Consider the following 55829-nt stretch of genomic DNA (forward strand, 5'->3'; position numbering starts at 1 on the left):
CAGGGTTGGTCGTCGAGCCGCTCGGTAACAAGAAACAGCGCGCGGTGGCTGCTGTATGGTTGCCGTGTGGAACTATCCTCATTATGCTTGCCTTCCGCTTGACAACCAATGTCGCTACCAGGTGTCGTCGCCAGGATGCGACAACTTGTCGATCTTGTCATGGCGGCCGCTGGCCGCACCATGCGTTGGTCCGCTGCGCTGGATGACGTGTGACATGGTTTGTCGTACCCATCTTTATGATTGGTGTTTCGGTCCGTGAAAACCGTGATCGCATTGCCGCGTCTGTCGACCGCAAGGGCAGGCAGCCATGGCGCACCTTGCTTGTGCACCGAGACGCAAATGATCAAACCAATCCACGCTACCTGGAACCCTATGTCACCGAACAATTCCCCGAGTGTCGTCCAGCCGGGCAGTAGCGATTTCCCGGAGATCTCTGCACTGTCACACCATGAACTCGACCTTCTGCTGGCGGAGGCCGAGCAGGCGCGGCTTGAGGAGATCGACAGGTATTGGACGCTGTGCCAGTCCGACCCGAAGCTTGCGCAGAGCGTCATCGATGACGCGGCACCAATCCTTGCCGATGTCTTTCACCTGGCCCACGACAGGTTCGACGCACCGAAGCCAGGCGCCCTGGCCTGCCTGTCGAAAGCGACAGCGCGACTGCTTCAGGTCGAACCGGTGCGCGCGGCCCTGGTGGACGTATTGCCGGTCTCGCCGCTAGCGGATCCGGTCGACACCTTGTGGGAAAACGGCCGGGTCGTCGCGCTCAAAAGGGTGGAAGGCAAGCGGGTGGTCGTTCTCCGGTATGACGGACAATTGTTCAATCCGGGAACCGTTCCCGAAGAGGTCCTGGTCGCAGACCAGGATTGTTTTATCGTCTGCGAATTGGCGCGTGACGACCATGAAAACGAATACGAGATCCTGACGGCTTATGTCATCGGATTACTGGCAGGGGGCAAGTGGAACGCCGTGCAGGTCGGCCTGCGCGCGAGGAGCGATCTGATGCGGGACCTCGAGGCCATGGAGACACTGGCGGAATGTGGAAGACTGAGCGGCGCACCATTCGATGCCAGGCCTTTCGCCGACTTCCCCACGGGTCGCGATGCTCTCATTGCACGGATCCGGGCCCGTAAGGCGCGGCTGCGGCTTGCCGATGCGATATCGCCTGCGCAGCAGTCGAATCCTGATATCGACGCCGACGCTTTGTAACCAGCCCATGTTCCATCCAGCGATACGACGCCGTGCTGCGCAATCGGCGCAGCCTGCCGTCATGACTTGCAGGCTGCGTCGCCGGGCAACGGGCGGCCGATCAGGAAGGCCGCGCTAGTGTGCACTCAAACGGCGTGCAGGGTGTAGCTATTGTCCTTGTCGAGCTCGAAGAACTGTTCGCCCCGGACGGGATCCGGGGTGTCGGTCCATAGCGTGACCCTGGACACCAGTTCCTCGACCAGCTGACGCAAAGCCCCGTTCTCTTCCATCGCGGCCATCAATTCGTGCCTGGCAATACCGGGCAGGAACAAGGGGGCCAGGGCAAGCCTGTCGCTCAGTGGGGGCGGGACGGCGCCGCCCAGCTTCCCATGCACCAGTTTCTGCAGGCGTTTGACGTCCGGATGATAACGGGCATCCGTTACCGGCAACTGGAACATGTTTGGCGGCCTGCTGCATTCCACCCGGCAGACGATGAATCCCTCGCGCGGCTGGCCGACGCCGGCGGCGCCGTCGAATGCCAGTTCAACCGTCGGGCTTGCATAGACGGCCTTGCGGCGCGAAGGCTTGTCGTCCGGACGGGTCAATTCCCACAGGTTGTCGACGAAATACGGGACATTGCCCGGCATGCGTGCCCCTGGATGGGGCCTGTGCTCGCGCGCTGGATCGAAAGTGGCGCGAGAAACTGCACGGTACATCTGCATTGGAAGCTCCTGATTTTTTGTTTGTTGGTTAAACGGGCGCGAACGGGACGGCAATGCCCTTGCACCGGTCATTGCTGACATGCTGGCTGGATCTGTTCGCGGGCCTGCCGCTAACGCGCACCTTGTTCGGCAGTAGGGAGCAGCTCAGGAATAGTTCGCAGCCATGCGCAGCGCAGTGTCCTTCAGCTCGGCACGCAGTGTCGCCGGGCTGTGCACCTGTACCGCTGCCCCGAACCCGGTGAGCCAATAGACGAGTGTACGCGTCGATGCCACGGTTGCGGTTACATGGACCGAGCCGTCCGGGCATGGCTCGAGCAACTGATCGGGGGCGAGCGGTGTTTCGAATAAATGCTCGGCGACCGCGCGCTGGAAGGTCGCGCGCAAGACAATGGGCGGCCCTGTCAGGAAACCGAATGCGCCCGAGGCGATGAAGGCATCCACATCGAAGCCAGGGTCTCTTTTCGCTTCTTCATACACGAGGCCCGCTTCCTGTACGCGGTGGAGCGCGAGCGTGCGAACGTCGTCATGGCCTGCAAACGTGCAGACCAGGTAAATGATCCCGCCGCGCTGCACGATGGCGAGGGGATGCACTGCCGGATACAGCGTGGCTTCCTTCGCGTCGCGTTTCTTGTAGCGCAGGGTCAGCTGCAGATCCTTCATCAAGGCCGTGTAGACGGTGCGTTGACAGTCTTCGTTCAAGGCAGGAGGCTGCAGCGGCTGCAGCGGGGCGATCGTCCGTATCTTGTTCAGCCAGGCCTTCGACGTCACCGTTTCATCCATCGCACCCAGCACCCGCGAGGCGGAGCGGAACTGGGGCTGCAGGGCATCGAGTGCGGTGGGCGGTAATTGGTTGCACAGATGTTGTTCGACCAGCGTCAGCGTGAGCGCGTCGGGAATGGACAGCCCAGGCAGATCGAAGCTCGACGCGTCGCGTTGCCAGCTCCAGCCATAGGGTTTTTCCCGGTCGTCCGATATCAGTGGAAACAGCGTGGACAGCTCGATCAGGTCACGCTGGATCGTGCGGGCGCTGACCCTGAAATCGGCGTCGCGTAGTTGCTGCTGCAAGTCTTTCACCGCGACTTTCGCAGGGGCGCGGGGGACCAGGCGCAGCATGGTCCATTGGCGAAGGACGGTCAGATTGGTAGGCACGGATGTTTACTGGTTGGCGCGAGCTGTTCTCCGAATCGGAGCGCTCGCGAAGTCATGGGTGTTCGAAGCGCGGCCCGCGTCAGAGCAGTCCCTCGTTCTTCAATGCGGCGATCAAGCTTTCGCCGTCCATCGGTTCGGAAAAATCAGCCTCCGTCAGCATCATGACTTCAAGGAGCAAACATGGATCAAGACCTTCGGCATGCCGGCGAATGTCGTCAACGCGTGCATGCGCTTCATTCAGGGTCTGGACAAGTTTTCTCATCTGTTCGAGGCGGGTACGCGAGAGGCGCGGCCGAATTCAAGGGGCAGGCAGCTCTCAGGTGAACAAGGCGATTTGACCTTGCGACCCGTGCGAACGCGCGCTCATCTGTTCGTAGCGATCGCGGACCATCTTCGGGTCGAGCGCGTGCGCGGCGGTCGCGATCTCCGCCAGGCCGACCCGAAGCACCTGGGTCAGGCGCGCTGCGGTGAGATAATCCAGGCCGATTTCGCCCGCTTCGATGCGGCTCACCTCGTCTGGCGGGAGTCCGGCGGTAATGGCGAGGTCCTGGGGAGACATCTTGCTACGCTCGCGCAAGACCTGCAGGCCGAGGGAAATTTGGAAGTTCGAGATCATGAGCATAGGTTACTGTAGGCATAGTCCTACGGCAATATGACGTCCAAAATTAGCTGTCTCGTAGCAACAGTAGTTAAACAAAGTGCACGAGTGGTCGCTGGCGGCTTTCGTGCCAGGCATCTGGCCTGGCCGCTGTCGGCCGGGCGCGATCCTGGTACTGTCGGCAGACGTGCCATGCAGCTCGCCCGTTTGCCATGGATGCAGGGTAAGCGCGCGTGCGACGTATTGCGTCGCACCGCGCTTCCGGCGACGGCCGGTACGACGGCGGGCAATGGGATACTCAACCGTTGAGATACATTTCCGCCGCAATCCTCGCGTATTGCGCGATCTCGCTCCTGGCGAAATAGGTGGTCGACCCGCCGATCCAGTTGGTGAGGACGTCTTCGTTCCCGGTCGTCATCTCGAGCATCGCCGGTCGAGTGCCATCCGAAATGCGCACACCCAGGCGCGACCGGGCGTTGACCAGCATGACGCTGCAGCGCTGTCCTTCCAGGGTCAGCGGAACGACCCGAGTCAACTCGGGACTTTGCAAAAACGGCAGCACCGCGCGCGCGAATGCGAATCCGGACTGCAGCCCGGGTGCGTCGCTCAGCGGTGAGGAGCATGCTTCACTCGCTTCCCGCAGGCTCTTCGCGCTCAGGCTGTGGCGCCCGCCCTCCGGTAGCGGTTGCGCCCTTCCGCCTTTGCCTGGTAGAGCAGGGCGTCGGCGGCACGGATGAGGGTGGCGCTGGCCTCGCGGGCATCGGGCACCATGGCGGCGATGCCCATGCTGAGGGTGAGCACTGGCGCGGTGGGCGAGACCGCGTGCGCAATCGCCAGCGCGTCCAGTTCGGCGAGCAGGCGCCGGGCCACGCCCTCGGCGCCGAACGCATCGACCTGGGGCAGCAGGATGGCGAATTCCTCGCCGCCGTAGCGCGCCACCATGTCCTGGGCGCGGGCGGCGGCGTCGGTCATCGCGCGTGCCACCTGTTCCGTGCAGAGGTCCCCCGCCTGGTGGCCGTAGCGGTCGTTGTAGAGTTTGAAGTGGTCGATGTCGGCCAGGATCAGTGCCACCGGCAGCCCTGCCCGGCGCAGCGGCGCCATTCGGTTCGATGCGCTCGCTGAAGGCGCGCCGGTTGGCGACGCCCGTCAGGCTGTCGGTCAGGGTCAGGGCGCGCAGGGCGTCGGCCTGGCGCTTCACCGTCAGCTGGGTGCGCACGCGGGCGCGCACGACGGCGGCGTTCACGGGTTTACCGATGAAGTCGGCGGCACCGGCTTCGAGCGCCCGGGTTTCGTCCTCGGGCCGCCTCAAGGCGGTCACGAAGATGACCGGCAGGTCCGAGGTGTCGGGATTCTCGCGCAGCGCGCGCAGCACGGCGTAGCCGTCCATGCCGGGCATGGCGGCGTCGAGCAGGACGAGGTCGGGCCGGGCCGTGGCGGCCAGCTCGAGCGCGCGCGGGCCGTCGAGCGCGAACAGCACCTCGTGCTCGTCCTGCAGCGCGCCGTGCAGGATCTGGACGTTCTCCATCGCGTCGTCGACGACCAGGATGCGTCCACTCTGTGCGAGGTCGGTCCAGCTCATGCTTCTCCCTTTGGCTCCAGTATAGCCCGCACCAGCGCGGCCGCGCGCTCGAAACGCAGGCTGCCGACCGCGTCCGCCAGTTCGGTGGCATCGCCGGCATCGAGCCTTGCCGCCAGCGGCGCGCGCAGGGCTTCCCAGGCCGCGACCGCTTTCATGTTGTTATTCTGGAGTAGTTCGCAGAGTTGCGCCAACGCGTCCTGCGTCGCCTCGGCGCGGCCGGCGGGCGCCGCCGACTGCGCGGGCGCCAGCGTGCGCGCCACATCCGCCATCGTCGCCAGCGCGGCCTCCAGCGCCGCCAGGTGGGCATCGAGGGCGGCACCGTCCGTGTGCGGCAGGGCCAGCTCCAGGGCCAGCGCCACCGCTGCCACATCGACCGCGCCGAGGTTGGCGGCCACGCCGCGCAGGCGGTGCAGGTCTTGCGCGGCCTCGCCACGCTCGCCCCGGTCCAGGCGCGCGCGCAGGGCGGCGGCCGTGCCTTCCTGGCCAGCGGCGAAGCGCTGGAACACGGCGGTGAAACGGGCCAGGTCGCCGCCGAAGCGCGGCAGGGCCTCGGCCAGGGCGATGCCGGGCACGACATCGTCGCGCGCCGCAGGGAGCTGCGCGGACGGCAGGCTTGCGGCCTGCGCCGCGCGCCCGGACACGCGTGCCAGCGTCGCAACCAGGTCGTCGACATCGACCGGCTTGGCCAGGTGCGCGTCCATGCCGGCGGCCAGCGCGGCGCGCCGGTCCTCGTCCATGGCGTTGGCCGTCATCGCCACCACGGGCAGCGTCAAGCCGCGGGCGCGGATCGCGGCGGTGGCGTCGAAACCGTTCATGACCGGCATCTGCAAGTCCATCAGCACGACATCGAAGTCCGCGCCGCGCTCGCCCAGCAGTTCCAGCGCGGCGCGCCCGTCGCCTGCAAAGCTCGGCTGGGCGCCCGCGTGCAGCAGGATGTGGCGCGCCACTTCCTGGGTGACGGGGTTGTCTTCGGCCACCAGCACGCGCAGGCCGGCCAGGCGCGCCGCCGCCAGGGCGGGGCCGGCAGCGCTTGGGCGGGCGCGGCGCCGGCCAGTTCGGAAAGCAGGGCGTGCAGCGCCGACGGCGTGAAGGGCTTGGCGAGGGTGCCGGCTACTTCCAGCCCTGCCACCGACGCGACATGGCGCGCACATTGCGGCTCGGCGGCGACGAGCACGACCGGTGGCAGCCCGGCCGCGCTTGCCAGCTGCGTGCAGGACGCCGAGGCAGGGGCGGCGAACACCAGGTCGAAGCCCGTCGTCTCGCGCACCAGTGACAGCGCTTCGTCCACGCTGGCGGCGCAGGCCGTCTCCCCAGCCGTAGCCTTGCAATGCCGCGCACAGGGCGGCGGCGGCGCTGTCGTTGGCCTCGATCACCAGGGCGCGGCGCGGCGCGGCTGGCGCCAGCCGGCCCTCGATCTCCGCAGCGGCCAGGCCGAACGCGAGCTCGAAATGGAAGGTCGACCCCGCGCCGGGACGGCTGTCGACGGCGAGCGTGCCGCCCATCAGGCCGACCAGGCGGCGCGCGATCGACAGCCCCAGGCCGGCACCGCCGTACTTGCGGCGGGTCGAACTGTCGCCCGGGTAAAGGCTTCGAAGAGGCGCGCCTGTTCGCCCGCGGCGATGCCGATGCCGGTGTCGCGCACGGCAAAGCGCAGGCGTACTTCAGTTGCCGAGCGCGCCGCGACCTCTACTGCCAGCACGACTTCGCCCTGCTGCGTGAACTTGACGGCATTGCCGACCAGGTTCAGCAGGATCTGCTCGAGGCGGCCCGGGTCGCCGCGCAGCGTGGCGGGCACGCCCGGCGCGACGGCGAAGACCGGCTCGACGCCCTTGTTCCAGCGCCGGGTGCGCTGAGAATCGCAATGCTCTGCAGCGTGGCGTCGAGACGGAAGGGCACTTGTTCCAGTCCGATCCGGCCGGACTCGATACGCGAATAATCGAGCAGGTCGTTGAGCAGGCCCAGCAGGGATTTGGAAGCGGCCGCGATATGGGCGACGTGGCCGCGCTCGCGGGGAGCGAGCGGCGCTTCCTGCAGCAGGCGCGCCAGGCCGACGATGGCATTCATCGGCGTGCGGATCTCGTGGCTCATGTTGGCGAGGAATTCGCTTTTCGCCCGGCTGGCGGTCTCGGCTTCGCGCAGGGCCTGCACCAGGCGGTCCTCGGTACGCTTCAGGTCGGTGATGTCCAGGTGCAGCTTGTAGGAACCGCGCACGCGCCCGTCCTTGTCGATGTCGGGCAAATAGTTGCCCCAGATGTGGACCGGTTCGCCCGCGGCGTTGCGCAATTCGCACTCGAAACGCTGGGGCTCGCCCGCCATCACGCCGCTGGCATAGGGTGCGAAGGGCAGGCGTACGCGCTCGGGCACGAGCTCGTCGGAGGATCGGCCAAGCGCCTCCTCCTCGCTATGGCCCATCCACTCGAGCAGGGGCCGGTTGGCAAAGCGCAGGCGCTCGTCGGCGTCCCAGTAGCTGACCGGGGCCGGCAGGTTGTCGGTGACGGTGCGAATGAAACGTTCGCGCCGGCGCAACCGGGCACTCGTGGCGCGCAGGGCGGCGTCGGCAGCCACGCGGGCGCTGATGTCGCGCATCGTCACCTGCATCATGCCGGGCCCGCCGATGTTCAGGCTGGAGAGCTTGACGTCGGCGTGGAAGGGGCTGCCGTCGGCGCGCTGGTGCACCCACTCGAACTGGACACCGCCTTCGTCCAGGGCGCGGCGCATGTACTGGGCCGCCAGTTCCGCCGTGGGGGTGCCGCAGGGCTGGAACGGGGGCGAGGCGCTGGCGGGCGAGAGCATCAGCAAGTCCTCGACGCGCGCATAGCCGAACAGCGCGGCCGCTGCCGGGTTGGCGCTGACGAAGTTGGCCTTGTAGGCCAGCAGTGCCTGGGCATCGCGCGAGGCCTCGAACAGTACGCGGAACATCTCCTGGTTGTCGCGGTTCTGCTGCTCGAGGAGCTTGCGCTCGGTAATGTCGATCACGACCGCGTTGATGCCGACCAGCTCGTTCCCGGGGCCGAACACGGGATAGTAGCTCGACAGCCAGTGGCGCATCACGCCCGGGCGCGCCGGCACGTCGCCGGACGCTTCCAGGTCGAGCAGGGGCCGGCCCGTCTCGAGCACCTGCCGGTAGGGCGCCTCGAAGGCGGTGCCGGGCTCGCCCAGCAGTTCGGGCAGGGTGCGGCCGATGTGGCTGCGCGCCGGCACCGCGTTGATCGCCGCCAGGTAGTCGTTGATCATCACGAAGCGCAGCGCCCGGTCGACGAAACAGAGGCCCACCGGCGCCGTTGCATAAACGGTTTCCACGCGCGCATTGAGTTGCTCGAGCTCGGCGGTGCGGGCATCGACCAGCGACTCGAGGCGGCCGCGGTAACCCACCAGCTCGGCTTCGACCTGGCGCAGGGCGTCGCCGACGACGGCTGCCTCGCGGATGGCCGCGGGCGGCAGGACGGGGCCCTCGCCGCGCCCGAGCGCGACGGCCGGTGCGCCGAGCGCGCCCACCGCGCGTGCGATGGCCCCGCCGATGTGCCAGGCCAGCACCAGGCCAAGGGCCAGCAGGGCGCTAGACGCGGCGATCGTCGCCGGCAGCGTGTTGCCAAGCAGCGTGCGGGCCGCATCGTCGGGGTAGCCCGGGGCCACCGTCCAGCCGTGCCGCTGCGATTGCGACCAGGCCGTGTGCCATGGCGCCCCGTTGTCGCCGCCAGGACGGAGCAGGGCGCCCTCGGCCGCGCCGGGAATCGCGGCGGCCAGCCCGGCGTTCATGCCTGCGCCGACCTCGAATAGTCCGTCGTTGCGGGCGACCATGCGCCCCTGCGGTCGAATACCTCGGCACTCCAGCCCGGCGGCAGCTGTTGCGCCGCCAGCAAGTCGGCCACGCGCCTGGGCCGCTGCTGGACCGACAGCACGTAGGCCACCTTGCCGCCTTGCCATACCGGCACGTCGCTCGATACCACCCCAGGCTGATCGGGACTGCTGCGATACAGGCTGGACGTGCGGCCGTCGCCGTGGCGCAGCACCGCCGCCACCTCTTCGGCATTGCCGGGCGCCGGCACCGCGCTGCCGTAGGGATAGCGCGTGTGCAGCAGGGTTGCACCGTCCCTGCCGCTGAGGACGAAGGCATGGCCGGTGAATTCCGGCCGCAGCAGCTGGCGTGCGTGTTCATGGAAGCGATCGAGCGAATCCGGCGCCGGGGTCGGCCAGGCGGCGGCGACGCGTGCGGCCGATTCGGCACTGTCGAGTTCCCGGTCGAGGGCGGCCACCGGGGCGCGCGTGACGGTGGCGGCATCGCGTGCCACGTGTTCCTGTTCGCGCTGCCCGGCGTCGCGCACGAGGGCGATCGCCCCCAGCATGATCGGCAACATGCTGGCCAGGACAAGGGTGATCAGCTTCGAACGGATCGAAGGCAGGGCAGGGCGGCGGAAGGAAAACAAAGAGGATCCAGACAGGATGGACGACCGAAAGGGGGCGGGCGGCCGGCGTCCATGGTAATGGACGCGGCCGCCCACGGGAAAGCGGCCGGGCCGCGCCGGGCCGCTTTCCTTCCTATCTGTAGACCCTCAGCAACAGGTCATGACGGATGGTCAAGCCGGTTTGGCAAGGTATTTGGCCAGTTCCAGTTTGGCGATGGCATTGCGGTGCACCTCGTCCGGGCCGTCGGCCAGGCGCAGGGTGCGGTTGCCGGCCCACTGGTAAGCCAGCGGGAAGTCGTCCGAGACGCCGGCGGCGCCGTGGGCCTGGATCGCCCAGTCCAGCACCTGCTGGGCCACCGTCGGCGCCAGCACCTTGATCATCGCGATCTCGGCCTGCGCGCCCTTGTTGCCGACCGTGTCCATCATGTAGGCCGTTTTCAGGGTCAGCAGGCGCGCCGCGTCGATGCGGATGCGCGACTCGGCGATGCGCTCGCGCCAGACGCCCTGTTCGGAGACCTTGCGTCCGAAGGCGACGCGGGCCTCCAGCCGCTTGCACATCAATTCGAGGGCGCGCTCGGCCACGCCGATGGCGCGCATGCAGTGGTGGATGCGGCCAGGTCCCAGGCGGCCCTGGGCGATCTCGAAGCCGCGTCCTTCGCCGAGCAGGATGTTCGAGGCCGGCACACGCACGTTCTCGAACAGGATTTCGCAGTGGCCGTGCGGCGCGTCGTCGTAGCCGAACACGGGCAGCGGACGCTTGATGGTGATGCCCGGCGTGTCGCTTGGCACGAGGATCATCGACTGCTGCTGGTGGCGCGCCGCGTTCGGATCGGTCTTGCCCATGACGATGAAGATCCGGCAGCGCGGATCGCCCGCGCCCGAGATCCACCACTTGTGGCCATTGATGACGTATTCATCGCCGTCCTTTTCGATGCGGGTGGCGATATTGGTCGCGTCCGACGAGGCGACGTCAGGCTCGGTCATGGCAAAGGCCGAGCGCATCTCGCCGCGCAGCAGGGGTTCGAGCCACTGCTGCTTGTGTTCTTCCAGGCCGTAGCGTTCCAGGGTCTCCATGTTGCCGGTGTCCGGTGCCGAGCAGTTGAACACCTCCGGCGCCCAGCCGACGCGGCCCATGATTTCGCACAGGGGGGCGTAGTCCAGGTTGGACAGGCCTTCGGGCGCCCGCCGGGACTTCGGCAGGAACAGGTTCCACAGGCCCTGTTCACGCGCGATCGGTTTCAGGCGCTCGATGATCTGCGTCGGTACCCAGCGGTTGCCGGCCGCGCCATTGCGGTCGACTTCTTCCTTGTAGGCCTTTTCGTTCGGATAGATGTGCTCGTCCATGAAGGCGAGCAGTGTGCTGCGGAGTTCCTTGCAGCGGTCGGAGTAGTCGAAATCCATGCTGTCCTCTTATTGGTTGGCGAACTTCCAGGCCATCTCGGCCATGGGACGCGCGGCCTTGCCGTTTTCCAGGGCCTGGGCGCTGGCGGCGGTGCCGTCGACATAGCGCTTCATGATGCCCTGCATGATGCCGGCGAGGCGGAACATGTTGTAGGCCAGGTAGAAATTGAAATCTTCCGGGCGGATCGTCTTGCCGGTGCGTGCGCAGTAACGGGCGATATAGTCCTGCTGCTCGGGAATGCCGAGTGCTTGCAGGTCGAGCCCGCCGATGCCGCGGAACTTGCCTGGCGGGATGTGCCAGCTCATGCAATGGTAAGAGAAGTCGGCCAGCGGATGGCCCAGGGTGGAGAGCTCCCAGTCGAGCACGGCCAGGATGCGCGGTTCGCTCGGATGGAAGATGATGTTGTCCAGCCGGAAGTCGCCATGCACGATGGACGTATCTTCGCCCGGCGGGATGTTTTTCGGCAGCCATTCGATGAGCTGGTCCATTGCCGGGATCGGCTCGGTGATCGAGGCCTGGTACTGCTTCGTCCAACGCTCGATCTGGCGCGCAAAGTAATTGCCGGGCTTGCCGTAGTCGGCCAGACCAATGGCGGCATAGTCCGTCGTGTGCAGCAGCGCGATCACGCGGTTCATCTCGTCATAGATGGCGCCGCGCTCGGCTGGCGTCATGCCCGGCAGGGACTGGTCCCACAGCACCCGGCCTTCGACGAAATCCATCAGGAAGAAAGCGCGGCCGATCACCGATTCGTCGGTGCAGAGCGCAATCTGGCGCGGCACCGGGAAGCCGGCGCCATGCAGCGCGTTCATGACGCGGTATTCGCGGTCGATCGCGTGCGCGGAGGGCAGCAGTTTTGCCGCCGGGCCGGGCTTGGTGCGCAGCACGTACTGGCGCTCGCCCTTCTTCAGCTTGAAAGTGGGGTTGGACTGGCCACCCTTGAACTGCTCGACCTGCAGCGGGCCGCGGCCGATGTCCGGCACATTCGCGTTCAGCCAGGCGTCGAGTGCGTCGACGTCGAATTTCTGGCGCTCGGACACCGGCTTGGTGCCCATCATTTCTTCATACACTGGCGTCTCCTCCTCGTGTGTTGGTCGAATGATTGTAGCCGATGAAACGAACGACCGTACTATTAAATTGGCAGCCAAAACGGCTGGGGTCAGGTCTGACAAATGGACACGGACTCAGCCTTTGTGACCAAAACGGCTGGGGTCAGGTCTGACAAATGGACACGGACTCAGCCTTTGTAAGCTTCCACAGTGGCGAACGGCTGGGCTCGTGTCCGAATGTCAGACCTGACCCCCGCCTTTCAGCGGGTCTGACAAATGGACACGGACTCAGTCTTTGTAAGCTTCCACAGTGGCGAACGGCTGGGCTCGTGTCCGAATGTCAGACCTGACCCCAGCCTTTCAGCGCGAGCGGCGATATTGCGCGAACAGCTCTTCCATGGTCGTACTGCGCACGCCCGGCTGCAGCGGAGCGGGGGGCACGTGGTTGACGAAGCGCACCACCCAGTCGGCCGGCTCCTGCCCGACGTCGAGTGCGTTGATGCAGCCCGCGGACTGGGCCAGGCCGCCGAGGAAGGTGCGTTGCCCCGTCAGCGCCAGCGACAGGATGGCGCAGTTGACGCCGCCGTGCAGCACCAGCAGCACCGTGTCCCAGTCAGGGTCGGCGCGCAGGCGGGCGATTTCCGGGTGGACGCGGTCCATCAGTTCGCCGACGGATTCGCCCGCCGGAAGCGCTGGTCCGGGGCGACGACACCCTCGAAGGCGCCGGTGAAGGCGCGTTTCAGTTCGTCGGTCGGGATGGCGGAGAGGCGGCCTCCCTTGATTTCATGGAGCGCTGGCCAGGTGTCGACGGCGATCTGCTGCCCGGTCGCGGCCAGCACCCGGGCCGCCGTCTCCACGGTACGGGGCAAGCCGGAGACGATCACGCGGTCGAAGCGCACGCCGGCGGCGGCGAAGGCGGCCCCGGCGGCATCGGCCTGGGCGCGGCCGTCGGCGTTCAGGGGCACCTGTTCGGGCAGCTGCGGCTTGCCGGCGGCGTCGAAGTAGGTCACGCTGCCGTGGCGCATCAGGTAGATGCGGCGGCGCGCCGGTGTTTGATCATGCATGGGGTCCTTGCTTGGAAGCCTCGGGTTTCTTATTTATCTTACACGGAAGCCATTGCTGAGCGCGGCCAATCAGCCACATTCGGCGCCAACTTCGGGCCAACAAGTAATGCCGTTGGTCAATATTTGGACTATCTGCCTTAGAATGGATCGCATTTTCACGTCGATTGGCAAGGGGAAGCATGGCAAGGCCAGAAAAAGTCCGGCTCGGGGAAGTGCTGATGCAACAGAAGCTGCTCTCGGAAGAGCAGCTGAACCAGGCGCTCGCCGAGCAAAAGCGCAGCGGGCGCAAGCTCGGGCGGGTGTTCGTCGAGAACGGTTTCGTCACCGAAGACCAGATCTCGGGCGCGCTCGCACGCCAGCTGAACATCCCCTACATCAACCTCAAGTTCTACAACATCAGCGACGCACTCGTGCGCATGCTGCCGGAAACGGCCGCGCGGCGCTTTCGCGCGCTGGTGCTGGAAGACCGCCGCGAGACCCTGCTCGTGGGCGTGTCCGATCCGACCGACCTGTTCGCCTACGACGAGATCGCGCGCCTGCTGAAGAAGACCGTCGAGCTGGCCGTGGTCAACGAGACCGAGGTGCTGCACACGATCGACCGCATCTACCGCCGCACCGGCGACATCACCGACTTCGCCAAGGAAGTGGAAGCCGACATCGGCGACGCTTTCGTCGACTTCGGCGCCATGACGGCCAATCCGGGCCTGGAAGAAGCGCCGGTGGTGAAGCTGTTGCAGTCGGTGTTCGACGACGCCGCCCAGGTGCGCGCGTCCGACATCCACATCGAGCCGCAAGAAGGGCGCCTGCAGATCCGCTTCCGTATCGACGGCGTGCTGCACCTGCAGACCGAAGCCGATATCAAGGTCGCCACGCCCCTGGCCCTGCGCCTGAAGCTGATGGCCGACCTGGATATCTCGGAAAAGCGTTTGCCGCAGGATGGCCGCTTCGCCGTCAAGGTGAAGAACCAGCGCATCGACGTGCGTATCTCGACCATGCCGACGGCCTATGGCGAATCGGTCGTCATGCGACTCCTGAACCAGGGCAATACGACGCTGCGCCTGGAAGCGATCGGCATGCCGCACCGGCTGCTGGAACGCTTCCGCGCCATGGTGCAGCGTCCGAACGGCCTGGTGCTGGTGACCGGCCCCACGGGTAGTGGCAAGACCACCACCCTGTACAGCGCCCTGGCCGAGCTCAATTCGGTGGAAAAGAAGCTGATCACGGTCGAAGACCCGGTCGAATACCGCCTGAAGGGCATCAACCAGGTGCAGGTGAACGACAAGATCGAGCTGTCCTTTGCCCGCGTGCTGCGTTCAGCCCTGCGCCAGGATCCGGACATCGTGCTGGTCGGCGAGATGCGCGACCAGGAAACCGCCCAGATCGGCCTGCGCGCCGCGATGACGGGTCACCTGGTGCTCTCCACCCTGCACACGAACGACGCGGCGTCGACGCCGCTGCGCCTGATGGACATGGGCGTGCCGCGCTACATGGTCGGCGGCTCGCTCCAGGCCGTGCTGGCCCAGCGCCTGGTGCGCGTGATCTGCGAAAGCTGCAGCACGCCGCACGCGGCGACGCCGGCCGAACAGACCTGGCTGCGAGCCGAACTGGGCGACCTGGTCGGCCAGCAGCAGTTCTTCATTGGCAAGGGCTGCTCTCATTGCAACGGTACCGGCTACCGCGGGCGTACCGGTGTCTACGAATTGCTGGAAATGACGCGCGCCGTGACGGATGCGGCGAACCACCCGGACCCGGCCCACTTCCTGAAGGTGGCCCACGCCGAGATGAAGGGCGAAACGCTGCGCCGCCACGGCGTTGCACTGGCCGTGCAGGGCCGCACGACGATCTCCGAAGCGATGCGCATCAGTAACCAGGTCGAGGAATAATGCCCTTCTTTGCCTACAAGGGCCGCAATTCGCGCGGCGAACTGATGCACGGTGTGCTCGAGGGGCTTGACGCCGGCGCGATTGCCGACCAGCTGTTCGGCACGGGCGTGACGCCTGTCGAAATCGTCGCCACCCGGCGCGGCCCGGCCGACGTGGCCGCCGGCGGCGGCATGCAGGCCACCGGGATCGCCTGCGCGAGAAGAAAGTCACGTCGATGGACGTGCAGCTCTTCAGCCGCCAGATGCACACCCTGTTGAAGTCGGGCGTGCCGATCATGCGCGGCCTGAACGGCCTGCAGGAATCGAGCACCAGCCCGGCTTTTGCGCGCGTGATCAAGGACTTGCGCGAGTCGCTCGATTCGGGCCGCGAACTGTCGGCCGCGATGCGCCGCCACAACGACATCTTCTCGAATTTCTACCTGTCGATGATACGGGTGGGCGAAATGACGGGCCGGCTGGAAGAAGTGTTCCTGCGCCTGTTCGACCACCTGGAATTCGACCGCGACATGCGCGACCGCGTGAAGGCGGCGCTGCGCTACCCCAGTTTCGTGATGATCGCCATGGTCGTCGCCATGCTGGTGGTGAACATGTTCGTGATCCCGCAGTTCGCCAAGGTGTTCGACAGCTTCCACGCGACGCTGCCCCTGATGACACGCATCCTGATGGCGACCTCGCGCTTCACGGTCGACTACTGGGGGCTGCTGGCGGGCCTCGGCATCGGCGCCTGGCTGGGCTTTCGCTCCTGGGTGAACACGCCGAAAGGGCGCTATGCCTGGGACCAGCGCAAGCTGCGTTTCCCGATCGCCGGCAAGATCATGCTGAAAGCGACCATGGCCCGTTTCGCGCGCAGCTTCGCGCTGTCGATGCGCAGCGGCGTGCCGGTGGTGCAGGTGCTGACGGTGGTGTCGCAGACGGCCGACAATGCCTACCTGTCCGCCCGCATCGAACAGATGCGCGACGGCGTCGAACGCGGCGAAAGCATCCTGCGTACCTCGACCGCGGCGAACGTGTTCACTCCGATCGTGCTGCAGATGATTGCCGTGGGCGAGGAAACCGGCTCGCTCGACGACCTGATGGACGAGATCGCCCTGATGTACGAGCGCGAGGTCGACTACGAACTGAAAACCCTGTCGAGCCAGATCGAGCCGATCCTGATTACCTTCCTCGGCGTGATGGTGCTGGTGATGGCGCTCGGCATTTTCCTGCCGATCTGGGACCTGGGCCAGGCGGCCCTGCACCGTTGATGCGGACCCTGCGCAGCGACAAGCAGCGTGGCGCCAGCCTGTTCGAGCTGGCGCTGGGCGCCATCGCGGCCTCGCTGCTGGCTGGAGTGTTGTTGAACAGCATCATCACCTACATCGGCGAAAGCGAGCGCGTCGCAGTAAAACAACTCATCGGTTCGCTGCGCACGGCGCTGGCGGTGCGCTCCGCCCAAGTCATTTCGACAAGGGGCGAGGACGGTTTGATAGCACTTGCATATCAAAATCCGATGGATTGGCTCATGAAGCGCCCGCAAAACTACCTCGGCGAGTACTATGCACCCGAAAAGGATGAACTTCCGACAGGGAATTGGTACTTCGACAAGGTGGATCACACCCTTGTCTATCTGCCTAGCGTGGCAAAATCTTTTTCTTGGGAAACATCAAAATTTCTCATGTTCAAGGTAAAATTCATTCGCGTGCCCAGTCCGGTCGATAGCAGTGGACGGAACAAGGTCACCACCGGCCTGGTACTCGATCAGATCCCTGATCAGACAGCCACAACACCTAACCAAGCGGCATCTGATCCGCACTTATCCCTCTCGGAGAACAATCAATGAACAAGAGCATCAAAGCGTCGCAAGGCGGTTTCACCCTGATCGAACTGATCGTCGTCATCGTCATCCTGGGCATCCTGGCCGCGACCGCGCTGCCGAAGTTCACCAACCTGAGCGGTGAAGCCCGCCTGGCCAGCATCAACGCCGCCCGCGGCTCCCTGCTGTCGACCTCGGCCATGATTCACGGCAAAGTGCTGGTCAGCCCGACCGCGATGACCGGTGGCAACGTGACCGTCGAAGGCGTCGTAGTTCCGATGGACACCACCGGTTCGCAATACCCGACCGCATCGGCCAAGCTGGCTGAAGCGGCCGGCCTGGGCGCTGCCGACTACACGATCTATACCAAGGATTCGCCTGCCGGCACCGGCGTTCCAAGCATCTCGGGCGCCAACCAGTTCGCCCTGGTCCCGAACAGCCTGGTGGGCACCACTGCCGCCACCACCTGCTACGTGCTGTACACCGCTGCCCTGGGTGCCAACACCGCACCGACCGCGACCCTGGTCGGCACCGGCACTACCGCAGCAACCGCTGCTTCGTGCCAGTAATTAGTACCTGAGCTAGCGTGGCCGGCCTGCAACTTCGACCCTTCCGTCGCGTTCCCGGCCACCTGGCTCGCCTCCACCATGGCTTCACCATGGTGGAACTCATCGTCGTCCTCATCCTCGTCGGTATTGTCGGCGCCATTGCCGCCAACCGCTTCTTCGAACGCTCCTCCTACGACACCGCCGCCTGGACTGAACAGGTGCGCGCCGTTCTGCGCTACGGCCAGAAGGTGGCGATCGCCCGCAACCGCCAGGTCCATGTCTTCCTTACCGCCGATCGCATCGCCCTGTGCCAGACCGACGTCAGCGGAGCCGGCGGGACCTGCGATGCCGCCGACCGGGTGCTCGCGCCCGGCGGCGGCAACAGCGACAGCACGGCGACCCGCACGGCCTGCGCCTCGACCACATGGATGTGCGAAGGACGCCCGGCGGGCGTTACCATGACGGTGCCGGTCGCCAGCTTCCGCTTCGACGCCCTCGGTCGTGCCATCGGCATCGGCAACACGCGCGCCGCCATCACCATCACCGGCAATGGCACGACAAACGAGATCGGCATCGAACCGGAGACCGGCTATGTCAACTGAATCGACTGTGCGCGCCGCGGCCCCTGGCCCCTGGCGACAGGCCGGCGTCACCATGGTCGAGCTGATCATGTTCATGGTCATCATCGGCATCGCGCTGGCTGGCATCATCCGCGTCATTACCATGACCACCGCCAACAGCGCCGACCCGCTGGTGCGCAAGCAGGCCCTGATGATTGCCGAAGGCCTGCTCGAGGAAGTGCGCCTGGCCCAGTTCACCTATTGCGATCCGACCTCGGCCCAGGCCGATACGGCAACGAGCGCGGCCGATTGCACCGCGGGCAAGGAGCTGTGGGGCAGGGAAGCGGGCACCTCCGCCGTGCGCCCGTATGACAACGTCAACGACTACGTCACCGAGCCGAATACCCCACAAGCCTCATTCAACTTCAACAATGTGCTGACCGACGCCGCCGGCCGTGCGATCGACGTGCGCGGCTATTCGGCCACGGTCAGCATCATCCCCGCCGCCATCGGTGCCGGCGGCATTGCCGCCGCCAACGCGGCCGGTGCCGCCGACGCCGACGCGCTGCGCATCCGCATCACCGTCAGCGGGCCCAGCGGCGACCCCGTCGTCCTCGACGGCTACCGTGCGCGCTACGCGCCGAATTTCCGATGAGCGCGCGCACCATTCGCCGCGCACAGCACGGCTTCACCCTGGTCGAGGCGGTGCTCGTCATCGCCATCATCGGCATCCTCGGCGCCATCGTCGCCGTCTTCCTGCGCGCCCCGATCCAGGGCTATGTGGATTCCGTAGCGCGCGCCGAAACCACCGACGACGCCGACCTGGCGCTGCGCCGCATGGCGCGCGACATTCGCCTGGCCCTGCCCAACAGCGTGCGCGTGAACGCGAACGGCGATGCCATCGAATTCTTGATGACGAGCACCGGCGGGCGCTATCTGGCCGCCGACGAAGGGGCTGCGGGCACCAATCCGCTCGACTTCGAGAACAGCGCCAACCGTGCCTTCGACGTCGTCGGCTGGGTCAGGGCCGATATCAATGTGGGCGACCTGGTCGTCGTCTACAACCTGGGGCCCGGCATCGAGCCGGTCGATGCCTATCAGATCAACGCGGCGGGCGCTTTTCGCAACGCCGCACGCGTCGCCGCTCGTGTCACCAAAAACAGCGACATCGATACCGCGACACGCACTATCCTGCTGGCGGATAACCCATTCGCGCAGCAAAGCGAACCCATGCCTTCGCCCAGCCGGCGCTTCCAGGTCGTCAGCGGTGCGGTGTCCTACCGCTGCGAGGGAACGCCCGGCAACTTCGTGCTGCGGCGCTACGAGGGCTATACGATCACGCCTGCCATGTCCGCGGCGGCGCCAACTGGTGGCCGCGTGGCGACCATGGCCACGCGCGTTTCCACCTGCGCCAACCTGTTCCGCTACGATAACGCCCTCGACAACGCCGACAACCTGCAGGTGCGCGCCAGCGCGCTCGTCATCCTGACGCTGGCCCTGCGTACCCGTAACGGCACCGACCCGGCGGTGCGCCTCGTCCACCAGGTTCACGTCGACAATACGCCATGATCCAGCGCTTTCCATCCCTCATGCGGCGCCGCGCCCTTGGTTCCGGCCTGGTGACCGCCATCTTCCTGCTGGTGGTGCTGGCCGGCCTGGGCGTGGCCCTGGTGTCGGTGTTCACCACCCAGCAGCAAAGCTCGCTGCTGGACGAAAGCGGTGCGCGTGCCTACCAGGCCGCCCGTGCCGGCATCGAATGGGGTCTGTTTCGCAAGCGGATCAACGGCGCCTGCGTGCAGAAATTCTCGTTCAGGCCGCCAGCCGGCTCGGTGCTGAACAACTACACCGTCACCGTCGAGTGCAGGGACGTCGGGGCGGCGCCCTTGCTCCAGACGATCATCACCGCCACGGCCTGCCCGGCGACCTACGCCGAATGCCCGACCGAGCAGAACCCGCTGATCCAGCCCAACAACAGCGCCGACTACGTTCAGCGCGTGATCGAGGTGCAGCTGTGATGTCCATCCTGCGCTCCCTTTCCCGGCGCCTCGGCGCGCTGCTGGCGCTTGCGTTGCTGGCGCTGCTTGTCAGGCCGGCGCATGCCGACACGCCGATCGCCCTGTATGCCGCCTATGACGGCCGCATGAACTTCACCGGCACCCAGGTGAGCTGGCGCGCCTACGCCAACAGCACCCGGGATGCCACGGCCGCCTGCGTGGTCTATACGCCCACTTCCACGCTCACCGCCAACCTGACGATCCCACTCGGGGCGACTATCGTGGCCGCCCACCTGTACTGGGCCGGCTCGGGCACGGGCGACTACAACGTCACCCTGCAGGGCACAGCCGTGAGCGCCACTCGCCGCCACACCTCCACGACCGTCGGGGGAGGACTCAATTACTACGGCGCGGCCGCTGACGTCACCAGCATCGTCAAGGCCAAGGGCAGCGGCACTTACTCCTTTTCGGGCTTGTCGGTGTCCAACGGCGATCCGTGGTGCGGCTCGCAGGCGGTGCTGGGCGGTTTTTCGCTGCTGGTCGTGTATTCGCACCCGCTCGAGCCGGAACGCGTGCTGAACCTGTACGAAGGCTTCCGCTACGTCCAGAACAGCACCGTGAACGTGTCGGCATCGAACTTCCGCTGGGCCTCGCCGGCGATCGCGGTCAAGGAAAAGGCGCGCGTCGGCCACATCACCTGGGAAGGCGACACCACCCTGTCCGGAGGCGGCGAGCGTCTGCTGTTCGAAGGCACCGAGCTGACCGATTCGATGAACCCGGCCGGCAACCAGTTCAACTCGCGCAGCAACATCAACGGCGACAATAATTCCTACGGCGTGGACTTCGACGCCTACGACACGACCGTGACCATCTGGGCCGGCTACGACGCCGTGGTCGACACCTCTTACCAGACTGGGCAGGACCTGGTGCTGCTGGGCGCGGAGGTGCTGCTGGTGCCGACCTTGCCGGTATCGGACATGACGGTGGCACTGACCGGCCCGACGGAGCTGCAGGTGACGGTGCCGGCGAACTACAAGATCGTCCTGTCGAACAACGGGCCGTACACGGCGCCGGGACCGCTGACCGCCACCACCGTGTTGCCGGTCGGCGTCAGCTACACCAGCGCCAGCGGCACCAACTGGTCCTGCTCGGCCGGCGCGCAGACGAGCACCGGCCAGACCGTGATCTGCACCTATACAGGGGCGGTGGCGCCGGGAAGCAGTTCCTCTGAACTGACACTGACGACGGCCGTGACCTCCACGGGCGAAAAGACGACCAAGGTGACCGTCGGCGGTGCGGACGACGACAAGCCCGCCAACAACAGCGCCACGCACACGATTGTCGCCAAGGCGGCGCCGCCGCCCCCATCGACACCGGCCGCGGCGTATGTGTTCACGAAGGGCGTTTGTCCGATCGGGTCGGCGATCGGTGCGGCTACGGACAGTGGACCGTGCTCCATCTATGCCGGGCCGCGCATCGCGGGCGAAACACCGCTGACGTCCCAGCCGATCTACGTGACGGCCGTCGATACCGCCAACCGTGCCGTCGCGCAGAGCAAGACCGTTGCGACGCCGGTGACGATGAAATTTTCGCTGAGCTGCATCGAACCGGTCGCGAATGCCGGTGTACGAGCCAGCTATGCGGGCACCCTGTTACCGCGGTGCACATCCAATGGCCAAATGCCGGCGACGGGCAGCGCGACCGACTGGTCGTCCGACGTCCAGGTCAACTTCCCGATGAACGTGGCATCGGTTCCCTTCAGCTTCACCTATGACGATGTCGGTTCGGTGCAACTGAACCTGTTGCAAGGGACAAAAACGGCCTCGGCCAGCTTCGTCTCGCGTCCGTGGAAGCTGGGCTTCCGGAGCATTCGACGCGAGAGCGACGGCGTGGAAGACCCGGTCGACCATGCGCCAACCGATCCCGGCTTCGCCATGGCCGGCGAACCCTTGTCGGTCGAGATTGGTGTGCTGCTCTACGGTAAGACCGAGAAGGATGCGAACCCGTGGGCACCGAACTTCGGCAACGAAAAGCGCAACGCGGACACCACCTGCAAGCTCGCGCCGACGCTCGCGAGCGTCCAGCAGAACAAGCTCGACACCGCAACGACCTTCCAGCCCAGCGCCGGCGAGGTGCGCGAGAGCGATATCACTCAATGCGGCGGCGGGTCGGCGGTGATGAGCCAGGCCTGGACCGAAGTCGGCATCACGAATTTCATTGCCAAGCTGGACAATTATCTCGGTGTCGGCGATATCGGGCCTACGGCCGAGCGGACGGTCGGCCGCTTCTATCCAGCCTACTACACGACGAATCTGTTCGGTCCTTTCGCCTGTCCTCTCGACGACGGCAATACTTCGACGGAAAAGAAATGCCTGTTCGACTGGAACAGCGAGGCGCCGATGCCGGCAGTGTACGCGGGACAGGACTTCAGGGGCGAAGTCTATGCGCAGAACGTGGATGGCGACCCGGTCAAGAACTTCGTTGGCGACTGGTACAAGCCGGTGACCCTCACGGCCGTGGCGGCCTCGGGCGGCGCAGTACTGCCGAAGAACTTCGCGTCCGCGACCTCGTTCGCCCCGCTGAAGATGACTGACCCGAACACCAAGCTTGTTTCCTATGGCGAGATCGCCGGCACCTTGACCTATGCACTCGACAAGCCCTACACGGCCGGAGATGCGCGGACCACCATCTGGACCGCGCCGAGCCTGGTGTTCCTGCGCGCCAACTCCGACGAGGTACGCCTGACCGGAACGGGCACCAGTGCCAGGGTACAGATCAAGTCCATGCGTGCGCCTGAAGCGGTGAGCGAGGGCGGCATCAACGTCCTCAACGGCCGTACCAGAGTCGCGAACGCGCTCGGCACCGATATCCTGCCGACGCCGCTGGCGGTCCAGGTCGAATATTGGGACGGCAGCACCTGGCGTGCCCACCCCGGCTTCGTGGACCCGACCGGGAGCGCCATGAACAGCAACACCGCAAGCTTTATCGACTGCACCTATGGCCTGGCCAGCGCGGCGTCCAGGCCGAACAACTGCCTCGACGTGCTTGCAGGCGACGGCAAGCCGGTCGACCTCACGCAGGGTAAAGGCACCCTCTGGCTGAAGCGGACCGGCAAGCTGACAAGCGGCCGCAGCCGCGATGGCCAGGTCAGCGTGCAGTTCAAGCTGCGCAGCTGGCTGCCGAGCACCAACGGCCGCGTCACCTTCGGCCGCTACCGCAGCCCTGTGATCTACATGCGCGAAGTGTACTGAGTCAGCATTTGATGCCTCTAAGCATCACTTAATCCAGCAAATCCGGTATTTTTTGTTGCCGACAGGATTTATTCGTCCGTTTTTGCGTGAGCTTGAATATAATCAAGCGCTACGGTGCACATTCCTGTCACCCCACGGAAATCTCGATACGGTCCGCATGCATTTTTTCAGAAAAGCCAAGAAAAGAGAAGGGTGGCTCGCGATCGCGCTGCAGCGCGATGGTCTTTCCGCCGTGAGCATGCAGACCGCGCCGGACGTCCGGCCCCAGGTGCGCCAGGCCGTGTTCTATGCCGGCACCGACCATGCCGAGCTGCTGGAAAAGGCCGGACGCGACCTGCATGCCCATGCCTACCGCGCGATCACCGTGCTCTCGCCCGGCGAATACCAGATCCTGCTCGTCGACGCCCCCAACGTGGCCGTCGACGAATTGAAAACCGCGGTGCGCTGGCGCCTGAAGGACCTGCTCGACTTCCACGTGGACGACGCGACCATCGACGTGGCAGACCTGCCGGTCGACGCCAACGCCGCCGTGCGTGCCCAGCATTCGATGTTCGCCGTTGCCGCGCGCAACAGCGTGATCGGCGCGCGCCAGAAGCTGTTTTCGGCCGCCAAGGTCGACCTGTCCGTCATCGACATTCCTGAAATGGCCCAGCGCAATATCTCGGCGCTGGTCGAACCGGCCGGGCGCGGCGTCGCCATGCTGTCGTTCGGCGAGGACGGCGGCCTGCTGACGGTGTCGTACCGGGGCGAACTGTACCTGGCCCGCCGTATCGACATCGCGCTGGCCCAGCTGCTCGACGAGGACCACGACCGCAAGAACGCCTCCTTCGACCGCGTCACGCTGGAACTGCAGCGCTCGCTCGACAACTTCGAGCGCCAGTATTCCTTCATCAGCGTGGCGAAACTCGTGCTGGCGCCGTCGCCGATCACCGGGCTCGACGAATACTTGTCCAGCAACCTGTACACCCCGGTCGAGACGCTCGACCTGGCCACCGTGTTCGATTTCGCGCGCGCGCCGGAACTGGCGGACGTGGGGCTGCAACAACGCTTCCTGGTGCCGCTCGGCGCGGCCCTGCGCCACGAGGAGACGGTGCTGTGACCCAGCAGATCAACCTGTTCAATCCGATCTTCCTGCAGCAGAAGAAGATCTTTTCGGCGCGTACGATGGCGCTGGCGCTCGCCGTGCTGTTCGTCGGCACCGCGGGTCTCAACGCCTACGGTAACTGGCGCGTGACGAACATGCAGAAGGAAGCCGACGTCGGCGCGGCCCTGCTCGAAGGGCGCAAGGCGCGCCTCGCGAGCGTGACGGCGGAATTCCCGCCGCGCCAGAAGAACCCGGCCGTCGACGCCGAACTGGCGGAAGCCGAAGGCCAGCTGGCCGCGCTGCGCCAGGTCTCGGGTGTGCTCGAACGCGGCGAGCTGGGCAATACCCGGGCTATGCCGAATACTTCCGCGCACTGGCACGCCAGCACGTCGATGGCCTGTGGCTGAGCTCGGTACAGATCAATGGCGCGGGCATCGACATCGGCGTGCGCGGCCGCGCCCTCGACCCCGAGCGCGTCCCGGGCTACCTGAACCGCCTGACGCGTGAACCCGTCCTGCGGGGCAAGGCCTTCGGCAGCCTGCAGATCGTGCAGGGCGCGCCTACTTCCCGCAGCGACGCCAGCGGCGCCGTTACCAGCGTGCCGGCACCGTACGTCGAGTTCAGCCTGCAGTCGACCCCGGAGGCGCCCAAGCCATGAAAGAACGCCTGATTGCCCTGGGCGCGCGCATCGACGCGCTGACGCTGCGCGAACGCGTGCTGCTGTTCGCGGCGGTGGCCGCCAGTGTCGTCTTCCTGATGTATTTCTTCGGCCTGAAACCCATGTTCGCCAGGCAGGAACAGCTGCGCGGTCAGATCGTCCAGCAGCAGAACAACATCGAAGGCATCGACAACGAGATCCGCCAGAAGATCGAAGCGGCCCAGGTCGACCCGGACGCGCCCACGCGCACCCGCATCGCCACCGTGCGCGCCCAGACGATCGCGCTGGCCGAGGCCCTGCGCGCGATGCAGAACGGCCTGGTGGCGCCCGAGCGCATGGCGCCGCTGCTGGACCAGATCCTGCGTGCCAACGGCAGGCTGCAGCTGGTGTCGATGCGCACCTTGCCGGTGGAGTCGGTGCTGCACGCGGCCCGTGGTGTTGCACCGGCCGCAGCCGCGGCCCCTGTCGATGCGAATGCGGTAACGGCGCCGAACGCGGCGGCCAAGCCTGCGGACTTGTTGTATCGTCATGGCGTCGAGGTGACGGTACGCGGCAACTACCTCGACATGATCGGCTACATGGCCGCACTCGAGGCGATGCCGACCCAGTTGTTCTGGGGCCGTGCGCAGCTGGAAGCGGAAACCTGGCCGGATTCGCGCCTGACGCTGACCCTGTACACCCTGAGCCTGGATGCGAAATGGATGAAGCTGTGAAGACCATTGCCCGACACGGTGCGGCGCTGTCGCTCGCGCTCCTGGCCGGCCATGCCGCGGCCCAGCCGCTGCAGGATCCGACCCGGCCGCCGGCCAGCCTGATGGCGGGGCAGGGTACGGCGCGGGCGATAGCCGCCGCGCCCGTCCAGCGCGCGCCGCAGCTGCAATCGGTGCTGATCGCGCGCCAGCCCGGCGGGCGCCATGTCGCCGTGATCGACGGCGAGACCGTGCGCGTGGGCGACCTGGTGCGCGGCGCCCGCGTGGCGCGCATCGATGCGAACGAAGTGGAACTTAGGCGCGGACGTGCGCGCCAGGTCCTCACACTGCACGCGCCGGCCGCGGGAGCTGCACGCTCCGCCGGCGTCGAACGAGTACGACACGAATGACGGGAACGAGAACAACGATGCGACAACCCACCCTCCTGGCGCTGGCCGCAAGCACGGCGCTGTTGCTGTCCGGCTGCCAGAGCACGCCGCCGCATGCCACCTACGACAAGATCAAGCAGGAAGTGGCCACCGCAGGCGCGGCCGGCCGTGGCGCCGCACCCGCCGACGATGCCGTCGCCAATGCGCTGCTGCCGCCCGCCGCCGCGCTGGCCGGGGAATTACCGAAGGCCCGCCCGGCCCTGGAGGAGCGCTTCAACGTCGCCTTCAACAACGTGCCGGCGCAGCACTTCTTCCGCTCGATCGTGGCCGGCACCCGCTACAACATGCTGGTCCATCCCGACGTGGCCGGCACCATCAGCGCCAACCTGAAGGACGTGACCCTGGTCGAGGCGCTCGATGCCGTGCGCGACATGTACGGCTACGACTACCGCATCGACGGCACCCGGATCACCATCCGTCCGCTGACCATGCAGACGCGCATGTTCCACGTGAACTACCTGATCGGCAGCCGCCGCGGCAGCTCGAACCTGCGCGTGAGCTCGACCACGGTCGCCAGTGTCGGCACCACCGGCAGCGGCAGCAACAGTGGCGGCGGCAGCGGCCAGGGCAACCAGCCGAACGGAAACCAGAATAGTCCGGGCGGCCAGAACGGCGGCAACCAGACCCAGGTGGACAGCACCGACGTCAACACGCTGTCGAACAACGAATTCTGGACCGACCTGAAATCGTCGATCGAAGCCATCGTCGGTTCGAAAGAGGGCGGGCGCAGCGTCGTCGTCAGCCCGCAGTCGGGCGTGCTCGTGATCCGCGCCATGCCGGAAGAACTGCGCAACGTCGACATGTACCTGAAGGCCACCCAGCTGGCGGTGGACCGCCAGGTGATCCTGGAAGCGAAAATCCTCGAAGTCGAACTCAACGACCAGTTCCAGAGCGGCATCAACTGGGCCAGTTTCTCGTCGATCGGCCACTCCAACAGCAACCGCGTTGCTACCGGCCTGATCGCGCCGGGCGCCGGCCTGCAGCCGCTGCCCTTCAACGGTGGCCAGCCGCCCGTGATCAGCAACGGCAGCGGCCTGGCGGCCAGCACCGGCTTCTCGCTGTCGAACGCGGCCAATGCTGCCGGCGCGCTGTTCGGTTTCGCCTTCCAGTCGAATAATTTTGCAGCGCTGATCTCGCTGCTGGAAGCGCAGGGCACCGTGCACGTGCTCTCGAGCCCGCGCATCGCCGCCGTCAACAACCAGAAGGCGGTGCTGAAGATCGGGACCGACGAATTCTTCGTGACCGGCGTGACGACGACCACCAACACCACGGCCGCCGGCAACACGGTGACCCCGAGCGTGACCCTGACCCCGTTCTTCTCCGGCGTGGTGCTGGACGTGACGCCGCAGATCGATGACCGCGGCAACATCCTGCTGCACGTGCACCCATCGGTCAGCCAGGTGACGACGATCACCAAGGGCATCAACCTCGGCTCGGCCGGCTCGCTGACGCTGCCGCTGGCCGCATCGGCGACCTCGGAACTGGACAGCATTGTCCGCGGCCAGGACGGCCAGGTGGTTGCCATCGGCGGCCTGATGCGCCAGGCCTCGACCGACGACACCAGCCAGCTGCCGGGCGTGGGCCGCGTGCCGGTGCTGGGTAGCCTGTTCCGCAACAAGAACAAGGTCAACCAGAAGCGCGAGCTGGTGGTGCTGATCAAGCCGACCATCGTCGACAGCGCCAACAACTGGAGCCAGGACCTGCTCGACACCAGCCGCCGCATCGAAGAGCTCGATCCGCGCACGCTCGATACCCGCAGCGGGGAGCGCAAGTAATGTACGCAGCGCACTTCGGCCTGCGCGAACTGCCGTTCGGCATCACGCCGGACACGAGCTTCTTTTTCGGCAGTCCGCGCTCGCAGGAGGCGCTCAACACCCTGCTGGTGGCCGCGCGCAGCGGCGAGGGCTTCATCAAGATCACGGGCGAAGTCGGCACCGGCAAGACGCTGCTGTGCCGCAAATTCATGGCGACCCTGGGCGACGATTTCGTCACCGCCTACATCCCCAACCCCTTGCTCGAGCCGCGCACGCTGATGCTGGCGCTCGCCGACGAGCTGGGCCTGGTGCTCGAGCGCGAGGTCGACCAGCACCAGCTGCTGAAATCGATCACCCATCGGCTCGTGGCCCTGGCTGGCCAGGACAAGCGCGTGCTGCTCTGCCTGGACGAAGCGCAGGCGATCCCCGTGGAAAGCCTGGAGGCGCTGCGCCTCCTGACCAACCTGGAAACCGAAAAGCGCAAGCTGCTGCAGATCGTCCTGTTCGGCCAGCCGGAACTGAACCGCAAGCTGGCACTGCAATCGATCCGCCAGCTGGCCCAGCGCATCACCTTTCACTACCACCTGGGTCCGCTTGGCCGCGATGACCTCGACTTTTATGTGGCCCACCGCCTGCGCGTGGCCGGTTACCCCGGCGCGCGCCTGTTTTCGCGCCGCGCCATCGATCGCCTGTACCGCGCCAGCGGCGGCATTCCGCGCCTGGTGAACATCCTCGCGCACAAAGCGCTGATGCTCTGCTATGGCCAGGGCCGGCAGCAGGTGGAAGCGGCACACGTCAACGCGGCGGCGCGCGACACCATCGCGACCCAGCGTTCCTTCTGGCGCTGGCTGGTCGGCGCCGCGATGGCCAGCACCGCGGCCGGCATAGCCTGGACTTTTGTACGATGAGCCTGATAAACAAGATGCTGCAGGACCTCGATGCGCGCGGCAAGGCGCGCAGCGAGGAGATGCCCCACGAGATCCAGCCTGTACCGCGGGGCGGCGCCCCCATGCCCGCACTGCGGGTCGCCGCGATCGCGGCGGCGGTCATGGTGCTGGCCATGGGTGCCACCGCCTGGTATGTGCTACCGCTCAAAGGCAAGACGTATGACGTGCAGCCCTTGCCGCCGTCACAACCTGTTCCGCAGGCACCGGTGACGGTCGCCGAGGTGGCGCCGCCAGCCGCGCCGGCGGCCGCAACCGAACCTGTCGCAGCCGATACCGCGCCAGCGGCGACTGCTTCAACGGGCGACACCGCGGCGGCGCCCGCGACGACGAGCAAGCCTCCCCGGACGGCCAGCGCTCACCGTGGCGCGGCAAAACCGGCCGCAGGCACGCGCCTCCCGGCCACCCCACGCGCCGTGACGCCCGCCGCCAGCGGACCGGCGCTTGCAGGCGAGGGCCGCATCGAAACGAGCAACCAGGCCAGCGAGAATGCTTACCGCCGCGCCCTTGGCAGCTTGCAGGATGGGCGCGTCAGCGAAGCCATCGCCGGCCTCCAGGCCGTGCTCCGCAACAATCCGAAGCACGAGGCGGCGCGCCAGACCCTGGTAGGCCTCCTGATCGAAGCCAAGCGCGAGGACGAAGCGATGGTCCAGCTGCAGCAGGCCCTGACGCTGGACCCGCGCCAGCCGGCCATGGCCATGCTGCTGGCACGCCTGCAGATCGAGCGTGGCCAGCCAGGCATCGACACGCTGCTGCGCACGCTCCCTTACGCGTCGGGCAAGGGCGAGTACCACGCCTTCCTGGGCGGCGCCCTGCAGCGCCAGGGACGCTACCGCGAAGCGGCCGATCAGTACCAGACCGCCTTGCGTAGCGCGCCGGACAATGCCGTGTGGTGGATGGGCCTGGGGCTGGCACTGCAGGCCGAGAAGCGCAACGCCGAGGCAGCCGACGCCTTGCGGCGCGCGAGCAGCCTGGGTACCCTGAACCCCGAGCTGCAAGCGTTCGTCGAGCGCAAGCTTGCACAGGTAAGCCCCCAATAAGACCTCCGGCGAAGTCGCCCCGTCCCGCCTGGCGTCTTGCGGTTGGGCGCACGCCGTCCCTGGGGGCCTGGCGGCCGCCCAGGGTAGAGGTCAGCGAACGCCGACCCTCAGATCTTCACCAGCTCGACCCTGCGGTTCTTCGCACGGCCCGCTTCCTCCTTGTTGTCGGCCAGCGGCTTCGTAGCGCCATGTCCGGCGGCGCGCAGGCGCCTGGCGTCGATGCCGGCCGCCACCAGGCTCTGCACCACACTGTCGGCGCGCTGGCGCGACAGATCCAGGTTGCGCGCGGCGTTGCCACTGTCGTCGGTGTGGCCTTCGATGGCCAGCTTCAGGCTCGGGTCGCCTTTCAACAGTTTCGCGATTTCATCGACGGTCGGCTTGCCGTCCGGGCGGATGCTCGCCTTGTCGGTATCGAAGTTGACGTAGAGGGCGATCTTGCCTTTCGCGGCGAGCTCCTTGCCCATGGTGTCGGCCGTCACCAGCGACACGCTCTGCTGCATCGCCTTTTCCTCCACCGCCAGCAGGCGGGTATCGCTCTCGCCCGTCATCAAGACCAGCCAGACGTTTTTCTCGGGCGTGCGCACCAGGTAGCTGTCGTAGGACATGCTGAAGTCGTCGACCCGCAGCTTGTCCTGGCGCAGCGTGGTTTCGCTGACTTCCTTGCTGGTGTTCGCTGCAAGCAGGGCCTTGTCCCTGTGGTCGACCGCGTTCACCTTGACGCCGCCCAGGCCCTTGATGGCCGCTTCGTAGTTGCGGCGTACGGCCATCTGCGACATCTTCGCGTGGCGGTTCGAGAAGCTGCGTGTCTCGACCTGGCCTTCGACCGTACGGAGTTCCTTGCCGACGATGATGCCGACGGCGTCGAAACGGCTGTTTCTGGTGCTCTGGAAGGCCTGGTTCAATTCCGGCGGGTAGGCCAGGTAAGGGAAGGACGGCAACGCGGCGGTGGTGACTGGGATGGCGTTGATGTCGACCGGCTGCGCGGCGGTCGGGGGCGTGCCGCTTGCCGTCACCGGCGTCGCCGCCCCGTTGGCGCCGACATAGCCGACCGTCTGGGCGAACGGCTTTTCCTCGATGGCCAGCAGGCGCACCGTGCTGTCGTTGGCCATGACGACGATCCAGTGGCGCGCATCGCCCTTGCGCGCGAGGTAGACGTCGTAGGACATGCGCAGGTCCGGCACGAGCAGCTTGGCCCTGCGGATCTTGTACTCGTAGTCGTCTCCGCGTCCGCCATAGAGCGCTTCCTCGTAGGGGCCCACGGTATTGACCTTGGTTGCGCCCAGCTCGCGCATCGCGTTCTCGTAGTTGCGGCGGATCTCCAGCTCCGACATCTTGGCGTGGCTTGGCGAGAAGCTGCGGGTCGCAACGCGCCCTTCGACCGCATGCAGGTGGTCGCCCAGGATGACCATGACCCGGTCCATCGGCAACTCTTCGGTGCTCTGGAAGGCCTGGTGCACGGTCGGCGGGTAGTCGACATACGGGAAGGGCGCGATCTTCCCGCCCGCCTCGGGCACGGTGTTGAAGTCGAAAGGTGGGTTCTCGCCGCCGTCGGCGAGGTCCGGCGTGGTGGGCTGGGCGGCGGCAGGGGCCGGCGCGGCAGGCGCTGGGGCCGGTGCCTGGCTCGCGGTGTCGGTCGCGGCCGGCGTGCTGCCCGCCGCGTCGGCTGCGGGCGCGGTCTTCTTGCAGGCCGCCAGCGGCAAGCTGAGGGCGACGAGTAGCGGAAGGAGGCGCAGTGATGTGGTTTTCATGGGTCCTGGTCGGGAAGTTGAACCAGGAATTCTAGCAGCGCATGTTGATAGAAAGCTATCCGATTCTCACGACGGTTCATGCGCTGGCCCATCCAGGCTTGCTGCCTTGCCGGGGGAGCGGCAACTGCCCTTGTACGGCGTGCGGAGATGCTCCAGGCATCCTTCTATATGTAGTCGCTGCGCGGATTGTAGCCAATCGCCGCGCGCGCGATGGCCGCATCGCCCGGCGATACGCGTGCGAGAACGGGAATCAGCAGATCGAAAGTCTCCTGCCAAAGCGCGGTCCGGTATGTTTCATCGGCCACCTGGCGGGAGCTTTGATACATGGCCGCGGCTTTCAGCGCCTTTCCGGCGGCAGCCAGAGAAGCCGGCATGTGATACGCGAATCGATCGCGCAGGATGCCATGCAGTTTGCGGGTCAGCGCTTCGTTCCAGTGCATGGCGGTGAAGGAAACGAGAAAGCCAAGGGCGTCGTGGGACGTACGCGCCATTGCCCGGTCGAGCGCCGCCTGGACGCAGCGCTCGAGAATCTGCTGCAGCGGGTGGCTTGGATTGACCGTCATCCGGACGTTTCTGAGCGAAATGGCCTTGTCTTCCAGGACTGTCGAGGCATACGCCAGCGCGGAACACATTTCCTGGAGGGCGAAGGACCATTCCTCCGAGACCGCAAGCGCCTCCGTTGCGCAGGCTTCGAACAAAGCGAGCGCTTCCGCTTCCTGTGGCGACCCGCTGGGTGAATATGCCGCCACCTGGGCCATGACGCCGATATTCACGTGTGTCCGCCGGCCATCCGGAGCGAGGCCTTGCAAGATGTCGAGCGCGAAACGGCCGAGTTGGGGCCAATAGTCGTCTTCCGGGTTGCCATGCCTCAGCAGGCAGCGAATGGCCTGCAGCGCAGCGGCCGCGCTCCCGGACCGGAGCATGTCAGTCCAGGAAGCCAGCGTGCGGCAGGATGCATCGATCGACTGGGCAAGCGGGTCGCGCTCGGCGGCCGTGCATTTCGCGAGCATGAAGACCGATTCCTGGATGGATGTCTCCATCATGTCGGCGGCGAATTCGGGACGGTGGGCCTGGAAAGCGAGGGCGAGGCACAGCGCGAGCCCTGGGTTCCCGTGCAGATGCAGCGTCATGAGGACGGGGAGGGAGTCTTTCGATTGCCAGTGGGTGTCGACCAACCGTGCGGCTGCCGCCAGATCCTGTTCGGCCACCTCGAGCAGGATCTTCCAGACGTGGGCACGCAGTTCCCCGTCGAACCCGATGGACCTTGCCTGCAGAGTGCGGATCAGGCTGGCAATGCGTTTTTTCGGGTCGACGGTCGCATCCTGCGCACAGCTGTTGACCATTTCCTCCAGCTGCCTCGCCAGGGAAGGAGAGCCGTTCGTATTGAACTCGACCGGCAGGGAACGGAGATAGTTGGCGACCCCCATGACGACTTCGTGCTCGCCACGACGGCGCATGGCTTCCAGCTGGGCGACGAAGGCAGCCTGCAGTCTCTGGCCATGCCACTTTTCCATGGCCGCGATCTTTACAGACGTTGCCGCAAGTACGCGCACGCCGATGCGTGGCTTGATTCCCGACCAGGGAAAATGACGGCGCTTGAATTCGGTGAGATAGCTCTCGCTGAAGATGTTCGGCGTCGCAAGCAAGCGCTGGCGCCTCCCGCACCACCATTGGCCCAGACTGACCAGGCAATACTGCTCGGCGGGTGTGCAGGAAGCGAACAGCCGGTCCCGTTTCGCGATAAATGCCTGGCGTTCTTGTGCCGACAGGTGACGTTGGGGGACAAATGCTTCGACAGGCAGGGTCAACATGGCGGTTCTCGCGGGTGGCAGGGTTCCGACATCGGAAATTGCTGCACGTCACGAGTATACCCTGCGCGGATCTTGTCAGGCCGCCATGTCAAGAGGATGCTTCCGCGTCAAGGCACCCGGATGTCTGCGAGCCGCATCAATGCCTCGTGCAGCGTATCGTCGTTCTTGGCAAAGCAGAAGCGCACGATGCCCGACTCGCGTGCGCTGCTGTAGAAAGCCGAGACGGGAATCGCAGCGACTTTCGCTTCCGCCGCCAGCCACTGCGCGAACTGCGCTTCCGGCAGGCTCGATATGGCGTCATAGCGCACGCACTGGAAATAGGTCCCGTCAGCCGGCAGCAGGGTGAAGCGGGTCGTGGCCAGGCCGGCGCGGAACAGGTCGCGCTTCTTCTGGTAAAACGCGGCCAGGCCAAGGTAAGGCTCGGGGTCGGCCATGTAGTGCGCCAGGCCGTGCTGCATCGGCGTATTCACCGTGAACACGTTGTACTGGTGCACCTTGCGGAATTCAAGCATGAGCGCGCGCGGCGCGGCCACGTAGCCGACCTTCCAGCCCGTGACATGATAAGTCTTGCCGAAGCTCGAGACGACAAACGCCCGTTCGGCCAGTTGCGGGTGGCCCGCCACCGACAGGTGCTGCTCGCCGTCGTAGACCATGTGCTCGTAGACTTCGTCCGAGAGCAGCAGGATCCTGGTGCCGTCGACGATGGCGGCCAGGCGGTCGAGGTCGGCGCGGCGCAGGATGGAGCCGGTCGGGTTATGCGGCGAGTTGATCACGATCAGCCGCGTGCGGGCGGTGACTGCCGCTGCCACCTTGTCCCGGGCACGCTGTAGCCGGCCTCCCCGACTTCCATTTCCACCGGCACCACGGTGCCGCCGGCGAGCGCGACCGCGGGCGCGTAGCTGTCGTAGGCCGGCTCGATGACGATCGCCTCGTCGCCCGGGTGCACGCAGCAGAGGATGGCGGTCGTCAGCGCCTGGGTGGCGCCGGCGGTGATGGTGATCTCGCTGCCCGGGTCGTAGCTGTGCTTGTGGAGGGTGGCGATCTTGGCGGCGATCGCCTCGCGCAGGGTCGGCACGCCGGGCATGACCGGATACTGGTTGTGACCGGCCCGCATCGCCTCGGCGACGTGCTCGACCAGGCGCGGATCGCAGCCGAAATCCGGGAAACCCTGGCCAAGGTTGACGGCGCCGTGCTGGACGGCAAGCGCCGACATGGTCGAGAAGATGGTGGTGCCTACCTGGGGCAGGCGCGATTGCAGTTCGGGAGTGCTCATGGGGCGGCCGTGGCATGAGAGGTGGACGATTCCAACGCGGCCGCTGCGCGCGCCTTGACCCAGGCCTCGGGAAGCATGATGCGGAACAGACCGGCCTGCAGGGTCTTGCGTCCGAGTTTCAGCAAGGCCTTGTCCTTGGTAACCAGTATGGCGGCGCCGGCATCGCGCGCGAGTTCGAGGAATTTCTGGTCGTCGCGGTCGCTGCAGACGGGCAGCCGGATCGGCTTGCTGTCGGGGGCAACGAGGGCGACGAGCGCATCGAAGCGTTCGGCGGCATGCGCGCGGCTGGCCTCGTCGAGCGGCAGGTGCGGGTAGTGCAGCACGATGCGGTATTCATCGCGGCAGTCGGCGCGGGTCACGGCCGCGACTTCGCCGCGCTCGAGCGCGGCCAGCAGCGGCGCCCAGCGCGGGTCGTGGAAGACGAAGAGGTCGAGGCAGACATTGGTGTCGAGGACGATGGGTGGGGCGGAAGCGGGTATCATGTGGGAATTATTGCTCAGTTCTAAATTCAGCGTGCGACGGCGGCCTTACCGCGGTCGCGCCGCTTGGTTGTACTGCCTGTTTGCGCTACCGTCACGCCTTCACGTTTTTATGCTCATCGTCTTATCGCCCGCCAAATCCCTCGACCTCGATACCCCCAGCCCGACCACGCAGCACACGCTTCCGGATTTCGTCGACCGCGCCGCCCAGCTGATCGGCGTACTGCGCGACCTGTCGCCCGGCCAGGTAGGCGACCTGATGCACATCTCGGACCAGCTCGCTAGTCTGAATGTGGCGCGCTATGCCAGCTGGACGCGCGACCATGACGACGGCTACCAGGCTGCCATGGCTTTCAATGGCGACGTCTATGCCGGACTGGACGCGCGCAGCCTGCGGCCGGAGGCGGTTGCTTTTGCCCAGCGCCACCTGCGCATTCTGTCGGGCCTGTACGGCTTGCTGCGCCCGCTCGACCTGATTCATCCCTATCGCCTGGAAATGGGCACGAAGCTGACCAACCCGGGTGGCAAGGATTTGTACACCTTCTGGGGCGAAACCATCACCGCCGCGCTGAATGCGGAACTGGCACGGCTTGGGTCCAGCGCGCTGGTGAACCTGGCTTCGGAAGAATACTTCAAGGCGGTCAAGCCGAAGCTCCTGAACGTGCCCGTGGTCACGCCGGTGTTCGAGGATTGGAAGAACGGCAAGTACAAGATCATCTCGTTCTACGCCAAGCGCGCACGGGGCATGATGGCGCGCTACGCGATCGAGAACGGCATCCTTGAGGTGGAAGCGCTGAAGGCGTTCGACGTCGACGGGTATGCGTTCGTGCCGGAGGCATCGAGCGGGCGCAGCTGGATGTTCCGCCGCAAGGTCGAGGCGTAGGGACACAAAAAACCCGCGCCAGGCGCGGGTATTTGTTTATTGCACCGCATCCTTCGGCGCCGCCTTCGGCCCGGACTTCGCCCAGAACTGCCACCACGGTGCTTCGCCCCGGGCGTTCGGATTGATGAAGCGGCTGTCCGGGTAGTTGCGCTGGAAGACGCGCTGGGTGTCGTCGCGCAGCTCGAACATGCCGAGCTTGTCGTAGGAACGCATCATGATGAACAGCGCTTCCTCGCGTGCCGGCGATTCGCTGTAGTCGGCGACGGTATTCTGCGCACGGTTGAGGGCTGCCAGGTAGGCGCCGCGGCGATAGTAGTAATTCGCCACGTGCACCTCATACGAAGCCATCGCATTGATCAGGTAATTCATGCGCGCGACGGAATCGGGCACGTATTTGCTGTTCGGGAACTTGTCGACCAGGGCCTTGAACGCTGCGAAGGCTTCGCGGGTCGCTTTCGGGTCGCGCTCGGTCGGGTCCTGCGAATAGATCACGGAGAGGAAGCCGATCTGGTCGTTGAAATTGATCAGGCCGCGCAGGTAGTACATGTAGTCCACCTGCGGATGATTCGGGTGCAGCTTGATGAAGCGCTCCACGGCCGCGAGGGCCTCCGCCTGGTCCTGGGCCTTGTAATGGGCATAGGCAATTTCCATCTGCGCCTGAGTGGCGTAGGTGCCGAACGGATAGTTCGATTCGAGGCGCTGGAACAGTTTGATTGCGCTCTCGTATTGGCCGGCGCCCATCTCGTCGCGTGCCTCAGCGTATAATTTCTCCGCCGACCACTTCTTGGTCTCGTCAGACGCCTCCGGCAAAATGCCGCAACCCGACAGACCCAGCAAGACACTCGTAGCCACTACCACCAACAGTTTTTTTTGCATAGCTTTTTGCAGAAAAGTTTTACCGAGATTCAACGAACGGCTGATTATAGCCGATGGGACTGACGTGATATTAACTCCTGCGCCGAATTCGGCGGATTTGCCCCTCGACCCTGATTTCGACGATGAAATCGATGTCGAGTTTCCTGAAGTCGCCGCCCTTGCCAGCGGCATCGACCTGTCTCCGATCAGCCTGCACCTGGACGCCTCCGCCTGCGGCCAGCGTCTGGACAAAGTGGTCGCCGGCCTCGTGCCGCAGTTCTCGCGCAGCCGCCTGCAGCTGTGGTTCGACGGCGGCCACGTGCTGGTCGACGGCAAGCCGGCGCGCGGCAAGGATACCGCCTATGGCGACGAAACGATCGTCGTCACGCCGCAGCCGGCGCCCGAGGACACGGCGTTTGCCCCGGAAACCATCGACCTGAACATCGTCTACGAGGACGATCACATCCTCGTGATCAACAAGCCGGCCGGCCTGGTCGTGCATCCAGGCGCCGGCAACTGGTCCGGCACGCTGCTCAACGGCCTGCTGCACCACGCGCCGCAGCTGGGTTCCGTGCCGCGCGCCGGCATCGTGCACCGCCTGGACAAGGATACCAGCGGCCTGATGGTGGTGGGCAAGACCCTGGCGGCCCAGACCGACCTGGTGCGCCAGCTGCAGGCGCGCACCGTCAAGCGCGAGTACTTCGCGCTGGTATGGGGTACGCCACAGCTGTCGGGCACGATCGACGCGCCGATGGGACGGCATCCGAAGGAGCGCACCAAGATGGCGGTCTCGACCAGCCTGGGCGCGAAGCCGGCCATCACGCATTACACGCGCATCGCCGAAGGCATGCTCGATCGCCGTCCGGTGAGCCTGGTGCAGTGCCGCCTGGAGACGGGCCGCACCCACCAGATCCGCGTCCACATGCTGTCGATCGGCTTCGGCCTGGTGGGCGACTCGGTGTACGGCAAGACGCACCTGAGCCCGGTGTTCCACCGCCAGGCACTGCAGGCCCGCCGCCTCGGGCTGGTGCATCCGGCCACCGGCGAGCAATGCGAGTGGGTGGTGCCGCTGGCCCGGACTTCGCCGAGCTGATCGCCCGCGCCGGCATCGCCGAGCCGGAAGCGGCGTGATGGAGCAGACCCCGGACGCGGCGCAGCTGATCGTGCCGGACTGGCCCGACGCCCCCGGCAACATCGGCGCGCTGGCCACCACGCGCTGCGGCGGGGTTTCGCTCGGCCCCTACGGCGACGGCCTTGGCGGCGGAGGGCTGAACCTCGGCCTGCACGTCGGCGACGACCCGGCGCTGGTCCAGAAAACCGCGCCCGCCTGCAAGCCTGGTTGCCGGGCCGGCCGGCCTGGATCGCCCAGGTGCACGGCGCCGACGTGGTCGATGCATCGACGGTCGGGCCCGGCCAGCCGACCCGCACCGGTGACGCCAGCATCGCCACCACGCCAGGCGTGGTCTGCGCGATCCTGACGGCGGACTGCCTGCCGGTGCTGTTCGCCGACCGGGCGGGGCGCGTGGTGGGTGCGGCCCATGCCGGCTGGCGCGGCCTGGCGGGCGGCGTGCTGGGCCAGACAGTGGCGGCGATGCGCGCGGCCGGGGCGGAAGAGATTACCGCGTGGATGGGGCCGGCCATCGGTCCGCTCGCCTTTGAAGTGGGCCAGGACGTGTTCGATGCCTTTGCCGCGGCGCTGCCCGGCCAGGACGTCGGTTTTGCCTTCCGGCGCCACCCCGGGAACGCGCACAAGTACCTGGCGGACATGTTCGCGCTGGCACGCCTGATGCTGGCGCGCGACGGGGTAATGAGCGTGGCTGGTGGCGTGCACTGTACCGCCACGGAAACGAGCCGCTTTTACTCGTACCGGCGCGATGGCGTGACTGGCCGCCAGGCGAGTTTGATCTGGCTCAAATAGGCCTGCATTCCAGGGCTGCATTCGCACGCGAATACTGTCTAGTTCGCGGTATTGCCTGGCGCTTGCGGGCCCGTCTCGGCGGCCGCTGGAGCGGTGTCGCCAGCCTCGGCAGCCAGCTGCTGGCGCGCCGCCATCTCGTGCCGCGCACGCCGGCGCGCGCCGCCGGTGAGGTAAAAAAGTATAGACAAGGGCAACACGCCATAGCCGAAAAAAGTCATAATTCCGGCAATTATCGAGCTTTCCGTGGCCGCCATCAGGATCACGACATAGCCCCAGCCGATTGCGACGATCCACATGCGTTTCTCCGGTTGCTCGTTTCAAGTAACTATTTCAGCTAGCATTTCAGCTCATAACCGATTCTAACGGATGCCGACATGAACATGCCCGACCCCCAAGCTGTTGCCGCCACCTGGATGAACCAGTTCACCGATCCCGCCGCCTGGCAAGGCTGGCTGAAGATGCCGGCCGTGGAAGGCTTCAACGGCACCGCGGCCAATCCGCTCGCGGGCGTCCTGAAGGACTTCAACGTCGGCATCGCGCCGCAACGCGTGGAAGAACTGCGCAATGACTACCTGCAGAAGGCTGCGCGCCTGTGGCAGGACCTGATGTCCGGCAAGACGCCGGCCTTGCACGACAAGCGTTTTTCGTCCTCGGAGTGGACCGCCAACCCGTTCCCGGCCTTTACGGCCGCATCCTACCTGCTCAACGCCGACTTCCTGCTGGCATTGAGCGACGCCGTCGAGGCGGGCCCGCGCGAACGCCAGAAGATCCGTTTCGCCGTGCAGCAAATGGTCGACGCGATGTCGCCGGCGAACTTCCTGGCGACCAATCCCGAAGTCCAGGCCAAGATCCTCGAGACCAAGGGCGAAAGCCTGACGAAGGGCTTGCAGAACATGCTGGCGGACATGCAGAAGGGCCGTATTTCCCAGTCCGACGAGTCGGCCTTCGAGGTGGGGGTGAATGTCGGCACGACGCCCGGTCAGGTGGTCTACGAGAACGAGCTGTTCCAGCTGATCCAGTACAGCCCGGCCACGCCGACCGTGCGCGCCGTGCCGCTGCTGATGATTCCGCCTTGCATCAACAAGTTCTACATCCTCGACCTGCAGCCGGACAACTCGCTGGTGCGCTACGTGGTCGAGCAGGGCAATACCGTCTTCATGGTGTCCTGGCGTAACCCGGACAAGTCGATGGGCGCGCTGACCTGGGACGACTATGTCGAGCGCGGCGCCATCGAGGCGATCGGCGTGGTGCGCGAGATCAGCGGCCAGGACAAGGCGCACGTGTTCGGCTTCTGCGTCGGCGGCACCATCGCCGCGACCGCGCTGTCGGTATTGGCCGCGCGCGGCCAGCAGCCGGCGGCCAGCCTGTCGCTGCTGACGACCCTGCTGGACTTTTCCGACACGGGTGTGCTCGAGGTCTTCGTCGACGAAGCACAGGTGGCGCTGCGCGAGCAGAATCTGGCTAAGGGCGGCATCATGCCGGGACGCGACCTCGCAACCACCTTCTCGGCCCTGCGTCCGAACGACCTGGTGTGGAATTACGTGCAGCAGAACTACCTCAAGGGCAAGACGCCGCCGGCCTTCGATTTGCTGTACTGGAATGCCGACAGCACCAACCTGCCAGGACCGATGTTCTGCTGGTACCTGCGCAACACCTATCTCGAGAACAAGCTGAAAGTGCCGGGGAAGCTGACGGTCTGCGGCGTGCCGGTGGACCTGGGCCGCATCGATTGCCCGGTCTTCATCTACGGCTCGAAAGAAGACCACATCGTGCCGTGGCAGGCCGCGTTCGCGTCGATGAACCTGCTCAACCCGAAGAAGGCCAAGGCCAACCGCTTCGTGCTGGGCGCATCCGGCCACATTGCGGGCGTCATCAACCCGGCCGCGAAAAACAAGCGCAGCTATTGGGTCAATGACAAGAACGGCAAGAGCCGCGCGCGTACGGCCGAAGACTGGTTCGCCGGCGCCGTCGAGCAGAAGGGCAGCTGGTGGCCGGAATGGGCGCGCTTCCTGCAGGAGAACGGCGGCGCCGAGGTGCCGGCACCGAGCCAGCCGGGCAACGAGCAGTACCTGCCGTCGGAGCCGGCGCCGGGGCGCTACGTCAAGGCGCGTGCCGACTGAGGGCGGCTGCACGCGTGCTGATCTTGCTTGAAAATAAAATGGGTGGTAAAACCGATAATTGCTGCACCTGCACTGCCGACATGGTATTTTCCGCCTTGCCGGTGCTGTAGGGCAGCATTGGAGACCGCAGGAGCCTGGCGCGCCTGCATCGAATCATGTACAAAGCGCGTGCCCACGAAGCCTCGCGCAACCTATGGAACTTGAGATGAGTAGTGCAAAAAACAGTACCGAGCGCCTGATCAAGAAGTACCCGAACCGTCGTCTCTACGACACCCAGACCAGTTCCTACATCACCCTGACGGACGTCAAGCAACTGGTCCTTGACGCCGACGAGTTCACCGTGGTCGACGCCAAGTCCAACGAGGACCTGACCCGCAGCATCCTGCTGCAGATCATCCTGGAAGAAGAGGCGAACGGTGCGCCGATGTTCTCGAGCGCGGTGCTGGCGCAGATCATCCGCTACTACGGCCATGCCATGCAGGGCATGATGGGTTCTTACCTGGAAAAGAACGTGCAGGCGTTCACCGATATCCAGAACAAGTTCACCAGCAATGCCGCCGGTGCCCTTGAAGGCAAGCCCTTCAGCCCGGAAATGTGGACCCAGTTCATGAATGTCCAGGGCCCGATGATGCAGGGCATGATGAACAACTACATCGACCAGAGCAAGAACCTGTTCATGCAGATGCAGGAGCAGATGCAGAACCAGAGCAAGGTGCTGTTTTCCGCCTTCCCGTTCCCGCCTGCGCCGACCGACAAGAAGTAAGGGCAGGGTGGCCGGCGGCAGCGCCTGCCGCTGCTCCCGGCGCGGTTGTCGCAGCTGTATTTCCGAGGCATTTCCTGCGGCCCTAGGGTGGAGTCCCCGACTCCACGCGGTCATGCGCTCGCGGACCGCTCACTTTCCCGTGTTCCCCACCGTGCGAATCCGTTGTGGATTCGCCCAGTGCGGGCGCCAAACCGCCCCCACTGGTGTCTTGCCCGCCCCGCTTCGGGTACAATCGCGGATTGCCCAGAATCTTTTGACGCTCTCCGCCCATGCTCGAACTCCGCCGCAATCCCGCTCCTGTCGCATCCGCCGACGCTCCCGCAGCAGTCCCGGCCGCCGCTTCGGCCGCGCCGCTGGTCCTCCCCGCCGTCGCGCCGGGCGCAGCGCCCAAGGTCGGGTTCGTCTCGCTCGGCTGCCCGAAGGCGCTGGTCGACTCCGAACAGATCCTGACCCAGCTGCGCGCCGAAGGCTACCAGACCGCCAAGTCCTACGATGGCGCGGACCTGGTGATCGTCAACACCTGCGGCTTCATCGATGCCGCGGTGCAGGAGTCGCTCGATGCCATTGGCGAGGCGCTGGCCGAGAACGGCCGGGTGATCGTTACCGGCTGCCTGGGCGCCAAGAAGGACGCCTCGGGCCAGGACATCATCACCAAGGTGCACCCGAAGGTGCTGGCCGTGACCGGTCCGCACGCGGTCGCCGAAGTCATGGACTCGGTGCACCTGCACCTGCCCAAGCCGCACGATCCCTTCATCGACCTGGTTCCCGACCACGGCGTGAAGCTCACGCCCAAGCACTACGCCTACCTGAAGATTTCCGAGGGCTGCAACCACCGCTGCAGCTTCTGCATCATCCCGTCGATGCGCGGCGATCTGGTATCGCGCCCGATCCACGAGGTGCTCATCGAGGCCGAGAACCTGTTCAAGGCCGGCGTCAAGGAACTGCTGGTCATTTCGCAGGACACCAGTGCCTACGGCGTGGACGTGAAATTCCGCACCGGTTTCTGGAACGGCCGCCCGATCAAGACGCACATGACCCAGCTCACCGAAGCCCTGGGCCAGCTGGCGCGCCAGTACGACGCCTGGGTGCGCATGCACTACGTCTATCCATACCCGCACGTCGACCAGGTCATCCCATTGATGGGCGACGGCCACGTGCTGCCTTACCTCGACATCCCGATGCAGCACGCCCATCCGGATGTGCTCAAGCGCATGAAGCGTCCGGCCAGTGGCGAGAAAAACCTCGACCGCATCCTGGCATGGCGCAAGATGAATCCGGACCTCACCATCCGTTCGACCTTCATCGCCGGTTTCCCCGGGGAGACGGAAGAAGAATTCGAATACCTGCTGGACTTCCTGCGTGAAGCGCAGATCGACCGGCTGGGCTGCTTCGCTTACTCGCCAGTCGAAGGCGCGACCGCCAACGAGCTGGCCAATCCGGTGCCGCAGGAAGTGCGCGAAGAACGCCGCGCCCGCGTCATGCTGCTGCAGGAAGAAATTTCGCTCAAGCGCCTGCAGGCCAAGGTCGGCAAGACGATTCGCGTGCTGATCGACGAAGTCAACGCGCGCGAGGCGATCGGACGCTCGGCCGCGGACGCGCCGGAAATCGACGGCGTCGTCCACATCAAGCGCTCGCTCGTTCCCGGCAAGGCCAAGCTGGCGGTCGGCCAGTTCGCCGATGTTGTCGTCACCAAGGCGGACGCGCACGACCTCTGGGCCAGCCTGGCGTGATGCTGTAGGCTTGCGTGCTCGTTGAGGCCGCGCCTCGACGGGCAGCCGAGGCGGGAACGGGTAAAACCGAAATCAAGGGGTGGCGTGGGCTTGCGGCCTGACGCGGTATAGTACGGCTACAGGCTTCCCGGGCCGCTGCGTCACGCAGTGGTCGAGCCGCCTGTTTGCTCGCCACCTTCCGCCCGACATCGCCATGCCCAAGAAATCCCTCCAGACCACCCTCGTCCACACGGACTACACGCCCCCCACCGGCTTCGACGCCTATCCACCTGCCATCCACCACGCCTCCACGGTGCTGTTCAAGGACATGGCGGACCTGCGCTCCGGCCAGTGGAAGGACAAGAGCGCCTACACCTACGGCCTGCACGGCACCCCGACCACGTTCACGCTGGAAGCGCGGCTGGCGGAGATCGAAGGCGGCAGCCACTGCCTGCTGGCGCCCTCGGGGCTGGCGGCCATCTCGATGGTGGACTTCGGCCTGTTGAAGAGCGGCGACGATGTCCTGCTGCCCGATAACGTCTACAACCCGAACCGCGAATTGGGGCGCTGGCTGTCGAACGACTTCGGCATCAGTGCGCGCTACTACGATCCGCTGGTGGGCGCCGGCATTGCCGAATTGATCCAGCCGAACACCAAACTCATCTGGACCGAGGCGCCGGGATCGGTATCGATGGAAGTGCCGGACTTGCCGGCGATCTGCGCGGCAGCCCATGCGCGCGGCGTGCTGGTGGCGCTCGACAATACCTGGTCCGCGGGCATCGCGCTGCGCGGCTTCGACCTCGGCGTCGACATCGTCATGACGGCGCTGACGAAATACCAGTCGGGCGGCTCCGACGTGCTGATGGGGGCCGTCGTCACCCGCGACAAGGCCATCAATGACCGCATCGCCATGGCGCACATGCGCCTGGGAATGGGCGTGAGCGCGGACGACGCCTACCTGGTCATGCGCGGCCTGCCGACGATGAAGCTGCGCTTCGAGGCCCACGACGCCTCGGCACGCAAGGTGGCCGCATGGCTGCAGGCGCGTCCCGAGATCCGCCGCGTGCTGCACCCGGCCTTTCCGGATTGCCCCGGGCACGAGCACTGGCGCCGCGATTTCACCGGGGCGGGCGGTTTGTTCTCGGTGATTTTTGATGCACGCTACACGGAGGCGCAGACCGACCGCTTTGTCGACGCCCTTGAACTTTTTGGACTAGGCTACAGCTGGGGCGGCGCCAATAGCCTGGTGGTGCCTTATCGGATGGGGACGATCCGGCGCGACTGGCAGGAGCAGGGCACGCTGGTGCGCTTCAATATCGGGCTGGAAGACACATCCGACCTGATCGCCGATATCGAGCAGGCGCTGGGCAAGCTCGGCGCGTAGGCGTACGGGCGGGCGCCCTGGTGCCATGCGGACCGGGACACGAAACGACAAGGCCGCGAGCGTATCGCGGCCTTGTCGTTTTGCCGGTATTAGCCTGCCGGACTTACTGCTTCAGCACGCGGCGCAGCGTAGCGGCCAGGTCCTCGGCCGAGAACTTGGCGACATAGGCGTCGGCGCCGATCTTCTTCACGTGCTCTTCATTGGTCGTGCCCGACAGCGAGGAGTGGATGACGACCGGCAGGTTGGCGAAGCGCGCGTTCTTCTTGACGTTGCGGGTAAGCGTAAAACCATCCATCTCGGGCATCTCGAGGTCGGTCAGCACGAGGGCAACCTTGTCGTAGACGCTCTTGCCTTCGGACTCGGCGGCGTCGGCGATGTGGTGCAGCTGCTCCCAGGCTTCCTTGCCGCTCTTCGTCATCACGAAAGGCAGGCCCATGACCTCCAGGCCCTGTTCGATCAGGGCGCGTGCGACGACGGAATCGTCGGCGGCCAGGATGACCGAGCCCGGCTTGATCGCGATCTTCGCGCCCACGGTCTGGGCGCTGATCTCGGGGCCGGTATCCGGATTCATGTTACGCAGGATGGTCTCGACGTCGAGCACCTGGGCCAGGCGGGCGGGCGCGCCGTTCTCGCCTTCCAGGCGGGCGATGCTGGTGACCATGCCGCTGCCGGCGCTTTTCTCGGCCGACATCACCTGGCTCCAGTCCAGGCGCACGATCTCTTCGACGCTCTCGACGGCGAAGGCCTGGGTAGTGCGGGCGAACTCGGTGACGAGCATGATGTTCAGTCCGGTCTTCGGGATCACACCAGCAATCGCCGGCAGGTCCAGCACCTGGATGATCTGTCCGCGCAGGTTGACCACGCCCAGCACATGCGGCGGCGATCCGGCCACGGCGGTTACCGACGGCATCGCAACGATCTCACGGATCTTGAACACGTTAATGCCGAACAATTCATTGCGCTCGCCGTTGGCGTCGCCGCCGAGGCGGAACAACAGAAGCTCGAATTTGTTGGTGCCGGTGAGGTTGCTGCGCTCGTCGACTTCCTGCTGAACTGATTTCATATTCCATCCCGAAAAGTGATAATGCCATCAGGAAAGTATTCTAGCCGCTAAAATGCCGAAATGCGCAAAAACGTCGTCAAATCGGCATGGCTTTGTTGTTGTTGAGATCCAAAAAACCACGAATTAGACGATACGCCTTCCAGACGATGGCCAGCGGGAACACCGCCCAGGCAAACAGGAGGCCGATGATCGAGAAGATCAGGATCCAGCCGATGACGACCCAGAGCACGTAGTACCAGAAGGAGCGGATCATCCAGCTGTGGTGGGTCTGGACCATGGTGCCTGCCGTCTCTCCGCGCTTGATGTAGTTGAAGATGAGCGGAAGGAAGGAGAGCATGCCAAGCGACAGCACGAGACAGGCCCCGTGTACCAGGTAGAGGATGCGCGCCATCTGCTTGGCGTCATCAAGTTCGCGATCCAGGACGAGCTGCTGCGACATGCGCTTCTCCTTGCGGGACGACCCCGCTTCGGTCCGATTGTAGCAGCGATTCCCGAGCAGTTCCGCTCCCCTGCGTGCTTGCGCGCGGCCCCTGGGCGCGCGGGCAAGGGCGCGGATGTCAGCGCCGATTCCGCCACACTTCTATAGCTGGGAGCGCACCCAGGCTGCGATGCCGCCGGCGTCCATGGCCCCAGCCTGGCGCGCGACTTCGCGCCCGCCTCTGAACAGCGCCAGCGTCGGAATGCTGCGGATGGCAAAGCGCGCGGACAATTCCTGGGCGCGTTCCGTATCGACTTTCAACAGGCGTACATGCGGCTCGAGTGCGCTTGCGGCCCGCGCATAGTGCGGCGCCATCATCTTGCACGGCCCGCACCACTCGGCCCAGAAGTCGACCAGTACGGGAATGTCGTTGCGAGCGATATGACGCTCGAAGCTGGCTGCGGAAACGTCGAGCGGATGTCCCGCAAACAACGGCTTGGCGCACTTGCCGCAGACGGGGGCGTCGGTCAAACGGGCCGGCGCCATGCGATTGACGGCTTCGCATTGAGGGCAGACGATGTGGATGGGGTCGGTCACGTGAATCTCCTCGCACAGTCGATTGTGTTGACCGTATTGTATGTCGTCGGCGCATGCTATCGTCCAGCGCGTGCTCCGTGCGCCTGCGCGTTGACGAGATAGGTCTGGCTGGTGCGCAGTAGTGAGCGTCGGAGTGGTCCTCGTCGGCAGCGATCAGATGAATAGCTAGACCGCGATAGGCTGGCAGGCGCACATCACTGTTCCTCGACGGGCGCGCGACGCACTGGCTTCGGGACCAGGGATGCGCACTTCGCCGCAGTGTGGCAACTGATAGACATCATAATAATACGACCGTCGTCACTGCCGCGATCGAGCCGGAAGTCGACTCTGGCTGCCTTGCTAAATATTCCAACTAGATGGCTTTACGAGCGGCTTCCGAGGGTCATTTCGCGTTTTCTGCTGACGTGTACACCGACATCGCGAAAAGCAGTCATCGCGTTGAACTGGAACCCATCCAGGTCTAGTTGACCGGTGAAAAAAGCGATTGGGATGGTCGTTTCTACTCAGCCGAAGAAGAGTAAGGTGTCGTTCAAGGGGATAGATCTAGAAGGGATGAGGGAACGCGCAAAGCAGATGGACGGCAACGTTGCAATGCCGCCTTTAACGAAACCGTATCCAATTCAGTACCTTTTAGTGGGGCCGCAGTGTGGTTTTTGGTATCAGTGCTCTGCAAGCATCAGTATCCACGCAACTGATCGAAAGTTCCGTCACATGGCCGAGATCATCCCCGCTATCCAACCAGAAGGATAAGTTCGCAGCACTGCTGAAACGCCCCCACGGATGACCACAGTAATGACCCCCACATCGTAACTCTCTTCGTTTATCGGCGCGCATCCCAATATCCCGAAATGAAGTTGTAGAATCGAATGTAAAGCCGTCGAGCGTCAAACGGCCTTGAAACAGTTTCGCAGGAGATGACGATGAGCGCCCCAGCATTTGATCGGACTCATCCCATCCCAATTGGATGTTGACGAACTTCACCTTCGTCAGGTCCCTCCTGTCACTGCCCACTGTTATGCCGAATTCATCCCAAATACAGGTAGTTATGCTTGTGCCTGCCTTGGTGCATCGCGGCTCGCTGGGCAGTACTTTCATCCATGATGAGATTGTGCCGCCAAGCCAGACTGTTGTGCCATTTATCGACAACGATGCGCCGCTTATCGCAACAGAGGGGCCACCCCTGCCCGCAATACTGTTGGCTACGTTGTGCAGTCGTTCTGTTTTCTCAGTGGGTGTGGAAACATGCGCTGCAGCGGAAAAAGGCGGGAAGAATAACAAAAGGATTATCAATGATTGACGAAGGCGCATAGCGTTAGATCCTGCCAAAAATGTCATTGAAGTTTTTCCTTAAATAGATCAGTGACTGTTCCTTAGCCGCGACCAATGTCTTGATCGTCTCCTTGCGGACCTTAGCGGTCTCTTCCATGAAATGCTCTACTTCGGTCGCTGATTCTCCGCGGCGCACCTTTGTCGGGTTTGCTTTGGCCCACGCCAGCACATAGCTGTCCTGCCAACTGCATGCCTTCGGATGGATCAAAAATGCTCTCGCAACGTTCGCTGGGTCAGCGGTCAGATCGCCATTCCAACGGCGCGCGATCGATTTGCCTACCGATTGCACTGCCACTTGTGCGAGCAATGCTGCGAGAGTGTGAAAGTGATGAGTATCGTGGTCTTTGGCCAGCTGGACCAGGACGGGTCACTTCGTCGGCGGCAACCCATGCTTCGACGAGCAAGTCCGAGGCAGCGCCGTTGCTGTCTTCATCGTCCACGCTGATCGCGTACAAGCGGGAATGACTCGAAAACTGCATCAAAGCGGTGCTGACCTGTTGCGTCAGGGAGGGACTCATAGTGGCCTGCACTATCCGGAAAAGAAGAGACGGTTGGGAATGATGCATGCGCCCCGCCGAAGTCCTTGCGCGAGCACAACTTGAACACTGTACGATCCCGCTCGTGCGTACTGTTGTGCCATATCAAGTCTTGAAGTAAAGCAGCGCCGAAGCGCACGCATCGCTGTCGACCCCAAGCATGCGCCGCAGCAAGCGCCGCGGGCGTACAATCGGCCCGACCCTACTTGCCACTTCGTCAATGAGAAAAGCACATGCCGGTAGCGCGCCGCTGATCGGTTGCGCGGGCTGGAATATCCCGAAAGAGGCCGCTGCCGCCTTTCCCGAAGCGGGCAGCCATCTGGAGCGTTATGCCGCCGTGTTCCCGGTGGTGGAAATCAATTCGTCCTTCTACAAGCCGCACCGGCCGCAGACCTATGCGCGCTGGGCCGAGAGCGTGCCGCGCGACTTTCGCTTCTCCGTGAAGGTGCCGCGCGCGATCACCCACGATGCGGCCCTGCGCGATATCGACGAGCCGCTGGCGCGTTTCGCCGGCGAGGTGGGCGAGCTGGGCGACAAGCTCGGCTGCCTGCTGGTCCAGCTGCCGCCCAAGCTCGGTTTCCACGACGAGAGCGCGCGCGAGTTCTTCGTGCGCCTGCAGGAGCGCTTTGCCTGCATGGTCGCCTGTGAAGGGCGCCACCCGAGCTGGTTCAGCGACAACGCCACCGAGTTGCTGCGCGAGCGCGGCGTTACCCGCGTGATCGCCGACCCGGCGGCCGGCCAGCCCGGCCCGCACGTGCCGACGACGAGCGACATCTACCTGCGCCTGCATGGCGGGCCGCGCATCTATTATTCGTCGTATCCGGACGACTACCTGGCCGCGCTGGTGCGCGACCTGCGCGTGCACGGCGCTGCCGGCCGCAAGGTCTGGTGCATCTTCGATAACACCGCGGCCGGCGCGGCCGTGCCGAACGCGCTCGCCGTGCTGGACGCGTGCCGGGACGCGGCGCCACAGGCCGTGTAATACTGCCTCCATGGACACGGCCCCGATGCAAGCCCCGTCCAGGGTGACGGCGACATTTCGTTTCTACGACGAACTGGGCAATTTCCTGCCACGGGAGCGCCGCGGACATGCATTCGCGGCGCCGTGCGCGCGTGCGGGGACGACCAAGCACATGATCGAGGCACTGGGCGTGCCGCATACCGAGGTTGCGCTGATCCTGGTCAACGGCGAGTCGAGCGGACTGGACCGGCTGCTTGCCGACGGCGACCAGGTGTCCGTGTATCCGCGGTTTTCCCGCTTCGACGTGGGGCCGGTCCAGCGTGTGCGGACGCCGCCTCCGGCGCCGCTGCGTTTCGTCGCCGACGCCCACCTTGGCGCGCTGGCGCGCCTCCTGCGCATGGCCGGCTTCGACACCCTGTACGACAATGCCTACCAGGACGACACGATCGTCGCGATTGCAGCCGGATCAGGCCGGGTGATACTGACGCGCGATCGCGAACTGCTCAAGCGCCGTGGCGTGCAGCACGGCTGCTACCTGCATGCAATCGCGCCCGACGAACAACTGCGGGAATTGTTCGCGCGCTTCGACCTGGCTGAAACCGCCCGCCCGTTCACGCTCTGCCTGCACTGCAACCTGCCGCTACGCGCGGTCGACAAGGCCAGCGTCCTCGATCGCCTGCCGGAATCGGTGCGCGCGCTGCACCACGAGTTCACGCTGTGCGACGCTTGCGGGCGGGTGTTCTGGAAGGGGTCGCACCACCGGCGCATGGCCGCGATGCTGGCCGGCCTCGCAGCCGACCCGCCGCCTGGGGAGAGGGGGCATGAGTGAGCTCGCGCCGAACCTGCCGTTTCCGATCCGCACCGAGTGTCCGCCCGGTGCCTGCGTGTGCGAGCGCGCGCGCCTGCTGGCCGATCCGGGCGGCGACTTCCGTCCGCTGGCAATCGACCGCAAGCAGGAGCAGAAGCTGCTGGCACGAATCGAACGCATCGACAGTTATGCCGACCTGCAGCATGTGCAGGACTTGATCCGCAAGAACGTCGGGGCCGAACTGCGCATCGCACCGGGGCCGAACGAAGTGCGGTCGATGCGCGGCATCATCATCGTTCTCGAAGAGAAGCCCGGGCTATGCAAGAAAGTGCGCCAGTCGGTGGCGGCCGCAGTGCGCAAGCGCCTCCAGGAAAAGCCGGAAATTGCCTACGCCATCCTCGATGCGGGCACGCTGTTCGGCGGCACCTAGCGAACCGCGTCCGGCCGACGCTTCGCGCGGCGTGCGACCATCGCCACCATGGCGACAGCCATCAGCCAGGCGGTGGTGGGTTCCGGCAGGTCCGTCCCCGGCGGCGGGTCGAGCGGCGGATTCGACGGCGGGCCTGGCCGGCCGGGATCGGGAACCGGCACGAACGGGCTTGGCTCGGGGAGCGGCGGCTCGCCCTTGTCCAGCGCCGGGGGCGGCATGAAGGCCACGGGCGGCTCGACCGTGACTGCCCCGGATAGCGGCGGCGCGCTGACCGAGGCCAGCAACTGGATGTCCGGCGGGTAACCGTGGATCGGCGGCGGCGCCGGGCGGTCGAAGCCGCCTGCAGGCGGCAGTGACAGGCGTGGCGCCGGCCTGCCGACGACACGGGCCGGAACGGGCTTTGGCGTCGGCGTGCGGACACGGGCAATGAGGCCGGCTTCCCAGGCGGCCCCTTCGAAGACCGTGGACGTCGAGCGACTCGGGCTTGGGTGCATCCGGCTCGACCGGCAGGCGCGGAACGGCCGAGATGCGGTTCGCGCAGCGCGCGCGCATCTCGCTACGGCCATCGCTGAGAAGCATTTCGCCCGGCCGCAGCATGACCTTCCTGGCCGTCCAGTACACCTGGTCGCCTTTTCGATAGGAGACATAGACGGCGCGCGCGGCCGAGACCGTCACCGGCTGCGCGCGTCCCGGGTCGAAGCCCGCATAGTGCAGCGCAACGACCTTGTCGCTCCGGACGATTTCCGCAAGTTCGGCCGCATCCGCCACGCCGCCGGGTACGACCGAGTAGCGATACACGGGCCGCCTGGCCGCTGGGGTGCCGGCGGGAGCTACCGGCGTCTCCACGGCCGGGCCTGCGCCGATACTCACCATCGACAACTGCGGCACCTGCGCGGGCATCAGGCCAAACGCGAGGGCACAGCAGGCGGCGCACGCGGACACGAGCTTCATGACGCGCTGCCGCAGCTGGAGTCGTTGCATGTTGCGTCGAACTGATGGGTAGCTGCGGTCCATGTATGCCTTTGGGTAAGATATGTCCCACAGGGTAGAGGAGGCACAAAGGGGAAGCTATTTTTTGAGCGGCAATTTCGTCAAATTTTGCGATAACGCAAACGATCCGTTGGGCATCTGCGACGTAATTCTTTGAGGAAATTGAGTCCTGGAAAAACCCGGTGTATGTTGTGCAAGGGCTTTGAAAGGTGAGGAAGCGCGGTCATTCCAGCTTGTGGCGGCGCGACACTGCCCCTACGCTTTTCGACGCCAGGGGCCCGGGCATCGCCGCGCGGCGAGCCGTTCGGCGCACGGCCTGCAGGCTCATTTGTGCGCGCGAGCGCGTGCACCTGCAGCCAGGCATAGCCGGCGAAGGAGAAAAATGAAGCGCTGGCGGACCGTTTTCACCGTGACCATACTCGCGGCCATGGCAACGCTGGCCAGCAGTTCCGTCGGGGCGGTAGTGCTCGCTATCTATCCCGACATCATGGGATGCGAAGCCGGCTGCCCGACCGTCGCTGGCGGCTGGCCGGCGCCTTACCTGATCGACTATCCCGCCATCTCGCCGGTCGGCTCGGTCGCCCTGACCGAAGCGCTGCTGGGCGACGACAAGATCTGGCCGCGCGAGCTGGCCCTGAGCTTCGCTTTCTGGCTGGCCGCCAGCGCGGTGGCGCTATGGATAGGCAGGCGTCTCGCCGCCGCGTCGAGATCCGCACCAGGGAGCTGAGGGCGCCCGGTGGTTGCCCTTTCATCCTGACAAGGGTTTTCAGCACGATCCCGACAAGAAGGCAGCCCGCCATCGCCAGCGACCAGGCGCCGTGCAGCGTGTTCTATCCGATCGACACCCCGCGTGCCATCTCTTCCTTGCCGATCTTCCCGACGCGGCTCGGTAGGACAGGACGCAGCAGGCCCTGGACGCCGAGCAGGAGCAGCCCGCAGCCGATCACCGATTCGCCCACCAGGTCGCCCTGCAGGCCGCCCACAGACTCATCGCACCAGGCCCGCCGCCGAAGAGGAGCCAGAAAACGCGAGAGACGGGGTAGCGCGAGCGTTTCGATGTGCTCATGGCAAGGATGAACTGCTTGAGCCGGCGATGATCGTGTGCATACCCGCGTGGCGGGGGCGCAGCCGGCGGAGGCGAACGAAAAAAAGGCCGCACATGGATGCGGCCTCCCTGCTTGCCTGCGCGCGCGCGGCTCAACGGCGGCGGAAATGCCCGCGATGACGGTGACCACCCCAGCTGCGGCCGAAACTCAGGCCCAGCCCGATCGACACCGGCGGGTACCAATACGGTTCGTAGACCGGCGCGGGATAGACTGGCTGAGGCACATATACCGGCACGCCGACGACCGGCGCCGGTGCCGGGTTGACGAAGACATTCGAGCTGGTGACGACGCCGGCATCGCCGGCACGCGCACCGGTACCGAGCGGCACGGGCGTCACGGACACGACCTGCCAGCCGTTCGGATCGGCGGCCTGGGCGTAGCCGCGGGTGCCGTAGTTGGCGGGACCCGGGCCAGGGCGGCGCAGCCTGCGAGGGTGGCAAGCGCCCATAATAACGAGTAGTTTTTCATGACGGTCCTCCTGATCCCGCCATGATAGTTTTTCCGTGTCCATGCGACGCCTGCAATTACAGCTTGTTACACCTGCGCTCGCGCCCGTGCATTCGCAGGCCGCGACAGTCGGCGTTCGGCGGCGCAGGGCACCAGACCCCGCACCGTCCCACGGTGGCAAGGGTGCCCTCAGAAGGCTTGTTCGCCGGCGACAAGGCCGCTTGCGACGAAGGGGGCCAGCGGCACCGCGTTGGCGATCGCCAGGTAGCCGGCATCGTTCGGATGCAGGTGGTCGCCGCTGTCGTAGGCGGCCAGGAGCCGCGTACGCCGTGCCGGATCGCGCAATGCCGCTTCCGTATCGAGCAGCGCGTCGAATTCGCCGCTCGCGCGCATCCAGTCGTTCACGCTGCGCCGTACCGCCTCGCGCGCGGCCGTGTAATAGACGAAACCCTCGAAGGGCGGCAGGGTAGCGCCGATGATGGCAACGCCGCGTGCGTGCGCGCGCGCAATCAGTTGGCGGTAGCCGGCGATGAGCTCGCTCGCCGGGATCGGGTTGGACCCGGAGCTGTAGCAAATGTCGTTGATGCCGATGAGGGTGACGAGATAGCGTACGCCGCTCGTCGCGAGGACGTCGCGGTCGAAGCGCTCGAGCGCGGCGCGGCCTGCGAGCAAGGCTGTGGGGTAGTCCTTCAGCATCGAGTTGCCGCTGATTCCACGGTTGACGACGCCGATGCGTCCTGCCGACCCGAGCGAGGCCTGCAGGCGCCGGGCGAGGTAGTCCGGCCAGCGCCGGTTCGTGTTGGCGGGGCTGCCCTGGCCGTCGACCAGCGAGTCGCCCGGGCGACCAAGCACGGCAGGCTTCCCTCGACATCGACCTCGGTGAGGAAGGGCCAGGAGGCCAGCGTCCGTGCCACCGGCATGGTGGCGGTCGTGCTGTAGTCGCCGCCGGGCGAGAGATAGTTGCTCTGGAGCGCAACGTTGTGCAGCGTCGTGCCTGGCGCGCTGCCGGGCAGGTAGAGGCTGACGGCGAGGTCGGCCTGGGCGGGCACGGCAAGGTCGACGGGATCGGACATGGCCGGCGTACCGGCCGGAATGGTGATTGCCGCCGCGCCACCGAAGCGCAGTTCGCGCAGGCTGCCCGCGTTCACCGAGGCCCCGCTTGCGCGCAGGCCGATGCTGGCGCGGCCGATGCGCAGGGCCGTACTGCCCATTTCGTTCGAAACGCGGATGCGGACCCGCGCGCCACCGATGCTGGCGCGCACGACCAGCCTGAGCGTCGACCCCGAGAAGTTCTGGACGCTGGCCGCGGGGGAGGGCCGGCCGGTGCCGTGCCCCGGTGGCGCACCAGCCTGCGCCGCTTGCGAGCTGGGCGCGTGCGGACAAGGCCGGGGTCGCCAGGGTCAGCGCCAGGGCAGGCCCTGCACGCAGGACGCCACGGCGGGCCGGCGATGGGAGAACGGATGACGCGTGAAGACAAGGCAGCTGCTTGACCATGGCGGAGTTCCTCTCTCGGTGAGCGTCGTCAACGATGGGTTGACGTGACCAATCTAAAGCGCCGCCGCCATGGTGCTCAAGAGCCGCACTGTCATGCATTTGCGCTGGCGCAGACGGTGACGATATTTCGCTTGACCTTGAGAAATTGCTCAGTGCTGGCAGGCCGGCCGCCTCGCCGCGGGGCCAGGGCGGGGCGCCAATCCGCGGGCTCCAGGCGCGCGCATCGAGCAGGGAGGGCATCGCGTCGCCAAACGAGACCGGTCCCGCCGCGATAGCTCGCGCCGGGACCGGAAAGGGTGGTGCTGGACCGCCGCCGGGGCCGAAGGCCGCGTGCGCTAGCCGCCCGGTGTGTGGCGGCGGCCCGGTGCGCGTTTATTTGCGCAGGTTGCGGCGGCGCAGGGCGCCGACACCCAGCATACCGGCGCCGAGCAGGGCCAGCGAACCCGGTTCAGGTACTTCGCCGCCCGGGTTGCCCGAACCGCCCCGTTCGAAGGCGCCCACGTACAGGGTTTCCGGCGTGGCGCCGGTGCTGCCGTTCAGGAACTGGATACCCCCGCCGACGATGCATTGCGACAGGGTCGGGCAGAAAGCCAGCGCCGCGGCGGCCTGGGCATCGTCCAGCACGAAGCGGTGCGTGCCCGACTGGCCGATGCCGCCCGTATCGCTCAGCACCATGTCGAGTCCGACGTAAGCGAAGGTTTCGATCGTATTGCTCACGGTGCTGTACAGGCTGAGGTAGAGGTCGGTCAGGGTAGCGTCATTGCCGGGCCCTCCTTCGCTGATGTTGACCACGAAGCCGAGCTCGGCGGCGCTGGTGATGCCGTCGATATCGGTGAGCAGATAGGTGTTGTTGCCGGCGTTGCCCGCGGTGTTGTCGCCCCCCTCCAGGCCCATCTGGCAGGTCGTCGTCG

Annotated in this window: 56 protein-coding genes and 5 pseudogenes (1 of these 61 cut by a window edge); 31 read left to right on the top strand and 30 right to left on the bottom strand. The window is 65.7% G+C overall.

What is annotated here, in order from left to right; all coding sequences use genetic code 11:
* The first annotated feature begins 339 nt into the window (after positions 1-339).
* Positions 340-1209 carry a hypothetical protein gene (locus G4G28_RS10935; protein WP_182988284.1) on the top strand — a complete coding sequence of 290 codons (870 nt, stop codon included), beginning with the start codon at positions 340-342 and terminating at the stop codon, positions 1207-1209.
* Positions 1210-1334: 125 nt separating this feature from the next.
* Here G4G28_RS10935 and G4G28_RS10940 read toward each other — a convergent pair whose 3' ends face one another.
* From G4G28_RS10940 to G4G28_RS28215, 6 genes are all read right to left on the bottom strand, one after another.
* Entirely contained in the window at positions 1335-1835 is a 501-nt protein-coding gene (locus tag G4G28_RS10940) for a hypothetical protein (protein WP_182988285.1), read from the bottom strand.
* 219 nt (positions 1836-2054) lie between these two features.
* The gene (locus G4G28_RS10945) at positions 2055-3059 is read right to left on the bottom strand and encodes a YafY family protein (RefSeq protein ID WP_182988286.1); all 1005 of its coding nucleotides are present in this window, start codon (positions 3057-3059) and stop codon (positions 2055-2057) included.
* 79 nt (positions 3060-3138) lie between these two features.
* On the bottom strand, positions 3139-3321 hold the full coding sequence (locus G4G28_RS10950) for a hypothetical protein (RefSeq protein ID WP_182988287.1): 183 nt from the start codon (positions 3319-3321) through the stop codon (positions 3139-3141).
* 54 nt (positions 3322-3375) lie between these two features.
* Positions 3376-3681, bottom strand: coding sequence for a helix-turn-helix transcriptional regulator (locus G4G28_RS10955; RefSeq protein ID WP_182988288.1), 306 nt, complete (start codon positions 3679-3681; stop codon positions 3376-3378).
* Positions 3682-3955: 274 nt separating this feature from the next.
* On the bottom strand, positions 3956-4192 hold the full coding sequence (locus G4G28_RS10960; RefSeq protein ID WP_182988289.1) for a hypothetical protein: 237 nt from the start codon (positions 4190-4192) through the stop codon (positions 3956-3958).
* 119 nt (positions 4193-4311) lie between these two features.
* Positions 4312-4758 (bottom strand): diguanylate cyclase, encoded by a 447-nt coding sequence (locus G4G28_RS28215; protein WP_308602236.1) that lies wholly within the window; start codon positions 4756-4758, stop codon positions 4312-4314.
* A gap of 32 nt (positions 4759-4790) precedes the next feature.
* Between G4G28_RS28215 and G4G28_RS28220 the strand changes: the two genes are divergently transcribed.
* Positions 4791-5036 carry a hypothetical protein gene (locus tag G4G28_RS28220; protein WP_308602238.1) on the top strand — a complete coding sequence of 82 codons (246 nt, stop codon included), beginning with the start codon at positions 4791-4793 and terminating at the stop codon, positions 5034-5036.
* On the opposite strand, the pseudogene G4G28_RS28225 reads toward G4G28_RS28220, so the two are convergent.
* The 8 genes and pseudogenes from G4G28_RS28225 to G4G28_RS11000 form a co-directional block, all read right to left on the bottom strand.
* A pseudogene (locus G4G28_RS28225) lies at positions 4931-5236 on the bottom strand (response regulator); the annotation flags it as partial. The gene G4G28_RS28220 and the pseudogene G4G28_RS28225 sit on opposite strands and share 106 nt — an antisense overlap.
* Positions 5233-6738, bottom strand: coding sequence for a response regulator (locus G4G28_RS10970; RefSeq protein ID WP_183108364.1), 1506 nt, complete (start codon positions 6736-6738; stop codon positions 5233-5235). The gene G4G28_RS10970 and the pseudogene G4G28_RS28225, both read right to left, overlap by 4 nt.
* Positions 6738-7031 (bottom strand): ATP-binding protein, encoded by a 294-nt coding sequence (locus G4G28_RS10975; protein WP_183108365.1) that lies wholly within the window; start codon positions 7029-7031, stop codon positions 6738-6740. The genes G4G28_RS10970 and G4G28_RS10975 overlap by 1 nt, the downstream gene beginning before the upstream one ends.
* The gene (locus tag G4G28_RS10980) at positions 6980-9034 is read right to left on the bottom strand and encodes a PAS domain-containing protein (RefSeq protein ID WP_183108366.1); all 2055 of its coding nucleotides are present in this window, start codon (positions 9032-9034) and stop codon (positions 6980-6982) included. The genes G4G28_RS10975 and G4G28_RS10980 overlap by 52 nt, the downstream gene beginning before the upstream one ends.
* Positions 8989-9660: a hypothetical protein gene (locus G4G28_RS10985; RefSeq protein WP_183108367.1), complete on the bottom strand. Its 672-nt coding sequence runs from the start codon at positions 9658-9660 to the stop codon at positions 8989-8991. The genes G4G28_RS10980 and G4G28_RS10985 overlap by 46 nt, the downstream gene beginning before the upstream one ends.
* A gap of 150 nt (positions 9661-9810) precedes the next feature.
* A complete protein-coding gene (locus tag G4G28_RS10990) occupies positions 9811-11040 on the bottom strand; it encodes an acyl-CoA dehydrogenase family protein (protein ID WP_182988292.1) in 1230 nt (409 codons plus the stop codon).
* A 9-nt stretch (positions 11041-11049) separates the two neighbouring features.
* On the bottom strand, positions 11050-12093 hold the full coding sequence (locus G4G28_RS10995) for a phosphotransferase (protein WP_182991795.1): 1044 nt from the start codon (positions 12091-12093) through the stop codon (positions 11050-11052).
* A 354-nt stretch (positions 12094-12447) separates the two neighbouring features.
* Positions 12448-13151, bottom strand: a pseudogene (locus tag G4G28_RS11000) (histidine phosphatase family protein).
* Positions 13152-13330: 179 nt separating this feature from the next.
* On the opposite strand from G4G28_RS11000, the gene G4G28_RS11005 reads away from it, so the two are divergent.
* The 18 genes from G4G28_RS11005 to G4G28_RS11080 all read left to right on the top strand — a co-directional run bounded on the left by G4G28_RS11005 (position 13331) and on the right by G4G28_RS11080 (position 29796).
* Positions 13331-15034 carry a GspE/PulE family protein gene (locus G4G28_RS11005; protein ID WP_182988293.1) on the top strand — a complete coding sequence of 568 codons (1704 nt, stop codon included), beginning with the start codon at positions 13331-13333 and terminating at the stop codon, positions 15032-15034.
* Positions 15034-15291: a hypothetical protein gene (locus tag G4G28_RS29065; protein ID WP_229508023.1), complete on the top strand. Its 258-nt coding sequence runs from the start codon at positions 15034-15036 to the stop codon at positions 15289-15291. The genes G4G28_RS11005 and G4G28_RS29065 overlap by 1 nt, the downstream gene beginning before the upstream one ends.
* Positions 15249-16277, top strand: a complete 1029-nt coding sequence (locus G4G28_RS11010; protein WP_229508024.1) for a type II secretion system F family protein — start codon at positions 15249-15251, stop codon at positions 16275-16277. Before G4G28_RS29065 ends, G4G28_RS11010 begins: the two co-directional genes overlap by 43 nt.
* A complete protein-coding gene (locus tag G4G28_RS11015) occupies positions 16274-16852 on the top strand; it encodes a hypothetical protein (RefSeq protein ID WP_182988295.1) in 579 nt (192 codons plus the stop codon). Before G4G28_RS11010 ends, G4G28_RS11015 begins: the two co-directional genes overlap by 4 nt.
* A complete protein-coding gene (locus G4G28_RS27770) occupies positions 16849-17394 on the top strand; it encodes a type II secretion system protein (RefSeq protein WP_182988296.1) in 546 nt (181 codons plus the stop codon). The genes G4G28_RS11015 and G4G28_RS27770 overlap by 4 nt, the downstream gene beginning before the upstream one ends.
* Before the next feature lie 89 nt (positions 17395-17483).
* On the top strand, positions 17484-17975 hold the full coding sequence (locus G4G28_RS11025; protein WP_182988297.1) for a Tfp pilus assembly protein FimT/FimU: 492 nt from the start codon (positions 17484-17486) through the stop codon (positions 17973-17975).
* Positions 17965-18588 (top strand): type II secretion system protein, encoded by a 624-nt coding sequence (locus G4G28_RS11030; protein WP_182988298.1) that lies wholly within the window; start codon positions 17965-17967, stop codon positions 18586-18588. Before G4G28_RS11025 ends, G4G28_RS11030 begins: the two co-directional genes overlap by 11 nt.
* A complete protein-coding gene (locus G4G28_RS11035; RefSeq protein WP_182988299.1) occupies positions 18585-19502 on the top strand; it encodes a prepilin-type N-terminal cleavage/methylation domain-containing protein in 918 nt (305 codons plus the stop codon). The genes G4G28_RS11030 and G4G28_RS11035 overlap by 4 nt, the downstream gene beginning before the upstream one ends.
* 50 nt (positions 19503-19552) lie before the next feature.
* On the top strand, positions 19553-19948 hold the full coding sequence (locus G4G28_RS11040; RefSeq protein WP_229508025.1) for an agglutinin biogenesis protein MshP: 396 nt from the start codon (positions 19553-19555) through the stop codon (positions 19946-19948).
* Positions 19948-23178 (top strand): DUF11 domain-containing protein, encoded by a 3231-nt coding sequence (locus tag G4G28_RS11045; protein WP_183108368.1) that lies wholly within the window; start codon positions 19948-19950, stop codon positions 23176-23178. Before G4G28_RS11040 ends, G4G28_RS11045 begins: the two co-directional genes overlap by 1 nt.
* 238 nt (positions 23179-23416) lie before the next feature.
* On the top strand, positions 23417-24277 hold the full coding sequence (locus G4G28_RS11050; RefSeq protein WP_308602476.1) for an agglutinin biogenesis protein MshI: 861 nt from the start codon (positions 23417-23419) through the stop codon (positions 24275-24277).
* Entirely contained in the window at positions 24274-24669 is a 396-nt protein-coding gene (locus G4G28_RS25920; protein WP_229508026.1) for a hypothetical protein, read from the top strand. The genes G4G28_RS11050 and G4G28_RS25920 overlap by 4 nt, the downstream gene beginning before the upstream one ends.
* Before the next feature lie 11 nt (positions 24670-24680).
* Positions 24681-24920, top strand: a complete 240-nt coding sequence (locus G4G28_RS25925; protein ID WP_229508077.1) for a hypothetical protein — start codon at positions 24681-24683, stop codon at positions 24918-24920.
* Positions 24917-25633: a type II secretion system protein GspM gene (gene gspM / locus G4G28_RS11060; protein WP_183108369.1), complete on the top strand. Its 717-nt coding sequence runs from the start codon at positions 24917-24919 to the stop codon at positions 25631-25633. The genes G4G28_RS25925 and gspM overlap by 4 nt, the downstream gene beginning before the upstream one ends.
* Positions 25630-26019 (top strand): hypothetical protein, encoded by a 390-nt coding sequence (locus tag G4G28_RS11065; protein ID WP_229425004.1) that lies wholly within the window; start codon positions 25630-25632, stop codon positions 26017-26019. Before gspM ends, G4G28_RS11065 begins: the two co-directional genes overlap by 4 nt.
* 17 nt (positions 26020-26036) lie before the next feature.
* Positions 26037-27833: a pilus (MSHA type) biogenesis protein MshL gene (gene mshL, locus G4G28_RS11070; RefSeq protein WP_183108370.1), complete on the top strand. Its 1797-nt coding sequence runs from the start codon at positions 26037-26039 to the stop codon at positions 27831-27833.
* On the top strand, positions 27833-28720 hold the full coding sequence (locus G4G28_RS11075; protein ID WP_183108371.1) for an ExeA family protein: 888 nt from the start codon (positions 27833-27835) through the stop codon (positions 28718-28720). Before mshL ends, G4G28_RS11075 begins: the two co-directional genes overlap by 1 nt.
* Complete coding sequence (locus tag G4G28_RS11080; RefSeq protein WP_183108372.1) at positions 28717-29796, top strand: tetratricopeptide repeat protein; 1080 nt, start codon at positions 28717-28719, stop codon at positions 29794-29796. The genes G4G28_RS11075 and G4G28_RS11080 overlap by 4 nt, the downstream gene beginning before the upstream one ends.
* 107 nt (positions 29797-29903) lie before the next feature.
* Here the strand turns inward: G4G28_RS11080 and G4G28_RS11085 are convergent, their stop codons facing one another.
* The 4 genes and pseudogenes from G4G28_RS11085 to G4G28_RS11100 all read right to left on the bottom strand — a co-directional run bounded on the left by G4G28_RS11085 (position 29904) and on the right by G4G28_RS11100 (position 35110).
* The gene (locus tag G4G28_RS11085) at positions 29904-31544 is read right to left on the bottom strand and encodes an OmpA family protein (protein WP_183108373.1); all 1641 of its coding nucleotides are present in this window, start codon (positions 31542-31544) and stop codon (positions 29904-29906) included.
* 164 nt (positions 31545-31708) lie between these two features.
* A complete protein-coding gene (locus G4G28_RS11090) occupies positions 31709-33355 on the bottom strand; it encodes a hypothetical protein (RefSeq protein ID WP_182988307.1) in 1647 nt (548 codons plus the stop codon).
* Positions 33356-33462: 107 nt separating this feature from the next.
* Positions 33463-34628 (bottom strand): annotated as a pseudogene (locus G4G28_RS11095) (pyridoxal phosphate-dependent aminotransferase).
* Positions 34625-35110 carry a putative toxin-antitoxin system toxin component, PIN family gene (locus tag G4G28_RS11100; RefSeq protein WP_182988308.1) on the bottom strand — a complete coding sequence of 162 codons (486 nt, stop codon included), beginning with the start codon at positions 35108-35110 and terminating at the stop codon, positions 34625-34627. The pseudogene G4G28_RS11095 and the gene G4G28_RS11100 overlap by 4 nt, the downstream one beginning before the upstream one ends.
* 109 nt (positions 35111-35219) lie before the next feature.
* Here G4G28_RS11100 and yaaA point away from each other — a divergent pair, with 109 nt between their 5' ends.
* Positions 35220-35990, top strand: a complete 771-nt coding sequence (yaaA, locus tag G4G28_RS11105) for a peroxide stress protein YaaA (protein WP_182988309.1) — start codon at positions 35220-35222, stop codon at positions 35988-35990.
* Positions 35991-36026: 36 nt separating this feature from the next.
* Here the strand turns inward: yaaA and G4G28_RS11110 are convergent, their stop codons facing one another.
* Positions 36027-36866, bottom strand: coding sequence for an outer membrane protein assembly factor BamD (locus tag G4G28_RS11110; protein ID WP_182988310.1), 840 nt, complete (start codon positions 36864-36866; stop codon positions 36027-36029).
* A gap of 64 nt (positions 36867-36930) precedes the next feature.
* Here G4G28_RS11110 and G4G28_RS11115 point away from each other — a divergent pair.
* Positions 36931-37976, top strand: a pseudogene (locus tag G4G28_RS11115) (RluA family pseudouridine synthase).
* Positions 37976-38763 (top strand): annotated as a pseudogene (gene pgeF / locus G4G28_RS11120) (peptidoglycan editing factor PgeF). Before G4G28_RS11115 ends, pgeF begins: the two co-directional pseudogenes overlap by 1 nt.
* A 38-nt stretch (positions 38764-38801) precedes the next feature.
* Here pgeF and G4G28_RS11125 read toward each other — a convergent pair.
* Complete coding sequence (locus G4G28_RS11125) at positions 38802-39059, bottom strand: hypothetical protein (RefSeq protein WP_182988312.1); 258 nt, start codon at positions 39057-39059, stop codon at positions 38802-38804.
* Between the two features lie 78 nt (positions 39060-39137).
* Between G4G28_RS11125 and phaC the strand changes: the two genes are divergently transcribed.
* From phaC to G4G28_RS11145, 4 genes are all read left to right on the top strand, one after another.
* Positions 39138-40883 (top strand): class I poly(R)-hydroxyalkanoic acid synthase, encoded by a 1746-nt coding sequence (gene phaC / locus G4G28_RS11130; RefSeq protein WP_182988313.1) that lies wholly within the window; start codon positions 39138-39140, stop codon positions 40881-40883.
* Positions 40884-41088: 205 nt separating this feature from the next.
* Entirely contained in the window at positions 41089-41646 is a 558-nt protein-coding gene (phaR, locus tag G4G28_RS11135; RefSeq protein ID WP_182988314.1) for a polyhydroxyalkanoate synthesis repressor PhaR, read from the top strand.
* A 269-nt stretch (positions 41647-41915) separates the two neighbouring features.
* A complete protein-coding gene (gene rimO, locus G4G28_RS11140) occupies positions 41916-43376 on the top strand; it encodes a 30S ribosomal protein S12 methylthiotransferase RimO (RefSeq protein WP_229425005.1) in 1461 nt (486 codons plus the stop codon).
* A gap of 193 nt (positions 43377-43569) precedes the next feature.
* Complete coding sequence (locus G4G28_RS11145; protein WP_183108374.1) at positions 43570-44739, top strand: cystathionine beta-lyase; 1170 nt, start codon at positions 43570-43572, stop codon at positions 44737-44739.
* Between the two features lie 103 nt (positions 44740-44842).
* Here the strand turns inward: G4G28_RS11145 and G4G28_RS11150 are convergent, their stop codons facing one another.
* From G4G28_RS11150 to G4G28_RS11170, 5 genes are all read right to left on the bottom strand, one after another.
* Positions 44843-45802, bottom strand: coding sequence for a chemotaxis protein (locus G4G28_RS11150; protein ID WP_182988315.1), 960 nt, complete (start codon positions 45800-45802; stop codon positions 44843-44845).
* 76 nt (positions 45803-45878) lie between these two features.
* Positions 45879-46241, bottom strand: a complete 363-nt coding sequence (locus G4G28_RS11155; RefSeq protein WP_182988316.1) for a hypothetical protein — start codon at positions 46239-46241, stop codon at positions 45879-45881.
* 141 nt (positions 46242-46382) lie between these two features.
* Positions 46383-46817: a thioredoxin TrxC gene (gene trxC, locus G4G28_RS11160; protein WP_182988317.1), complete on the bottom strand. Its 435-nt coding sequence runs from the start codon at positions 46815-46817 to the stop codon at positions 46383-46385.
* A gap of 630 nt (positions 46818-47447) precedes the next feature.
* A complete protein-coding gene (locus G4G28_RS11165) occupies positions 47448-48152 on the bottom strand; it encodes a hypothetical protein (RefSeq protein ID WP_182988318.1) in 705 nt (234 codons plus the stop codon).
* Positions 48130-48453 (bottom strand): hypothetical protein, encoded by a 324-nt coding sequence (locus G4G28_RS11170; RefSeq protein ID WP_182988319.1) that lies wholly within the window; start codon positions 48451-48453, stop codon positions 48130-48132. Before G4G28_RS11170 ends, G4G28_RS11165 begins: the two co-directional genes overlap by 23 nt.
* Before the next feature lie 449 nt (positions 48454-48902).
* Between G4G28_RS11170 and G4G28_RS11175 the strand changes: the two genes are divergently transcribed.
* From G4G28_RS11175 to G4G28_RS11185, 3 genes are read left to right on the top strand one after another with little or no spacing between them, the layout of a single operon-like run.
* On the top strand, positions 48903-49664 hold the full coding sequence (locus G4G28_RS11175; RefSeq protein WP_182988320.1) for a DUF72 domain-containing protein: 762 nt from the start codon (positions 48903-48905) through the stop codon (positions 49662-49664).
* Positions 49665-49674: 10 nt separating this feature from the next.
* Positions 49675-50472 (top strand): Mut7-C ubiquitin/RNAse domain-containing protein, encoded by a 798-nt coding sequence (locus G4G28_RS11180; protein WP_229508027.1) that lies wholly within the window; start codon positions 49675-49677, stop codon positions 50470-50472.
* A complete protein-coding gene (locus G4G28_RS11185; RefSeq protein ID WP_182988321.1) occupies positions 50465-50881 on the top strand; it encodes a hypothetical protein in 417 nt (138 codons plus the stop codon). Before G4G28_RS11180 ends, G4G28_RS11185 begins: the two co-directional genes overlap by 8 nt.
* Here G4G28_RS11185 and G4G28_RS11190 read toward each other — a convergent pair.
* Positions 50878-51375: a PEP-CTERM sorting domain-containing protein gene (locus G4G28_RS11190; RefSeq protein ID WP_183108375.1), complete on the bottom strand. Its 498-nt coding sequence runs from the start codon at positions 51373-51375 to the stop codon at positions 50878-50880. The two genes, G4G28_RS11185 and G4G28_RS11190, sit on opposite strands and share 4 nt — an antisense overlap.
* 878 nt (positions 51376-52253) lie before the next feature.
* On the opposite strand from G4G28_RS11190, the gene G4G28_RS11195 reads away from it, so the two are divergent.
* Positions 52254-52598 carry a hypothetical protein gene (locus G4G28_RS11195; RefSeq protein ID WP_182988323.1) on the top strand — a complete coding sequence of 115 codons (345 nt, stop codon included), beginning with the start codon at positions 52254-52256 and terminating at the stop codon, positions 52596-52598.
* 103 nt (positions 52599-52701) lie between these two features.
* Here the strand turns inward: G4G28_RS11195 and G4G28_RS11200 are convergent, their stop codons facing one another.
* From G4G28_RS11200 to G4G28_RS11215, 4 genes are all read right to left on the bottom strand, one after another.
* Positions 52702-52854, bottom strand: coding sequence for a hypothetical protein (locus tag G4G28_RS11200; RefSeq protein ID WP_182988324.1), 153 nt, complete (start codon positions 52852-52854; stop codon positions 52702-52704).
* Between the two features lie 214 nt (positions 52855-53068).
* Positions 53069-53425 (bottom strand): hypothetical protein, encoded by a 357-nt coding sequence (locus tag G4G28_RS11205; protein WP_229508028.1) that lies wholly within the window; start codon positions 53423-53425, stop codon positions 53069-53071.
* Positions 53426-53613: 188 nt separating this feature from the next.
* The gene (locus tag G4G28_RS11210) at positions 53614-54276 is read right to left on the bottom strand and encodes an SGNH/GDSL hydrolase family protein (protein ID WP_183108376.1); all 663 of its coding nucleotides are present in this window, start codon (positions 54274-54276) and stop codon (positions 53614-53616) included.
* A gap of 1014 nt (positions 54277-55290) precedes the next feature.
* On the bottom strand, positions 55291-55829 hold the 3' portion of the coding sequence (locus tag G4G28_RS11215; RefSeq protein ID WP_182988327.1) for a PEP-CTERM sorting domain-containing protein. Its footprint extends 223 nt past the window's final position; 539 of the gene's 762 nt are visible here — the last part of the coding sequence; its start codon lies off the right edge, out of view — the gene reads right to left on this strand; it ends in the stop codon at positions 55291-55293.

The organism is Massilia sp. Dwa41.01b (assembly GCF_014171775.1).
GTDB lineage: Bacteria > Pseudomonadota > Gammaproteobacteria > Burkholderiales > Burkholderiaceae_D > Telluria.

Bases quoted from the DNA above. Each gene is read 5' to 3' on its own strand.
- G4G28_RS10955 (WP_182988288.1), bottom strand. From the start codon at position 3,681: ATGCTCATGATCTCGAACTTCCAAATTTCCCTCGGCCTGCAGGTCTTG.
- G4G28_RS27770 (WP_182988296.1), top strand. From the start codon at position 16,849: ATGAACAAGAGCATCAAAGCGTCGCAAGGCGGTTTCACCCTGATCGAA.
- G4G28_RS10970 (WP_183108364.1), bottom strand. From the start codon at position 6,738: ATGGGCGGCACGCTCGCCGTCGACAGCCGTCCCGGCGCGGGGTCGACC.
- G4G28_RS11005 (WP_182988293.1), top strand. From the start codon at position 13,331: ATGGCAAGGCCAGAAAAAGTCCGGCTCGGGGAAGTGCTGATGCAACAG.
- G4G28_RS10940 (WP_182988285.1), bottom strand. From the start codon at position 1,835: ATGCCGGGCAATGTCCCGTATTTCGTCGACAACCTGTGGGAATTGACC.
- G4G28_RS11075 (WP_183108371.1), top strand. From the start codon at position 27,833: ATGTACGCAGCGCACTTCGGCCTGCGCGAACTGCCGTTCGGCATCACG.
- yaaA (WP_182988309.1), top strand. From the start codon at position 35,220: ATGCTCATCGTCTTATCGCCCGCCAAATCCCTCGACCTCGATACCCCC.
- G4G28_RS11085 (WP_183108373.1), bottom strand. From the start codon at position 31,544: ATGAAAACCACATCACTGCGCCTCCTTCCGCTACTCGTCGCCCTCAGC.
- G4G28_RS11155 (WP_182988316.1), bottom strand. From the start codon at position 46,241: ATGTCGCAGCAGCTCGTCCTGGATCGCGAACTTGATGACGCCAAGCAG.
- G4G28_RS11185 (WP_182988321.1), top strand. From the start codon at position 50,465: ATGAGTGAGCTCGCGCCGAACCTGCCGTTTCCGATCCGCACCGAGTGT.
- G4G28_RS11100 (WP_182988308.1), bottom strand. From the start codon at position 35,110: ATGATACCCGCTTCCGCCCCACCCATCGTCCTCGACACCAATGTCTGC.
- G4G28_RS11090 (WP_182988307.1), bottom strand. From the start codon at position 33,355: ATGTTGACCCTGCCTGTCGAAGCATTTGTCCCCCAACGTCACCTGTCG.
- G4G28_RS28215 (WP_308602236.1), bottom strand. From the start codon at position 4,758: ATGGCGCCGCTGCGCCGGGCAGGGCTGCCGGTGGCACTGATCCTGGCC.
- G4G28_RS11180 (WP_229508027.1), top strand. From the start codon at position 49,675: ATGGACACGGCCCCGATGCAAGCCCCGTCCAGGGTGACGGCGACATTT.
- G4G28_RS11165 (WP_182988318.1), bottom strand. From the start codon at position 48,152: ATGACATTTTTGGCAGGATCTAACGCTATGCGCCTTCGTCAATCATTG.
- mshL (WP_183108370.1), top strand. From the start codon at position 26,037: ATGCGACAACCCACCCTCCTGGCGCTGGCCGCAAGCACGGCGCTGTTG.
- G4G28_RS11125 (WP_182988312.1), bottom strand. From the start codon at position 39,059: ATGTGGATCGTCGCAATCGGCTGGGGCTATGTCGTGATCCTGATGGCG.
- G4G28_RS11190 (WP_183108375.1), bottom strand. From the start codon at position 51,375: ATGCACCCAAGCCCGAGTCGCTCGACGTCCACGGTCTTCGAAGGGGCC.
- G4G28_RS11010 (WP_229508024.1), top strand. From the start codon at position 15,249: ATGGACGTGCAGCTCTTCAGCCGCCAGATGCACACCCTGTTGAAGTCG.
- phaC (WP_182988313.1), top strand. From the start codon at position 39,138: ATGAACATGCCCGACCCCCAAGCTGTTGCCGCCACCTGGATGAACCAG.
- G4G28_RS11030 (WP_182988298.1), top strand. From the start codon at position 17,965: ATGTCAACTGAATCGACTGTGCGCGCCGCGGCCCCTGGCCCCTGGCGA.
- G4G28_RS11045 (WP_183108368.1), top strand. From the start codon at position 19,948: ATGTCCATCCTGCGCTCCCTTTCCCGGCGCCTCGGCGCGCTGCTGGCG.
- G4G28_RS11110 (WP_182988310.1), bottom strand. From the start codon at position 36,866: ATGCAAAAAAAACTGTTGGTGGTAGTGGCTACGAGTGTCTTGCTGGGT.
- rimO (WP_229425005.1), top strand. From the start codon at position 41,916: ATGCTCGAACTCCGCCGCAATCCCGCTCCTGTCGCATCCGCCGACGCT.
- G4G28_RS11035 (WP_182988299.1), top strand. From the start codon at position 18,585: ATGAGCGCGCGCACCATTCGCCGCGCACAGCACGGCTTCACCCTGGTC.
- G4G28_RS11175 (WP_182988320.1), top strand. From the start codon at position 48,903: ATGAGAAAAGCACATGCCGGTAGCGCGCCGCTGATCGGTTGCGCGGGC.
- G4G28_RS11195 (WP_182988323.1), top strand. From the start codon at position 52,254: ATGAAGCGCTGGCGGACCGTTTTCACCGTGACCATACTCGCGGCCATG.
- G4G28_RS10980 (WP_183108366.1), bottom strand. From the start codon at position 9,034: ATGGTCGCCCGCAACGACGGACTATTCGAGGTCGGCGCAGGCATGAAC.
- G4G28_RS11025 (WP_182988297.1), top strand. From the start codon at position 17,484: ATGGTGGAACTCATCGTCGTCCTCATCCTCGTCGGTATTGTCGGCGCC.
- G4G28_RS11080 (WP_183108372.1), top strand. From the start codon at position 28,717: ATGAGCCTGATAAACAAGATGCTGCAGGACCTCGATGCGCGCGGCAAG.
- G4G28_RS11150 (WP_182988315.1), bottom strand. From the start codon at position 45,802: ATGAAATCAGTTCAGCAGGAAGTCGACGAGCGCAGCAACCTCACCGGC.
- G4G28_RS10935 (WP_182988284.1), top strand. From the start codon at position 340: ATGATCAAACCAATCCACGCTACCTGGAACCCTATGTCACCGAACAAT.
- phaR (WP_182988314.1), top strand. From the start codon at position 41,089: ATGAGTAGTGCAAAAAACAGTACCGAGCGCCTGATCAAGAAGTACCCG.
- G4G28_RS29065 (WP_229508023.1), top strand. From the start codon at position 15,034: ATGCCCTTCTTTGCCTACAAGGGCCGCAATTCGCGCGGCGAACTGATG.
- gspM (WP_183108369.1), top strand. From the start codon at position 24,917: ATGAAAGAACGCCTGATTGCCCTGGGCGCGCGCATCGACGCGCTGACG.
- G4G28_RS11205 (WP_229508028.1), bottom strand. From the start codon at position 53,425: ATGGGCGCTTGCCACCCTCGCAGGCTGCGCCGCCCTGGCCCGGGTCCC.
- G4G28_RS11145 (WP_183108374.1), top strand. From the start codon at position 43,570: ATGCCCAAGAAATCCCTCCAGACCACCCTCGTCCACACGGACTACACG.
- G4G28_RS10950 (WP_182988287.1), bottom strand. From the start codon at position 3,321: ATGAGAAAACTTGTCCAGACCCTGAATGAAGCGCATGCACGCGTTGAC.
- G4G28_RS10990 (WP_182988292.1), bottom strand. From the start codon at position 11,040: ATGGATTTCGACTACTCCGACCGCTGCAAGGAACTCCGCAGCACACTG.
- G4G28_RS10995 (WP_182991795.1), bottom strand. From the start codon at position 12,093: ATGGGCACCAAGCCGGTGTCCGAGCGCCAGAAATTCGACGTCGACGCA.
- G4G28_RS11050 (WP_308602476.1), top strand. From the start codon at position 23,417: ATGCAGACCGCGCCGGACGTCCGGCCCCAGGTGCGCCAGGCCGTGTTC.